Source organism: Bradyrhizobium betae (assembly GCF_004123905.1).
Taxonomy (GTDB): domain Bacteria; phylum Pseudomonadota; class Alphaproteobacteria; order Rhizobiales; family Xanthobacteraceae; genus Bradyrhizobium; species Bradyrhizobium betae_A.
This window is the reverse complement of sequence record NZ_MZXW01000055.1, coordinates 171,643-226,191: the sequence shown is the minus strand read 5'-3', so window position 1 is coordinate 226,191 and position 54,549 is coordinate 171,643. Positions and strand designations below refer to the sequence as shown.

Annotated in this window: 57 protein-coding genes and 1 pseudogene (2 of these 58 cut by a window edge); 28 read left to right on the top strand and 30 right to left on the bottom strand. The window is 64.2% G+C overall.

Annotated features, from left to right (window positions below):
• On the bottom strand, positions 1-1,173 hold the 5' portion of the coding sequence (locus B5V03_RS40340; RefSeq protein WP_129275963.1) for a TldD/PmbA family protein. Its footprint begins 219 nt before the window's first position; the window shows 1,173 of its 1,392 coding nt (coding positions 1-1,173); the start codon lies at positions 1,171-1,173; the stop codon falls past the left edge of the window.
• A 263-nt stretch (positions 1,174-1,436) separates the two neighbouring features.
• On the opposite strand from B5V03_RS40340, the gene B5V03_RS40335 reads away from it, so the two are divergent.
• A complete protein-coding gene (locus B5V03_RS40335) occupies positions 1,437-1,952 on the top strand; it encodes a DUF6101 family protein (RefSeq protein ID WP_129275962.1) in 516 nt (171 codons plus the stop codon).
• A 99-nt stretch (positions 1,953-2,051) separates the two neighbouring features.
• Here B5V03_RS40335 and ubiA read toward each other — a convergent pair whose 3' ends face one another.
• Complete coding sequence (ubiA, locus tag B5V03_RS40330) at positions 2,052-2,984, bottom strand: 4-hydroxybenzoate octaprenyltransferase (RefSeq protein ID WP_129275961.1); 933 nt, start codon at positions 2,982-2,984, stop codon at positions 2,052-2,054.
• A complete protein-coding gene (locus B5V03_RS40325) occupies positions 2,981-3,640 on the bottom strand; it encodes a hypothetical protein (protein WP_129275960.1) in 660 nt (219 codons plus the stop codon). The genes ubiA and B5V03_RS40325 overlap by 4 nt, the downstream gene beginning before the upstream one ends.
• 212 nt (positions 3,641-3,852) lie before the next feature.
• Here B5V03_RS40325 and B5V03_RS40320 point away from each other — a divergent pair, with 212 nt between their 5' ends.
• From B5V03_RS40320 to B5V03_RS40295, 6 genes are all read left to right on the top strand, one after another.
• Positions 3,853-4,608, top strand: coding sequence for a 16S rRNA (uracil(1498)-N(3))-methyltransferase (locus tag B5V03_RS40320; RefSeq protein WP_129275959.1), 756 nt, complete (start codon positions 3,853-3,855; stop codon positions 4,606-4,608).
• A 203-nt stretch (positions 4,609-4,811) separates the two neighbouring features.
• Positions 4,812-5,963, top strand: coding sequence for an ATP phosphoribosyltransferase regulatory subunit (locus B5V03_RS40315; protein WP_129275958.1), 1,152 nt, complete (start codon positions 4,812-4,814; stop codon positions 5,961-5,963).
• A gap of 3 nt (positions 5,964-5,966) precedes the next feature.
• A complete protein-coding gene (gene hisG, locus B5V03_RS40310; RefSeq protein ID WP_129275957.1) occupies positions 5,967-6,944 on the top strand; it encodes an ATP phosphoribosyltransferase in 978 nt (325 codons plus the stop codon).
• Positions 6,945-7,044: 100 nt separating this feature from the next.
• Positions 7,045-8,091 carry a glycosyltransferase family 2 protein gene (locus B5V03_RS40305; RefSeq protein WP_129275956.1) on the top strand — a complete coding sequence of 349 codons (1,047 nt, stop codon included), beginning with the start codon at positions 7,045-7,047 and terminating at the stop codon, positions 8,089-8,091.
• Positions 8,088-8,933, top strand: a complete 846-nt coding sequence (locus B5V03_RS40300) for a ChbG/HpnK family deacetylase (protein ID WP_129275955.1) — start codon at positions 8,088-8,090, stop codon at positions 8,931-8,933. Before B5V03_RS40305 ends, B5V03_RS40300 begins: the two co-directional genes overlap by 4 nt.
• Positions 8,934-9,059: 126 nt before the next feature.
• Positions 9,060-9,890: a DUF2076 domain-containing protein gene (locus tag B5V03_RS40295; protein ID WP_129275954.1), complete on the top strand. Its 831-nt coding sequence runs from the start codon at positions 9,060-9,062 to the stop codon at positions 9,888-9,890.
• 72 nt (positions 9,891-9,962) lie between these two features.
• On the opposite strand, the gene B5V03_RS40290 is transcribed toward B5V03_RS40295, so the two are convergent.
• The gene (locus B5V03_RS40290; protein ID WP_129275953.1) at positions 9,963-10,775 is read right to left on the bottom strand and encodes a L,D-transpeptidase; all 813 of its coding nucleotides are present in this window, start codon (positions 10,773-10,775) and stop codon (positions 9,963-9,965) included.
• A 313-nt stretch (positions 10,776-11,088) separates the two neighbouring features.
• Between B5V03_RS40290 and B5V03_RS40285 the strand changes: the two genes are divergently transcribed.
• Positions 11,089-11,874, top strand: a complete 786-nt coding sequence (locus B5V03_RS40285; protein WP_164988632.1) for a protein phosphatase CheZ — start codon at positions 11,089-11,091, stop codon at positions 11,872-11,874.
• Positions 11,875-12,059: 185 nt separating this feature from the next.
• On the opposite strand, the gene B5V03_RS40280 is transcribed toward B5V03_RS40285, so the two are convergent.
• The gene (locus B5V03_RS40280; RefSeq protein ID WP_129275951.1) at positions 12,060-12,581 is read right to left on the bottom strand and encodes a hypothetical protein; all 522 of its coding nucleotides are present in this window, start codon (positions 12,579-12,581) and stop codon (positions 12,060-12,062) included.
• A gap of 330 nt (positions 12,582-12,911) precedes the next feature.
• Here B5V03_RS40280 and B5V03_RS40275 point away from each other — a divergent pair, with 330 nt between their 5' ends.
• From B5V03_RS40275 to B5V03_RS40265, 3 genes are all read left to right on the top strand, one after another.
• Positions 12,912-13,208, top strand: a complete 297-nt coding sequence (locus B5V03_RS40275; protein ID WP_129275950.1) for a co-chaperone GroES — start codon at positions 12,912-12,914, stop codon at positions 13,206-13,208.
• 116 nt (positions 13,209-13,324) lie between these two features.
• A complete protein-coding gene (groL, locus tag B5V03_RS40270; RefSeq protein WP_129275949.1) occupies positions 13,325-14,956 on the top strand; it encodes a chaperonin GroEL in 1,632 nt (543 codons plus the stop codon).
• Between the two features lie 142 nt (positions 14,957-15,098).
• Complete coding sequence (locus B5V03_RS40265) at positions 15,099-16,310, top strand: hypothetical protein (protein ID WP_164988631.1); 1,212 nt, start codon at positions 15,099-15,101, stop codon at positions 16,308-16,310.
• 189 nt (positions 16,311-16,499) lie between these two features.
• Here B5V03_RS40265 and B5V03_RS40260 read toward each other — a convergent pair whose 3' ends face one another.
• On the bottom strand, positions 16,500-16,898 hold the full coding sequence (locus B5V03_RS40260) for an META domain-containing protein (RefSeq protein WP_129275947.1): 399 nt from the start codon (positions 16,896-16,898) through the stop codon (positions 16,500-16,502).
• 306 nt (positions 16,899-17,204) lie between these two features.
• On the opposite strand from B5V03_RS40260, the gene B5V03_RS41975 reads away from it, so the two are divergent.
• On the top strand, positions 17,205-20,018 hold the full coding sequence (locus B5V03_RS41975) for an ATP-binding protein (RefSeq protein WP_206736249.1): 2,814 nt from the start codon (positions 17,205-17,207) through the stop codon (positions 20,016-20,018).
• A 100-nt stretch (positions 20,019-20,118) separates the two neighbouring features.
• Here the strand turns inward: B5V03_RS41975 and B5V03_RS40250 are convergent, their stop codons facing one another.
• Complete coding sequence (locus B5V03_RS40250; RefSeq protein WP_129275946.1) at positions 20,119-21,783, bottom strand: L-lactate permease; 1,665 nt, start codon at positions 21,781-21,783, stop codon at positions 20,119-20,121.
• 313 nt (positions 21,784-22,096) lie between these two features.
• Here B5V03_RS40250 and B5V03_RS40245 point away from each other — a divergent pair, with 313 nt between their 5' ends.
• Positions 22,097-23,860 (top strand): ABC transporter ATP-binding protein/permease, encoded by a 1,764-nt coding sequence (locus tag B5V03_RS40245; protein ID WP_129275945.1) that lies wholly within the window; start codon positions 22,097-22,099, stop codon positions 23,858-23,860.
• Between the two features lie 282 nt (positions 23,861-24,142).
• Here the strand turns inward: B5V03_RS40245 and B5V03_RS40240 are convergent, their stop codons facing one another.
• From B5V03_RS40240 to B5V03_RS40225, 4 genes are all read right to left on the bottom strand, one after another.
• Positions 24,143-25,156, bottom strand: coding sequence for a TorF family putative porin (locus B5V03_RS40240; protein WP_164988629.1), 1,014 nt, complete (start codon positions 25,154-25,156; stop codon positions 24,143-24,145).
• A 416-nt stretch (positions 25,157-25,572) separates the two neighbouring features.
• Entirely contained in the window at positions 25,573-25,947 is a 375-nt protein-coding gene (locus B5V03_RS40235) for a histone (RefSeq protein ID WP_129275943.1), read from the bottom strand.
• A 69-nt stretch (positions 25,948-26,016) separates the two neighbouring features.
• Complete coding sequence (gene glcF, locus B5V03_RS40230; RefSeq protein ID WP_129275942.1) at positions 26,017-27,339, bottom strand: glycolate oxidase subunit GlcF; 1,323 nt, start codon at positions 27,337-27,339, stop codon at positions 26,017-26,019.
• The gene (locus B5V03_RS40225; RefSeq protein ID WP_129275941.1) at positions 27,336-28,574 is read right to left on the bottom strand and encodes an FAD-binding protein; all 1,239 of its coding nucleotides are present in this window, start codon (positions 28,572-28,574) and stop codon (positions 27,336-27,338) included. Before B5V03_RS40225 ends, glcF begins: the two co-directional genes overlap by 4 nt.
• A 219-nt stretch (positions 28,575-28,793) precedes the next feature.
• Here B5V03_RS40225 and B5V03_RS40220 point away from each other — a divergent pair, with 219 nt between their 5' ends.
• Positions 28,794-29,129, top strand: a complete 336-nt coding sequence (locus tag B5V03_RS40220; protein ID WP_129275940.1) for a putative quinol monooxygenase — start codon at positions 28,794-28,796, stop codon at positions 29,127-29,129.
• A 53-nt stretch (positions 29,130-29,182) separates the two neighbouring features.
• On the opposite strand, the gene B5V03_RS40215 is transcribed toward B5V03_RS40220, so the two are convergent.
• The gene (locus tag B5V03_RS40215; RefSeq protein ID WP_129275939.1) at positions 29,183-30,676 is read right to left on the bottom strand and encodes an FAD-linked oxidase C-terminal domain-containing protein; all 1,494 of its coding nucleotides are present in this window, start codon (positions 30,674-30,676) and stop codon (positions 29,183-29,185) included.
• Positions 30,677-30,943: 267 nt separating this feature from the next.
• Here B5V03_RS40215 and cycA point away from each other — a divergent pair, with 267 nt between their 5' ends.
• A complete protein-coding gene (gene cycA / locus B5V03_RS40210) occupies positions 30,944-31,339 on the top strand; it encodes a cytochrome c-550 CycA (protein ID WP_129275938.1) in 396 nt (131 codons plus the stop codon).
• 119 nt (positions 31,340-31,458) lie between these two features.
• Here the strand turns inward: cycA and B5V03_RS40205 are convergent, their stop codons facing one another.
• Positions 31,459-32,415, bottom strand: coding sequence for an alpha/beta fold hydrolase (locus tag B5V03_RS40205; RefSeq protein ID WP_164988628.1), 957 nt, complete (start codon positions 32,413-32,415; stop codon positions 31,459-31,461).
• Between the two features lie 329 nt (positions 32,416-32,744).
• On the opposite strand from B5V03_RS40205, the gene B5V03_RS40200 reads away from it, so the two are divergent.
• On the top strand, positions 32,745-32,927 hold the full coding sequence (locus B5V03_RS40200; protein WP_129275936.1) for a hypothetical protein: 183 nt from the start codon (positions 32,745-32,747) through the stop codon (positions 32,925-32,927).
• A gap of 12 nt (positions 32,928-32,939) precedes the next feature.
• Here the strand turns inward: B5V03_RS40200 and B5V03_RS40195 are convergent, their stop codons facing one another.
• From B5V03_RS40195 to ykgO, 3 genes are all read right to left on the bottom strand, one after another.
• A complete protein-coding gene (locus tag B5V03_RS40195) occupies positions 32,940-33,200 on the bottom strand; it encodes a hypothetical protein (RefSeq protein ID WP_129275935.1) in 261 nt (86 codons plus the stop codon).
• A 126-nt stretch (positions 33,201-33,326) separates the two neighbouring features.
• Positions 33,327-33,965, bottom strand: a complete 639-nt coding sequence (locus tag B5V03_RS40190) for a tetratricopeptide repeat protein (protein WP_129275934.1) — start codon at positions 33,963-33,965, stop codon at positions 33,327-33,329.
• Between the two features lie 107 nt (positions 33,966-34,072).
• The gene (gene ykgO / locus B5V03_RS40185; protein ID WP_006611362.1) at positions 34,073-34,198 is read right to left on the bottom strand and encodes a type B 50S ribosomal protein L36; all 126 of its coding nucleotides are present in this window, start codon (positions 34,196-34,198) and stop codon (positions 34,073-34,075) included.
• Between the two features lie 341 nt (positions 34,199-34,539).
• Between ykgO and B5V03_RS40180 the strand changes: the two genes are divergently transcribed.
• The gene (locus tag B5V03_RS40180; RefSeq protein WP_129275933.1) at positions 34,540-35,424 is read left to right on the top strand and encodes an amidohydrolase family protein; all 885 of its coding nucleotides are present in this window, start codon (positions 34,540-34,542) and stop codon (positions 35,422-35,424) included.
• Positions 35,425-35,451: 27 nt separating this feature from the next.
• Here the strand turns inward: B5V03_RS40180 and B5V03_RS40175 are convergent, their stop codons facing one another.
• The gene (locus B5V03_RS40175) at positions 35,452-36,636 is read right to left on the bottom strand and encodes an alpha/beta fold hydrolase (protein WP_245502489.1); all 1,185 of its coding nucleotides are present in this window, start codon (positions 36,634-36,636) and stop codon (positions 35,452-35,454) included.
• Between the two features lie 202 nt (positions 36,637-36,838).
• Between B5V03_RS40175 and B5V03_RS40170 the strand changes: the two genes are divergently transcribed.
• Entirely contained in the window at positions 36,839-37,420 is a 582-nt protein-coding gene (locus B5V03_RS40170; protein WP_129275983.1) for a TetR/AcrR family transcriptional regulator, read from the top strand.
• 90 nt (positions 37,421-37,510) lie between these two features.
• On the opposite strand, the gene B5V03_RS40165 is transcribed toward B5V03_RS40170, so the two are convergent.
• Positions 37,511-38,245, bottom strand: coding sequence for an SDR family NAD(P)-dependent oxidoreductase (locus B5V03_RS40165; RefSeq protein ID WP_164988627.1), 735 nt, complete (start codon positions 38,243-38,245; stop codon positions 37,511-37,513).
• A 148-nt stretch (positions 38,246-38,393) separates the two neighbouring features.
• Between B5V03_RS40165 and B5V03_RS40160 the strand changes: the two genes are divergently transcribed.
• Positions 38,394-38,765: a winged helix-turn-helix transcriptional regulator gene (locus B5V03_RS40160; protein WP_129275982.1), complete on the top strand. Its 372-nt coding sequence runs from the start codon at positions 38,394-38,396 to the stop codon at positions 38,763-38,765.
• 149 nt (positions 38,766-38,914) lie between these two features.
• Here B5V03_RS40160 and B5V03_RS40155 read toward each other — a convergent pair whose 3' ends face one another.
• Entirely contained in the window at positions 38,915-39,619 is a 705-nt protein-coding gene (locus B5V03_RS40155; protein WP_129275931.1) for an alpha/beta fold hydrolase, read from the bottom strand.
• A gap of 106 nt (positions 39,620-39,725) precedes the next feature.
• On the opposite strand from B5V03_RS40155, the gene B5V03_RS40150 reads away from it, so the two are divergent.
• A complete protein-coding gene (locus B5V03_RS40150) occupies positions 39,726-40,649 on the top strand; it encodes a LysR family transcriptional regulator (protein ID WP_129275930.1) in 924 nt (307 codons plus the stop codon).
• Positions 40,650-40,769: 120 nt separating this feature from the next.
• Here the strand turns inward: B5V03_RS40150 and B5V03_RS40145 are convergent, their stop codons facing one another.
• Positions 40,770-41,117 carry a MerR family transcriptional regulator gene (locus B5V03_RS40145; protein WP_129275929.1) on the bottom strand — a complete coding sequence of 116 codons (348 nt, stop codon included), beginning with the start codon at positions 41,115-41,117 and terminating at the stop codon, positions 40,770-40,772.
• An 84-nt stretch (positions 41,118-41,201) separates the two neighbouring features.
• Here B5V03_RS40145 and B5V03_RS40140 point away from each other — a divergent pair, with 84 nt between their 5' ends.
• Positions 41,202-42,212 (top strand): zinc-dependent alcohol dehydrogenase family protein, encoded by a 1,011-nt coding sequence (locus B5V03_RS40140; RefSeq protein WP_129275928.1) that lies wholly within the window; start codon positions 41,202-41,204, stop codon positions 42,210-42,212.
• A 19-nt stretch (positions 42,213-42,231) separates the two neighbouring features.
• Here B5V03_RS40140 and B5V03_RS40135 read toward each other — a convergent pair whose 3' ends face one another.
• The 3 genes and pseudogenes from B5V03_RS40135 to B5V03_RS40125 all read right to left on the bottom strand — a co-directional run bounded on the left by B5V03_RS40135 (position 42,232) and on the right by B5V03_RS40125 (position 44,028).
• On the bottom strand, positions 42,232-42,729 hold the full coding sequence (locus B5V03_RS40135; RefSeq protein WP_129275927.1) for a GlcG/HbpS family heme-binding protein: 498 nt from the start codon (positions 42,727-42,729) through the stop codon (positions 42,232-42,234).
• A 38-nt stretch (positions 42,730-42,767) separates the two neighbouring features.
• Positions 42,768-43,361, bottom strand: coding sequence for a hypothetical protein (locus tag B5V03_RS40130; protein ID WP_245502488.1), 594 nt, complete (start codon positions 43,359-43,361; stop codon positions 42,768-42,770).
• 71 nt (positions 43,362-43,432) lie between these two features.
• A pseudogene (locus B5V03_RS40125) lies at positions 43,433-44,028 on the bottom strand (superoxide dismutase).
• Positions 44,029-44,564: 536 nt separating this feature from the next.
• On the opposite strand from B5V03_RS40125, the gene B5V03_RS40115 reads away from it, so the two are divergent.
• Both B5V03_RS40115 and B5V03_RS40110 read left to right on the top strand, forming a co-directional pair.
• Positions 44,565-45,296: a haloacid dehalogenase type II gene (locus B5V03_RS40115; protein ID WP_129275925.1), complete on the top strand. Its 732-nt coding sequence runs from the start codon at positions 44,565-44,567 to the stop codon at positions 45,294-45,296.
• A 26-nt stretch (positions 45,297-45,322) separates the two neighbouring features.
• A complete protein-coding gene (locus B5V03_RS40110) occupies positions 45,323-45,790 on the top strand; it encodes a YbaK/EbsC family protein (RefSeq protein WP_129275924.1) in 468 nt (155 codons plus the stop codon).
• Between the two features lie 6 nt (positions 45,791-45,796).
• Here the strand turns inward: B5V03_RS40110 and B5V03_RS40105 are convergent, their stop codons facing one another.
• The gene (locus B5V03_RS40105; RefSeq protein ID WP_129275981.1) at positions 45,797-46,141 is read right to left on the bottom strand and encodes a hypothetical protein; all 345 of its coding nucleotides are present in this window, start codon (positions 46,139-46,141) and stop codon (positions 45,797-45,799) included.
• A 96-nt stretch (positions 46,142-46,237) separates the two neighbouring features.
• On the bottom strand, positions 46,238-47,224 hold the full coding sequence (locus B5V03_RS40100) for a tripartite tricarboxylate transporter substrate binding protein (protein WP_129275980.1): 987 nt from the start codon (positions 47,222-47,224) through the stop codon (positions 46,238-46,240).
• 148 nt (positions 47,225-47,372) lie between these two features.
• On the opposite strand from B5V03_RS40100, the gene B5V03_RS40095 reads away from it, so the two are divergent.
• Positions 47,373-47,633 carry a hypothetical protein gene (locus B5V03_RS40095; protein ID WP_164988626.1) on the top strand — a complete coding sequence of 87 codons (261 nt, stop codon included), beginning with the start codon at positions 47,373-47,375 and terminating at the stop codon, positions 47,631-47,633.
• Positions 47,634-47,703: 70 nt separating this feature from the next.
• Here B5V03_RS40095 and B5V03_RS40090 read toward each other — a convergent pair whose 3' ends face one another.
• Entirely contained in the window at positions 47,704-48,639 is a 936-nt protein-coding gene (locus B5V03_RS40090) for a LysR family transcriptional regulator (RefSeq protein WP_129275922.1), read from the bottom strand.
• A 117-nt stretch (positions 48,640-48,756) separates the two neighbouring features.
• Here B5V03_RS40090 and B5V03_RS40085 point away from each other — a divergent pair, with 117 nt between their 5' ends.
• The 3 genes from B5V03_RS40085 to wrbA all read left to right on the top strand — a co-directional run bounded on the left by B5V03_RS40085 (position 48,757) and on the right by wrbA (position 50,986).
• A complete protein-coding gene (locus tag B5V03_RS40085) occupies positions 48,757-49,509 on the top strand; it encodes an SDR family NAD(P)-dependent oxidoreductase (RefSeq protein ID WP_129275921.1) in 753 nt (250 codons plus the stop codon).
• A gap of 37 nt (positions 49,510-49,546) precedes the next feature.
• The gene (locus B5V03_RS40080; protein WP_129275920.1) at positions 49,547-50,245 is read left to right on the top strand and encodes a pirin family protein; all 699 of its coding nucleotides are present in this window, start codon (positions 49,547-49,549) and stop codon (positions 50,243-50,245) included.
• A 141-nt stretch (positions 50,246-50,386) separates the two neighbouring features.
• Positions 50,387-50,986 (top strand): NAD(P)H:quinone oxidoreductase, encoded by a 600-nt coding sequence (gene wrbA / locus B5V03_RS40075; protein WP_129275919.1) that lies wholly within the window; start codon positions 50,387-50,389, stop codon positions 50,984-50,986.
• Between the two features lie 68 nt (positions 50,987-51,054).
• On the opposite strand, the gene B5V03_RS40070 is transcribed toward wrbA, so the two are convergent.
• Together B5V03_RS40070 and B5V03_RS40065 are read right to left on the bottom strand one after the other, a co-directional pair.
• On the bottom strand, positions 51,055-51,939 hold the full coding sequence (locus B5V03_RS40070) for a protein-L-isoaspartate O-methyltransferase family protein (protein WP_164988625.1): 885 nt from the start codon (positions 51,937-51,939) through the stop codon (positions 51,055-51,057).
• A 112-nt stretch (positions 51,940-52,051) separates the two neighbouring features.
• Positions 52,052-52,528 (bottom strand): Lrp/AsnC family transcriptional regulator, encoded by a 477-nt coding sequence (locus tag B5V03_RS40065; RefSeq protein WP_129275918.1) that lies wholly within the window; start codon positions 52,526-52,528, stop codon positions 52,052-52,054.
• A 121-nt stretch (positions 52,529-52,649) separates the two neighbouring features.
• Between B5V03_RS40065 and B5V03_RS40060 the strand changes: the two genes are divergently transcribed.
• Positions 52,650-53,189 (top strand): RBBP9/YdeN family alpha/beta hydrolase, encoded by a 540-nt coding sequence (locus B5V03_RS40060; RefSeq protein ID WP_129275917.1) that lies wholly within the window; start codon positions 52,650-52,652, stop codon positions 53,187-53,189.
• A gap of 21 nt (positions 53,190-53,210) precedes the next feature.
• On the opposite strand, the gene B5V03_RS41970 is transcribed toward B5V03_RS40060, so the two are convergent.
• A complete protein-coding gene (locus tag B5V03_RS41970) occupies positions 53,211-54,359 on the bottom strand; it encodes a GNAT family N-acetyltransferase (RefSeq protein WP_164988623.1) in 1,149 nt (382 codons plus the stop codon).
• 134 nt (positions 54,360-54,493) lie between these two features.
• Positions 54,494-54,549, bottom strand: the 3' end of a protein-coding gene (locus B5V03_RS40050) for an O-antigen ligase family protein (RefSeq protein ID WP_129275916.1). Its footprint extends 1,297 nt past the window's final position; 56 of the gene's 1,353 nt are visible here — the last part of the coding sequence; the start codon falls outside the window, past its right edge; the stop codon is at positions 54,494-54,496.

Genomic DNA, 54,549 nt, shown 5'->3' with positions numbered 1-54,549 from the left:
GATCAGGTCGGTGACGTAAAAGCCCTGCTTGATGTCGGCGATCAATTCAGCCGGCGTCGGTATGCCCGGTTCGAGGTGCAGATTGTACGGTCCCGGCGACGGCGAGGACGAGACGCCGCGATGGGCGTGACCGGTGGTGGTGAGGCCGAGCTCGCGCGCGGTGGCGCAATCGAGCAGCCAGGTCGTCAGCACGCCCTCGTCGATCAGCGCGATCTTCTTCACCGCCACGCCTTCGGCGTCAAATGTCTGCGAGCGCAGGCCGCGCTTGCGCAGGGGATCGTCGATGATGCGAATGTTTTTCGCGAACAGCTGCTGGCCGAGCTTGTCCTTGAGGAAGCTGGTCTTGCGCGCGATCGAGGCGCCGTTGATGGCGCCGACGACATGGCCGACCAGCGAGCCCGCAACGCGCGGATCGAACACGACGGGCACCTTGCAGGTCTCGACCTTGCGCGGATTGGCGCGTGCCACGGTGCGCTCGCCGGCGGACCGGCCGACCACTTCCGGCGACAGCAGATCAGCACCGTGCGGCGCCGAGGTGAAATCGTAATCACGCTCCATGCCGGTGCCTTCGCCGACAATGGCGGTGGCCGAGATGCCTTGGCTGGAACGCAGGTAAGAACCGTGGAAACCGGTGCTGGTCACGAGCACCATGCCGCCCATGCCTGATGAAGCCGAGGCGCCACCGGATTTGCTCACGCCCTTCACCGCGAGTGCGGCGGCTTCGGCTTCGAGCGCCCGGCGCTCGAGCTCCGAGGTCGCGGGCACGTCGGGGTCGAGCAGGTCGAGATCGGGGAAGTCGCGCGCGAGCAGCGAGGGGTCCGCAAGCCCGACATATTGGTCGTCGGGCGCGACGCGTGCCATCGCGACCGCGCGCTCGGCAAGCTTGGTCACGGCATCACCGCTGGCGTCGTTGGTCGAGACCACCGCCTGGCGCCGGCCGACCAGCACGCGGAGGCCGACATCGTCGCCCTCGGACCGCTCGGATTCCTCGACACGGCCGTCACGCACCTCGACGCCCTGCGAGACGCCGCGCACCGCGACCGCATCGGCCGCATCCGCGCCGGCGCGCTTTGCCGCCTCCACCAGCCGCTGTGCGAGATCGGACAGCGCGGACTGATCGAACAGGTCGGACTTGGCTTTTGGCGAAAGCGTCGAGCTTGGTGAAGGGTTCACAAACGAAATCCTGTTGGGGCGGGTTCGGGACCGGAACCCACAGATGTGCCCGATTGATGCGGACTTCAAGCATTTTCAGCCCGCAGAAGGTTCAGATTCGCGAGACCTGCGCAACGTCTCGTCAATCATGCGCGCCAAGGTCTTGTCAATCATGAGCGGCGGTGACGCGGGGTTAACCAGCCTTTTTAAGCGGTTTTCGGAAAGCGCGCGCTAAGGTCCTCGCATCGACCGGGAACATAATCCTGGCGGGGAGAACTAAAGCCGTGAGGCGTCAAACTGCAACATGTGGGGTCAACCCCACCGGGTCGAGCCGCTCCCTGCGGCTCGACCCTCTTTCCCTTCCGGTCCGCTTCGATGCGCATGATCCGCGCGCCGACGGATACACCAGGCAGATCGAGCTTCATCGCGAACGCGTCGTGCTGCGTCGTGCCGTCCGCGGCATGCAGATGGCGATCAACGTTCGCGTCAGCGACTTCACCGGCGTCGCGCTGCGCGGCAACGACGAGGCGCAGACCCTCGTGCTCGTGCACCGCGATCCCTCACTCTCCGTTCCGCTGCTGGTCAGCGCCGATGGCGACGAGCTCGCCGAGGCCTGGGCTGTCTGGAGCGAGATCTTCGCGCTGCCGCAGCTCGACGAAGGTGCGCGCAAGCCCGCAGCCCGCCGCCGCCGCTGCAACGCCATCCGTGCCCGCCGTCCGAAATTCTTGATGCGCCGCCGCGCCGGTATCGCACGTGAGCTCTCGGTTCATCGCGGGCGCGAGATCATCGCGCGTAATTAAAGGTGCCGTAGGGTGGGTTAGCCGCAGGCGTAACCCACCTCTTCTGTTTCTGTGGATAGGGACAGTGGTGGGTTACGCTTCGCTAACCCACCCTACGAATTACGCCGCCCGCATCACCGCGTCGACCAGCAATCCCGCAAACAGCAACAAGCCCGCATATTTGTTCGAATAGAACAGGCGCTTGCACAATTCCGGATCGTCGATCCGCAAGCGCACGATCTGCGAGGCCAGATGCGCGGCGAAAGCGGCAAGCCCGAGGCAGGCCGGCCAACGTACGTCGCTGGACGCCAACGCAACGCTGATCAGCACCACCGCCAAGCCGTAGAACAGGATCAGCGCCTGGTGCGTATGCGCGCCAAACAGGCGCGCGGTGGACTTGACGCCGATCAGCGCGTCGTCCTCGGCGTCCTGATGCGCATAGATGGTGTCATAGCCGATCACCCAGGCGATCGACCCGGCATAGAGCACCAGCGCGGTGACGTCGATCCGCCCGAAGGTGACGACAAAGCCCATCAGCGCGCCCCATGAGAAGGCGAGGCCGAGGAAGACCTGCGGCCACCAGGTGACGCGCTTCATGAAGGGATAAATCGCGACGACCACGAGCGAGGCGATGCCGGTCACGACGGCAAAGCGGTTGAACTGGAGCAGCACCACGAGGCCGACCAGCGCCAGCGCGACCAGGAAGGCCAGCGCCTGCGTCACGGTGATTTGCCCCGCGGGCAGCGGCCGCGAGCGGGTGCGCTCGACCCTGGCGTCGAGGTCGCGGTCGGTGATGTCGTTCCAGGCGCAGCCCGCCCCGCGCATCGCGAAGGCGCCAATGAAGAACAGGACAATGGTGAGCGGCAGGCGGCGGACGTCGTGCGCAATGCCAGCGGCAAGCGCCGCCGACCACCAGCATGGCATCAGGAGCAGCCAAGAGCCGATCGGACGATCGAAGCGCGACAATCGCAGATAAGGCCGCGCCCATTGCGGCGCGCGCGTATCGACCCAGTTGCCGGTGGAATCGGCAACGCGGGCGGATGTGTCGCTCATCGGGTGAGGACGTTGCCGTTGAGCGTGTCGAAGGTGCTGCCGCCCTTTTTCCCGGCATTGGCCTCAGGCGCCGAGCCCGACCCCAGCACCTCGCTCAGCGAGGGACCTGCCGGTCGCGCCTGCTGCTGCTGCATCTGCTGCGCAACGTTGCAGACCTTGGCCTGCGTGGCCTCGGTGTTCTTGTGGCTGGCCTGCAACTGGTCGCCGACCTGCGGCGGAATTCCGCATTTGGCGGAATTGGCCTGGACATATTTCATCATCTTGAATTCGGCCTGGCTGTAATTCTTGAACAGCTTGCAGGCTTCGTCCGGCGTGGCGTGACGATCGCTCGCGGCCTTGATCATCTTGCCGCGTTTTTCGGCCTCTTCGCGCAGCGGCACGAACGCCTTCATGCACTCCTCGCCGGGACCGGCCTGCGTCGGCGGAGCGGCGCTGAAAGCGCCGGCGCCGCCCATGGGCGCGGCGCCGTTCACGGGGAAGGACCCTTGCGGCGCCGTGCCGACGGAAGCCGTCGGCGCCGAGCCGTTCACGGGCGGGAACGCCGAACTGGGCGAGGTCTGGCCCGGCAGCGGCGCAGGGAAACCCTGGGCATAGGCGCCCGCGGCACCCATGGTGACCATGGCGGCAGTGATCGGAACCATCAAATGACGGATCATCAAGATAGTCTCTCCGGCAGGAGCTTACGGGGTTCGGCGTCTTCCCAATTTGAAGCGCAACCAGCGTGTTCGCGATTTTACGATTCCCGCCGGCGCTTAACAACCCGTCGAATAGGGCAAGAGCGCGGCGCGGAGACGCACCAATTCGGTGATATTTACCCCCAAAAGTACCGGTTTGGGTTAAGAACGGCCGCAAATCGGACCTTTGAACGATGCCCTCCCACGATTTTCGCGCCCCCCGCCTGTTTATCGATGCCCCCCTGGCCCAGGACGCCAGGGTCGCGCTCGACCGTGACCAGAGCAATTATCTCGGCAATGTGCTGCGGCTTGCCGCCGGGGCCGAGGTTTTGGCCTTCAACGGCCGCGACGGGGAGTGGCAGGCCGCGATCGAGGGCCGCAAGCGGCCGGATGGCCTCGTCATCCTCCAGCAGACCCGGCCCCAGGACCGGCTGGCGGACCTCACCTACGTCTTCGCCCCGCTCAAGCATGCCCGGCTCGACTACATGGTCCAGAAAGCCATCGAGATGGGCGCCGCGACGCTTCAGCCGGTCCTCACCCGGTTCACCCAGGCCTCCCGGGTCAACACCGAGCGGATGCGCGCCAATGTCGTGGAGGCGGCGGAGCAATGCGGAATCCTCAGCATCGCCGCGGTGGCCGAGCCGGTGCCGCTGGACCGGTACCTCAGCCAGCGCGCCGCGGGCCGCCTGCTCATCTTCTGCGATGAGGCGGCAGAGGTGCAAAACCCCATTCAGAGCCTGCAAAGCGCCCACGAGGCGCTCCAAGGTATCGACGTGCTGATCGGCCCCGAAGGCGGCTTTGCCGAGGAAGAGCGGGCACTGCTGCTGCGGCAGCCGAAAATCCTTCGGCTGGCTCTCGGCCCCCGGATCATGCGGGCCGACACGGCGGCGGTGGCGGCGCTGGCGCTGGTCCAGGCGGTGCTCGGCGATTGGGGCGGCGAGAGCGGCTAGGCCGCTCTCCCAAACCCCTTGCCTATTCCCCGCGCTGCGGGCGGTACACGACCGAGTCAATGCTCCCCCACGTCCAAGGCCGTTAAGCGATTGATCCTTTGGAGGTCGAAACCGCTTTCGGGCCATGCTAAGGGCTGCGCCAATTCGCTTGCCTCCCCTTGCCCTTGCCCTGCCCGGCTTTACCGGGCCGATGGACCCCTGAGATGACCGCGACTGCCACCTCAAATGCTGCCGGCTCCGCCGCCTGGGCGGATACGCTGCTGTTGTCGTTCGCGCAGGCGGGCTATGTCAGGGCCGAACCCGCGATCCTGCAACCGGCCGAGCCGTTCCTCGACCTCTCCGGTGAGGACATCCGCAAGAGCCTCTATCTGACGACGGATCTGTCCGGCGAAGAGCTGTGCCTGCGCCCCGACCTGACCATTCCGGTCGCGCGCGATTATCTGGCCTCGGGCCGCGCCGGCCTGCCGGCCGGGTTCAGCTATTTGGGTCCGGTGTTTCGTTACCGCAGCGGCCAGGCCAGCGAATTTCTTCAGGCCGGCATCGAGTCGTTCGGTCGCCAGGACCGCGCCGCGGCCGATGCCGAGATGCTGGCGCTGGCGCTGGAGGCGACCGCGGCCTTCGGCGTCCGCGATGTCGAGATCCGCACCGGCGACGTCGCGCTGTTCAACGCGCTGCTCGATGCGCTCGATCTCTATCCAGTGTGGCGCCGCCGTCTGGTCAAGGATTTCAACCGCAAGATCAGCCTGGAAAAAGATCTGGAGAAGCTGGCGGCCGCGACCACCGCGACCCGCAGCGAATATGAGGGCGTGCTGGCTGCGCTCGCCGGCTCCGACCGCAAGGCGGCGCTCGCCTTCGTCACCGATCTGATGTCGATCGCCGGCACCACCAATGTCGGGGGACGCACCACGGCCGAAATCGCCGATCGCTTCCTTGAGCAGTCGACGCTGAAGGGCGGCGCGCTGCCGCGCGAGGCGATCGCCGTGCTCAAGCGCTTCCTGTCGATCGCAGGCAGTCCCGACGACGCCATCGCCGACTTGCGCGCCCTCACCAAGGACGCAAAGCTCGACCTCGCTGCTGCCATCGACCAGTTCGAGAGCCGGGTCGGCTTCATGGCGGCTCGCGGCATCGACGTGAAGGCGACGCGCTTCTCGACCGCGTTCGGGCGCGGCCTCGATTATTACACCGGCTTCGAATTCGAGCTGCATCACCGCGGCAACGGCGCTGAGCCGCTGGTTGCCGGCGGCCGCTATGACGGGCTGATGACCCAGCTCGGCTCCGTCGAGCCGATCCCCGCGGTCGGTTTCTCGGTGTGGGTGGACGCGCTGACCAAGATCGGCCGCAAGGTGGGAGCTTAAGTCATGAGCGCGCCATTCGTTCTGGCCGTTCCCTCCAAGGGCCGCCTCCAGGAAAACACCGAAGCCTTCTTCGCCCGGGCCGGGCTGAAGCTGTCGAAAGCCGGCGGTGCCCGCGACTATCGCGGCACGCTCGCAGGCCTCGACAATGTCGAGGTCGCCTATCTCTCGGCCAGCGAAATCGCCTCGCAACTGTCCCGCGGTCTGGCGCATCTCGGCGTCACCGGCGAAGACCTGGTGCGCGAGAACATCGCGGATGCCGACACGCGCGTGTCGCTGATCGAAGGGCTCGGCTTCGGCTATGCCGACGTCGTCGTCGCGGTGCCGCAGGCGTGGATCGACGTCCGCACCATGGCCGACCTCGACGACGTCACCACCGGCTTCCGCGAGCAGCACCACATGCGGATGCGGGTCGCGACCAAGTTCATCAACCTCACCCGCGCCTTCTTCCAGAACCAGGGCATCACCGATTACCGCATTGTCGAAAGCACGGGCGCGACCGAAGGAGCGCCCGCGGCCGGCAGCGCCGAGCTGATCGTCGACATCACCACCACCGGCGCGACGCTCGCCGCCAACGGATTGCGGGTGCTCGATGACGGCGTGATCCTGCGCAGCCAGGCCAATCTGGTCGCGTCGAAGGACGCCGACTGGTCGCCGGAGGCACGCGAGACGGCGCGCGTGATCCTCGATCACATCGCGGCACGAGCACGGGCCAACAAATACCGTGAGGTCCGGACCCGCTTCCGGCAGTGCGACGCCGCCCTGCTCGGCGAAGCCCACAGCCGCTTCGGCGTCGAAACCCCGTTCGGCGGGCCGACCTCGTCGGGCATGCTCACGCTGCACTGCCCGCCCGGGCAGCTTTATGCGCTGGCGAGCTTCCTGCGCGAGCATGGCGCCGAGACCGTCTCGGTGGTTTCGCTCGACTATGTATTCGACCGGGAGAACCCGCTGTTCGCCAGGCTCGAGGCCTTCCTGCGGCAGTGAGCCCAAAGTTTGTTGAGCGGTTTCGTTCAGCGTAGCGACAGCAAAGGGCAGCTACCATATGCTGTTGAGATGACTTTGAACGCCTCTGGAACCTTGATCGATGACGCTGGGCTCTGACGTTTCCGGCATGACAGCCACCGCGGCGAGCGCCGCCGCGAAGGGACTGTCGATTGTCGTCCCCGTCTATAACGAGGCGGCGGGCCTCGACGGCCTGCACCAGCGCATCTGCGATCTCGCAAAGACCTTGCGGCAGCGCTATCGCCTCGCTTGCGAGGTCGTCTATGTCGACGACGGCAGCGCGGATGCGACGCTGTCGATTGCCCGTTCGCTGCCGGCCGACGCGGTCGACGTCCAGGTGGTGTCGCTGTCGCGCAATTTCGGCAAGGAGGCCGCGCTGATGGCCGGGCTCGATCACGCCCGGCTCGGCGCTGTCATGTTCATGGACGGCGACGGCCAGCATCCGCCTGATCTGGTCGAGCAGCTGGTGCGGCACTGGATCGATGACGGCTACGACGTCGTCTATACCGCCAAGGCGCATCGCGACAACGAGCCCTTCCTGCGCCGCGTCGCCGTGCACGGCTTCTACGCGCTGATCAATTGGGGGGCGCGCCAGAAGATCCCCGAGGACGCCGGCGACTTCCGCCTGCTGTCGCCGCGCGCGGTCGCAGCACTCAGGCAGTTGCCGGAGCGCAACCGCTTCTTCAAGGGTCTCGCCAGCTGGATCGGCTTCCGCCAGATCCGCGTCGATTACGAGCCCGCGCCGCGCACCCATGGTGTGACGACCTTCAGCGCCGCGCGTCTGCTTGGCCTTTCGATCGAAGGCGTCACCTCGTTCTCGGTGGCGCCGCTGCGCTTTGCCAGCCTGCTCGGCGTGATCCTCGCCGGTGGCGCGTTCCTGTTCGGCCTCTCGATCCTGTGGGAGGTCTGGACCACCGGCAAGCAGGTGCCCGGCTATCCCTCGCTCGTGATCGGCCTGATGACGATCGGCGGCGTGCAGCTCATCATGATCGGTATCGTCGGCGAATATATCGGCAAGATCCTGTCCGAGCTGAAGGCGCGCCCGATCTATTTCGTCGCCGAGCACAGTGAAAAGCGCTTCGAGACCGACAAGGCGGACGACGCCGCGAAGAGGACGGCGGCCGAATGAGCGCGGCGACGGCGCCGCGACGAATCTGGCTCTGCGCCGATGATTATGGCATCAGCCCGGGCGTCAACCGCGCCATCCGTGACCTGATCGAACGCGGCCGCCTCAACGCCACCTCGGTGATGATGGTGGGACCCACGATCGAGCGTGCGGAGGTCGAGGCGCTTCAGGCCTCGGCGAAGACAAGCGCGCGCTGTGCGATCGGCTTGCATGTGACGATGTCGGCGCCGTTCCGGCCGCTCACCATGCATTTCCGCCCGCTCGACGGCGACATGTTCATGCCGTTTCCAAAACTGCTGCGCGCGGGACTGATGCGGCGGCTCGACCGCGAGTTCTTTCGCAACGAGGTGAAGGCGCAACTGGCGGCCTTCGTGGAAGCGTTCGGGCGCCCGCCTGATTTCGTCGACGGCCATCAGCATGTGCAGCTCTATCCGCAGGTGCGCGACGGCTTTGTCGATGCGGTCGGCGAAGTCGCGCCAAAAGCCTGGGTCCGCCAGGGCGGCCGCGACCTGCCGCTGGCACAGCGGCTGGCCTCACCAAAGGCCATGGTGCTCGATATCCTCAGCGCGCAATTCCGCCGCCGCGCGGGCAGCGCCGGCCTCAGCTTCAATTCCGGCTTCGCCGGCGCCTATGATTTTACGCGCACGACCGACTTCGGCGAGCTGATGCGGCAATTCCTGGACGGCCTGCCTGACGGCGGCCTTGTGATGTGCCATCCCGGCTTCGTCGACGACATCCTCACCGGCCTCGATCCGATGACCGACGTCCGCGAACGCGAGCATGCTTATCTTGCCGGAGACGCCTTTGCGCAGCTGCTGGCGGACAGCAACGTGACATTGGGGTGAAACCGGCGAAAAGCCGGCCGCGAGGCAGCTTGTCGCATACCGAAATTTAATCCGGCCGGCACTGTTGGGGCCACAATGGAACCCTACATCCTGTGCGCGCTTGGTTTTGCGCAGAGGAGACAGATCATGACGCCGCAGGAACGCCAACTCGTCGACGAGCTTTTCGACCGGCTTTCGAAACTGGAAAATGCACCGCGCGATCCCGACGCGATCGCCGCGATCTCCGACGGCCTGCGCAAGGCCCCCGGCGCAATTTACGCGCTGGTGCAGACCACCCTGTTGCAGGACGAAGCGCTGAAACGCGCCCATAACCGCATCCAGGAGCTGGAAGCGGCACAGGCGCCCGAGCAGGCGCAGTCCGGCGGCTTCCTGGATACCATGCGCGACACCCTATTCGGCGGAAGCCCGTCACGCGGTTCGGTTCCGAACGTGCCGCCGCGCGACGCGCGGCCGGTGTGGAACACCGGCCAGGCGATGCCGCAGCCGCAGCCGGGTTACGGCCAGCCGCCATACGGACAGGCTTATGGTCAAGGCCCGGGTCCGGGCCAAGCTCCGGGTTATGGCGCCCCGCCGGTCGGCGGCGGCGGCTCGTTCCTCGGTACGGCAGCGGCGGCCGCGGCCGGCGTCGTCGGCGGCTCGCTGCTGCTCTCCAGCATCCGCGGCATGATGGGCGGCTCGCACCAGCAGGCTTTTGGCGACACCAATTCCCTGGGCGGCGATCGCAGTCCTTGGGGCGGCAGCGACCAGTCCGGCGGCTCGCTCGCACGCGATGCCGGCCTCAACGACATCGGCTCGAACCGCGATTCCCGCCAGGGCTTCCTCGACCAGGGCTCGAACGACCGCGACAACAACAACGATCAGAATTACGGCGACGACGATCACGACAACGGCAATGTGGACGTGGCCGACGACAGCGATTTCGGCGGCGACGACGATGGCGGCAGCGATTACGCGTAAGGCTGCTCGATAGCGCACCGAACAAAAACGGCCGCCCGCGAGGCGGCCGTTTTCATGTCGGGCGTCAGATCATCACATCACCACGACCCTGGTGCCGACATTGACACGGCCATAGAGGTCGATGACGTCCTCGTTGCGCATGCGGATGCAGCCGGAGGAGACGTTGGTGCCGATGGTCCAGGGCTCGTTGGAGCCGTGGATGCGGTAGAGCGTCGAGCCCAGATACATCGCGCGCGCGCCGAGCGGGTTTTCCGGGCCGCCTTCCATGTGCCGGGGCAGGTCGGGCCGGCGCGCGATCATTTCCGCCGGCGGGGTCCAGTCCGGCCATTCGCGCTTGGACGTGATCGACTTGACGCCGGACCAGGTGAAACCCGGGCGGCCGACGCCGATGCCGTAGCGCATCGCGCGGCCGTTGCCCTCGACGAGATAGAGGAACTTGTTGGGCGTATCGACCACGATGGTGCCGGCACTTTCCTTGCCGCTATAGTCAACAGATTGTTTCTCGAATCTCGGATCGAACGGACGCTGCCGCGGGTCGACCGCTTCCTGCTGAACCGCACCTTGTTGATATCCACCCTGCATCTGCGGCTCGCCCATCGGCGGCAGGCGGCGCTGGTCGTAATAGCCGGGCTGCTGCTGATAGACCGGCTGCTGCGGCGCATAGGCCGGACCGCGGCCGGGGCCGTCACCGAACAGGAATTCGATGAAGCCGCCGCCCATTTGCGCATTGGAGGCGACGCGCACCGGTGCCGGCGGCACCTGCGGCTGGTAGAGCACCGCAGGCGGATCGTTCGGCACGGTATTGTCGAAGGCGCTGGCGCTGCCCGCGCCGGCCATGAAGGTGCAAGCGCTGCCGAGCAGCGCAACAGACATTTTCTTGAACATCGACGTACTCTGTACTGTTTCGTCTAGTTGCATGCGCCGTCGAACGCGATGACTGATCCGCGCCCTCGACGTGGTCAATAAAAAGCAAAAGCCGTTTCGTTTGGTAAACGGAGGCCGCGTTTCGATTCACCACGTCGCGAGCGGGGCCGCAATTTGGCGATCAGCGTTTATTTTCGATGAACGCCGCAAGCTCATGGTTAATCGCTTCTTTGCGCGCCGTCGCGCATGGCAATGCGCAACAGTTCCTCTGTGAACCTCGTGTTAAATTGCTTCTGCCTACAAAGACGCGTGAGTGAGGTGGGGGGAGTTCCTGATGGCTATTCACCGCAAACGTTTTCGTGTCGAAGAGGCTATTGTCGGCGAGATGCCCAGCCCCGAAATGATTGAGGAGGCGGCGCCGATGCACGGCGAGATCATGGCCGAGCTGCGCGCGATCCGCGCCCAGATGGCGAAGGGCATCACCGCTGCGCCCTTGTCCGGCAGCGCGGCCATGGCGGCGATCGACGCCTCCACGGCCCACGAGCTCTCCGAAGCTCGCACCATGCTCGATACCTACCGGGCGCAGATCGAGCAGTGCGAAAAGCTGAAGGTCGAGCTCGACCTCATCCACGACGCCATCGACCGCACCAAGCGCGAGATCGCGACGCTGCACGGCAAGAGCTTCGACGGCGGCGAGATGGCCAAGGTCAATGGCGAGCTCGGCGCGGTCGTCGGCGGCACCGAGCAGGCCACCCAGCAAATTCTCGAAGCGGCCGAGTCGATCGACCAGGCGGCCAGCGCGATGTCCAAGGTGCAATCGGCTGACCAGCAGAAGCGTCTCGCCGACGACATCCAGGAACGCGTCATCTCGATCTTCGAAGCCTGCAATTTCCAGGACCTGACCGGCCAGCGCATCAGCAAGGTGATGGGCACGATGAAGTTCATCGAGCAGCACATCAATGCGATGATGGAGATCTGGGGCGGCGTCGACGCGATCAAGGCCCATGTACCCGCGCCAGCCGACACCCGCACCGAGGACGAGAAGCTGCTCAATGGTCCGAAGCTTAACGGCGACGTCGGCCACGCCTCGCAGGACGACATCGACGCGCTGTTCGACTGATCGGACGCGGCGGACGGAAAAAACAAAACGCCGGCGCAAGCCGGCGCTTTTTGTTTTTGAGCCCCCTCCGCTGTCATCGTCCGCGAAGGCGGACGATCCAGTATTCCAGAGACAGCGAGGCTAGAACCGAGAAGCCGCGGCGTACTGGATGCCCCGCCTTCGCGGGGCATGACGGAGGAGAGAGATCACGCCCTTGGCGCGCAGCGGACGTAGACCATGTTGCCGTAGCGGGTGGCGGCGTCCTTGTCGATGAAGCGGGTGATCATGACACGGCCGTCGAAGGAGACGATCTCGCGGTCCTGGTCGCCGGGGGTCGGACCGGCCGGCCCGATATAGTTCTTGCCGCTGGGCGAACCCTTCAGCCGCAACTCCTGCGGCGTCGCCTGGTCGGCGAGATGCATGACCACGCCGCCGGAGGTACCGGCGCCGATCACGTAGGGATTCTTGCACTGCTCGCGCGCCATCTTCTCGGTGCGGGGGCGGTCGGCCGGGTTCTGGAACGAGGCAAGGCCCCAGCGGCCGACGATCTCGTCGGCGCGGATGCTTGCCGGCATTTCCGGGCCGGTGCCGGGCTCGGCCTCGGGCGGCGGCGAAGACGACGAGAAGGACGGCAGGCTCAAGCCGCCGCCACAGGCGCCAAGCAGCAGCGCCAGGCAAGAGGCGGCGGCCAGATTGGCAACCGTGCGTGCGTGAGCTGAACTGATCATGACATTCCCCCGAGCAAACCGCCCCCCAAACAAGACCTCGACCACATCCCTCCTGCAGCCAAGCGCAAAACCGCTGTCGGAGCAATGACGTCCTTTATACGCCAGCGCGACCAATAAGTTTCTGTAGACACAATCCTATATCCGCCTCACCAATCGCTTAACCACCTTTGCTTGACAGGATCGCGGCCAAGCCATATTTCCGGGCGCACTATTAGCACTCGGAAAGCCCGATTGCTAAGCGCGCCGTTCGATCCTCGGGAAGAGGCTGGACGGAAGCGCCGCCCCACCCACTTCCGCTACTTCCGAAGCGAGCCTCCAAAGGGAAACGTCATGGCTAAATCCAAATTTCGTCCGCTGCATGACCGTGTCGTGGTCAAACGTATCGACGCCGAGGAAAAGACCAAGGGCGGCATCATCATTCCGGACAGCGCCAAGGAAAAGCCGTCCCAGGGCGAAATCGTCGCCGTCGGCCCCGGCGGCCGTGACGAGGCGGGCAAGCTGATCCCGATCGACCTCAAGGTCGGCGACCGCGTGCTGTTCGGCAAATGGTCGGGCACCGAGGTCAAGATCGACAACGAAGATCTCCTGATCATGAAAGAGTCGGACATCATGGGCGTTCTGGCCTAAGGCCATCCGCCTGAACGGCCGCTGAATGTCATGCCCGGATCGACCGATCCGGGCATCCATCATTCCGCCGCAGATCACGAAACAAGACACATCACGACACAACAGGGATTGCTGAAATGGCTGCCAAAGACGTCAAGTTTTCCGGAGACGCGCGCGATCGCATGCTGCGCGGCGTCGACATTCTCGCCAACGCCGTCAAGGTGACGCTCGGCCCGAAGGGCCGCAATGTCCTGATCGAGAAGTCGTTCGGCGCGCCCCGCATCACCAAGGACGGCGTCACCGTCGCCAAGGAGATCGAGCTCGACGACAAGTTCGAGAACATGGGCGCGCAGATGGTGCGTGAGGTCGCCTCCAAGACCAACGACCTCGCCGGCGACGGCACCACCACCGCGACCGTGCTGGCCCAGGCCATCGTGCGCGAAGGCGCCAAGGCGGTTGCCGCCGGCATGAACCCGATGGATCTCAAGCGCGGCATCGACACCGCGGTTGCGGCGGTCGTCAAGGACATCGAAAAGCGCGCCAAGCCGGTCGCCGCCTCCTCCGAGGTCGCCCAGGTCGGCACCATCTCGTCCAACGGCGACACCGCCATCGGCAAGATGATCGCCCAGGCGATGCAGAAGGTCGGCAACGAGGGCGTCATCACCGTCGAGGAAAACAAGTCGCTCGACACCGAGGTCGACATCGTCGAGGGCATGAAGTTCGACCGCGGCTATCTCAGCCCCTACTTCGTCACCAACCCCGAGAAGATGACCGCCGAGCTCGAGGACGCCTACATCCTCCTGCACGAGAAGAAGCTGTCCGGCCTGCAGGCCATGCTGCCGGTGCTGGAAGCCGTGGTGCAGTCGGGCAAGCCGCTCCTCATCATCGCCGAGGACGTCGAGGGCGAGGCGCTGGCCACCCTGGTCGTCAACCGCCTGCGTGGCGGCCTCAAGGTCGCCGCCGTCAAGGCGCCGGGCTTCGGCGATCGCCGCAAGGCCATGCTCGAGGACCTCGCGATCCTCACCGGCGGCCAGCTCATCTCCGAAGACCTCGGCATGAAGCTCGAGAACGTCACGGTGAAGATGCTGGGACGTGCCGGCAAGGTCGTGATCGACAAGGAGAACACCACGATCGTCAAGGGCGCCGGCAAGAAGCCGGAGATCGAGTCCCGCGTCGGCCAGATCAAGGCCCAGATCGAGGAGACCACCTCGGACTACGACCGTGAGAAGCTCCAGGAGCGTCTCGCCAAGCTCGCCGGCGGCGTCGCGGTGATCCGCGTCGGCGGCGCCACCGAGATCGAGGTCAAGGAGAAGAAGGACCGCGTCGAGGACGCGCTCAACGCCACCCGCGCCGCGGTGCAGGAAGGCATCGTCCCCGGCGGCGGCGTCACGCTTCTGCGCGCCAAGAAGGCGGTCGGCCGTCTCACCAACGCCAATGCCGACGTGCAGGCCGGCATCAACATCGTGCTGAAGGCGCTGGAAGCTCCGATCCGCCAGATCTCGGAGAATGCCGGCGTGGAAGGCTCGATCGTGGTCGGCAGGATCCTGGAGAACAAGTCCGAGACCTTCGGCTTCGACGCCCAGACCGAAGACTATGTCGACATGATCGAGAAGGGCATCATCGATCCCGCCAAGGTGGTCCGCACCGCACTCCAGGACGCCGCCTCCGTAGCCGGCCTGCTGGTGACCACCGAAGCCATGGTCGCCGAGGCGCCGAAGAAGGAAGCCGCGCCCGCGATGCCCGCCGGCGGCGGCATGGGCGGCTTCTGAAGGCCATCCGCTCCATATCAGTGTTGCGAAGGCCGCCTCCGGGCGGCCTTTTTTTTTGCCGACCTGCCCCTCGGCTTTCCAATTCAACCGGCGGCCAAAACCCATTACGGTGGCGGCCGATTCGATTGCGCGAGGATTTCATATGCGTGCGCTTCTGGTTTGTTCGACTGCACTTTTGGCGGCTCTGCTCGCCGTCTCGCCTGACGTCGCATCCGCCCAGATGAAGCTGTCGCCGAAGGCCACGGCGCCGGGCGGCACCGAGACGCGCTATTTCACCTCGATCGACGGGTTGATGGACGGCAATGCCGACGTGATCCTGAAGGAGACGCGGCAGGGCAAGACGGTGACGGCGGCGGTGCTCGACGTCTGCTATCCCGTCGCGAAGAATTCCGACCGCAAGGACCGCTTCGTCGTCAATCTCCAGGTCTCGGGCCAGAACATGACGGGCACGACGCAGAGCCTTGGCGAGAAGGCGCCCGTCAGCGTCAAGCTGCTGCGCAAACAGGCCGGGGACAATTTCGAATTCCGCGGCCAGATCAGCATCGGCCAGACCGTCACCGAGGTCACCTCGCCCGACAATTCGGACCTCAGTGAAAAAGAGTTTCAGGACAACCAGACCTCCGACGACGGCATCACGCCACAGCCGAAGGATTTCACCGACGTCTCGCCCGAGGCGATCGCGGTGAAGGTCAAGCTGGATGCGGCGACCGAGTTCCTGAAGAGCCTGAAGGGCCAGGAGGTCGAGATGACGCTGTCGAGCCTTAGCATCGGCTGCGACGCGCTGCGCGCCGGCGAGCAGACCATCAACATGTCGGTCGATCCGGAGCGCGCAGGCTCCCTGCTCGCAAAATTCAAGGCGATGCCGGGCGTCACCGCCGCGGGCTGGACCGCCGGAATGACCGAGATGGACCGCACCATCCGCTTTGCCGCAGCCGACTGGCGCGACGGCGACAAGACCAACCGCGACAAGCTCGCGACCGCCGTTGCCGGCGTGCTGAGCAGGACGCTCGCGGCAAAGCCGGTCTCGCAAAGCTTCAACCCCGCCACCGGCAAGCTCAAGCTCGTCTTCAAGCGGCCGAACAAGGATTTCCCTGCGCTCGATCTCACCGACACAATCGAGGTCGCAGGCCTGATCTCGCCCGACAAGCCGGGTGCCACCGACAAGCTGATGCTCTGGATCGGCATCCCCGCAACCACGACCGCCGATGAGAGCAGCGGCGCCAAGCTCAACCTCTCGGACGAAGCTGCGGCCGATGAGGAAGGCGACCAGCCCGACGACAACGGCTCGCTCGAGGCGCTCACCAAGGAGCTGAAGGGCCAGCGCTGGGACGCGGATAAGTCGGTTTGGAAGTAGGCTGAGGTCTCGTGCCCCGGACGCCATAAGCGCGTTTACGCGCGTCTTCGACGCGCTACGGCGCGAAGCGCTGCGAGCCGGGGCCCAGAGGCCGCATGCGAATCCGCCGATAGAATGCTGGGTCCCGGCCCTGCGGAGCGTCACTTCGTGCCGCACCGCGTCCGGGACACGCGAGCACTGCTGCCGATGCTAATTCCCGGTGGAGCGAAAGCGGAGCGGCTTGGGGCCTACAAGCGTGAGCACATCGCCCTGGCGCTTCCAGGTCTCGACACTGCTCAGCGCTGCGACGAGTTCGTCATCGGCCTGGGCCCTCGCCTGCGGGCAGGAACGGTCCTGAATCTGGCCGGGGACGAAGATCACGGTGTTGCCGGCGACCGAGAACTGGCCCTTGCCGCCCTTGCACCAGAGCTCCAGCACGACCTCGCCATTGTCGCCGATCTCGATGTTCGGGATCCGCTTCGAGCCCGGCTGCGGCAGCGCCTCCAGCGTCATCTCGGTGCCGAAGGGGAAACCGTCCTCCGCGCGCGCGAGCGTGGACACCGCGAGCATTGCGACCGCCAAACACACCATCTGCCTTGGCAAAACCATGAGACCTCTCGACCGTCCTTGTGGGCAGCACCTTCTATAAGACGGCGATGGCGTTGAACAGGTTCGTCGGTTCGTGGCGTCGCGCCTGGATTCGGCCAGCCGGCACGAACGCCCCTGACTTGTCTTCGGATCCAGCGGGAACCGTTCGCTATACCATTTGAAGCCACCGTGTTAGCCTGACGTTGTGTCACCCATGTCCGACACTCCTGATTGAGCAGAACGGGGCGAATGAAGCACCCGGTTCTTGATGTTGCGATGACCGCGCCGCGACCGCAGGGCGGACGCTTTCCATTGCGGAGCCGCCTGATGATGCTGGTCGTTGCCAGCGTTATTCCCCTCGTGGGATTCACGCTGGTGCGTGAATATCTGGACTACCAGAAGGCGGTGACAAGCTCGGGCCAAAAGACATTGGAGCTGACGCGCAGCCTGTCGCTGGCCGTGGAGAAGGAGCTGCAGGCACGCATTGCCGTCCTTCAGGTCCTCGCGCTCTCACGGCCGCTGCGCGACGGTGACCTCGAAGGTTTCCGTGCCCAGGCCGATGCCGTGGTGGCACAGCAGTTTCCCGGCTCGAACATCCTGCTTCTGAGGGACGACGGACAACAGATATTCAACACCCTGCTGCCGCAGGGCGCACCCCTTCCGGCCCGGAAGAATCTGGAGACGATCAAGGCCGTATTCGCGACCGGCCGGCCTGCAGTTTCCGACACTTTTGTCGGCCTTGTGTCACGTCGCTACGTGATTGCCATTGACGTACCGGTTCGGCGTGCCGATGGCACCATCTCCCATGTGTTGTCGGTCAATCCGCAAATCGACGCGTTTGACCAGGTCATCAGGAGTCAGCGCCTCCCTGAAAGCTGGCTGATTTCCATATTCGACCGGCAAGGAGCCAACGTCGCACGCAACCTGAATCCCGAGCGGTTCATCGGCCAAAAGGCTGTGCCGTTGTTGCGCGAGCGGATGCTGAGCAAGCCTGAGGACATCTTCGAGACGACCTCACGCGAGGGCATCAGGGTGCTGACCGCATTCACTCGCGTCGAGCCGTTCGGCTGGACGGTGGCCATGGGCGTACCTGTCGCCGAGTTGACCGCGCCGGCCATCAACGCCGCACTGCGAACGCTGGTCGCAGGCGGCGCCGTGCTCTCGCTCGGTCTGGTCCTTGCTGCAGTCTTGACGCGCCAGATCACCGGCCCGATGGCCATGTTGCGCCATCTCGCCACCGCCGCGAATCGACGCGAAATCCTGAATCCGCCCGCCACCGGACTGAACGAGGCCGACGAGGTCGTGCAGGCGTTGTACTTGTCCGAGATGGCCCGCCGGCAGAGCGAGCAGGAGGTTCGCGACCGCAGCGACGAGCTCGAGTCCACGAACAGGGCATTGGAAGCTGAAGTTGACGTCCGCCAGAAGGCCGAGCAGAAGGCCCGGGCCCAACTCGGGCACCTCTATCTGTTGCACCAGATCACCCGCGCGATCGGCGAGCGGCAGGACCTCAACAGTATTTTCCAGGTCGTCGTCCGGAGTCTCGAGGATCAGTTGCCGGTGGATTTCACCTGCCTGTGCTTTCACGACGCGGTCGACCACACGCTGACGGTGAGGCGGGTCGGGATCAAGAGCAGCGCGCTCGCGCTCGAACTGGCAATGCCCGAACGGGCGCGCATCGACATCGACGAGAACGGACTGTCGCGTTGCGTGCTGGGTCAATTGGTCCACGAGCCGGATATCGGGCAATCGACGGCCCCCTTCCCACAGCGGCTGGCGCAAGGCGGCCTGCGCTCGGTGGTGCTGGCTCCGCTGCAAGTCGAGAGCCGGGTGTTCGGCGTGCTGGTCGCCGCACGCGCGTCCGCGCAGGGCTTCAGCAGCGGGGAATGCGAATTCCTCCGCCAGCTCAGCGAGCACGTCGCGCTGGCCGTGCACCAGGCGCAGCTCTATGGCGCCCTGCAACAGGCCTATCAGGACCTGCAGCAGACCCAGCAGGCGGTGATGCAGCAGGAACGCCTGCGCGCGCTCGGACAGATGGCGAGCGGGATTGCCCACGATATCAACAACGCGCTCTCGCCCGTGGCACTCTACACGCAATCGCTGCTCGAAACGGAGCCCGACCTCAGCGTGCGCGCGCGGGGATATATCGAGACCATCCAGCGCGCGATCGAGGACGTCGCCCAGACCGTGGCCCGGATGCGGGAGTTCTATCGGCAGCGCGAGCCGCAATTGGAACTGGTGGCGGTTCACCTCAACCCGCTCGTGCAGCAGGTCATCGACCTGACGCGGGCTCGGTGGAACGACACGCCGCAGCAGCGCGGCGTCGTCATTGCCCTGCGTACCGAGCTGGCCGTCGACGCGCCGCCGATCGCGGGCGTCGAAAGCGAAATCCGCGAGGCGCTCACCAACCTGATCTTCAACGCCGTCGATGCGCTGCCGAACGGCGGCACGCTGACGCTGCGGACACGGCTCGTCCGCGAGGACAGCGGACCGGGCGAGATCCTGCTCGAGGTCAGTGACGATGGCGTCGGCATGGACGAGGAGACCCGGCGGCGCTGTCAGGAGCCGTTCTTCACCACCAAGGGCGAGCGCGGCACCGGCCTCGGGTTGGCGATGGTCTATGGCGTCGCCAGACGCCACGGTGCCGAGGTCGACATCGTCAGTGCGGTCGGGACGGGAACCACAGTGGGCCTGAGCTTCCCGATCCCGGACAAGACCGCGACGACGACGGCCGCGCCCGACGCACGGCCGGCGATGCCCCCGCGGCTGCGCCTGCTCCTGATCGACGACGATCCGCTGCTGCTCAAATCGCTGCGGGACACGCTCGAAGCCGACGGCCATGTCATCGTCACGGCCAACGATGGCGGCGCCGGAATCGAGGCGTTCCGGGCCGCGTGCGACCGCGGCGAGACCTTCGCAGCAGTCATCACCGATCTCGGCATGCCGAACATCGACGGACGCAGGGTCGCAACCGCCGTCAAGAACGCGTCACCGGCGACGCCGGTGATCATGCTGACCGGCTGGGGCAAGCGCCTGATCTCCGACGACGAGATCCCACCCCATGTCGATCATCTCCTCAGCAAGCCGCCGAAGCTTCGGGAATTGCGTGAGACGCTGGCAGCGTGCTGCGGCCCCGCACGGTGAGTGAAGAGAGGCGCACTCGAGCCGGGCGGCAATCCACCCGAAACGCAAATCCCCGCGAGCAGGCGGCCCGCGGGGATCATTCGTTGTGGCCGGATCGCGGCTACTTCAGGACCATCGCCGTGAACGGCCAGACATAGGCCTGCAACGTCACGAACAGGCCGACCAGGGAGGCCAGCACGATCGAGTGCCAGAACACGAAGCGCAGGATCGTGCCTTCATGGCCGTACCAGTTGGTGGCAGTGGAGGCGACGACGATCGATTGCGCATCGATCATCTTGCCCATCACGCCGCCGGACGAGTTGGCCGCCGCCATCAGGATCGGCGACAGGCCGAGCTGCTCGGACGTGATCTTCTGCAGATTGCCGAACAGGATGTTCGAGGCGGTATCCGATCCCGTCAACGCCACGCCCAACCAGCCGAGCAGCGTGCCGAAGAAAGGATAGAGCACGCCGGTTGCCGCGAAGGCGAGACCGAGCGTTGCGTCGACACCCGAGAGCCGGGTGAGCGTGCCGATGGCAAGCATCGCCGAGATCGTGATCAGCGAGATCGCGCAGAGCCGGACAGTGCGGCCGTATTCCACAATCATCCTCGCCGGCGAAAAACCGGCCAAAGCCGCGGAAATGATTGCCGCGATCAGCATGCCCGTGCCGGTGAACGACAGATAGGTGAATGCGAACACCGCGCCCTCGGGCGTCGGCTTCGCCGCCACCGGCGGTACCTTGTTGATCATGTTGTGCAGCTCGGGAACGGGATAGTTCACGGTGAAGATCGAGTTCGCCCAGGTCTTGAACGCACCGTTGCCCCAGATCAGCATGACGACGCAGACGATGATCCACGGCAGCAAGGCGGTCCAGAGTTCGCGTTGCGTGAGCGGAGTTCTGTCCATCGCCGCCGGCTTGGTCATGGTCGCGGCCGATTCATCCCTGCCGCGCAGCGCCGGCGACAGCCAGAGCTGCTTCGGCTGCCAGACCCTGAGGAACAGGATCAGACAACCCATCGAGATCAGCGAAGCGCCGATATCGACGATCCAGGGATTGATGTAGTTCGAGATCACGAATTGCGGGACCGCGAACGTTACACCGGTGACGAGGATCGCCGGCCAGACATCCTTCATGCCCTTCCAGCCCGCGAACGCCCACACCACCCAGAATGGCACGATCAGCGAGAAGATCGGCAATTGCCGTCCGACCATCGCGCCGAGGATGTAGGGATCGAGCCCGGTGACGGAAGCAAGGCCCTGGATCGGCGTGCCGAGCGCGCCATAAGCAACCGGCGCGGTGTTGGCGATCAGCGACAGACCGGAAGCCGCGAGCGGCGAGAAGCCAAGCCCGATCAGGACGGAGCCCGTGATGGCGACCGGCGTACCGAAGCCGGAGGCGCCTTCAAAGAAGGCGCCGAAGGAGAACGCAATCAGCAATAGCTGCAGGCGCCGATCCTCCGTGACGCCGCCGACCGCGCGTTTCAATAACTCGAATTGGCCTGTCGCAACCGTGATCTGATAGAGGAAGATCACGTTCAACACGATCCAGCCGATCGGGAAGAAGCCGGCGACGACGCCGAGCGCCGAGGCGCGAATCGACATGTTTGCCGGCATGGTGAAGATGAAGATTGCGATCAGGTTGGTCAGGATCACGGCGATGATGGCGGCGATATGCGCCTTCACGCGGCCGCTCGCGATCAGGACCAGCAGTGTGACGACAGGCACCGCCGCGGCGATGGTCGACAGCACCGCGCTGTGCAGCGGGTCATAGACTTGATTCCACATGGTCTTCCTCCCCCACGCATGTGTGTGGCAGGCGGCCCGCGTGGACAGCCGGACCTGCTTGGCGTTGGAAGCGATAACCCCCGAGTTGGACGCGAATTCCTCGCGAATGCGGCGGTTCCCGCCTGCTCACAAGCTCGCGAAATCCTGGAGGCCCCCACCCCACGCCGTTACGCCCATGCTAGGGTTGCAGGCCGCGACAAGCCAACGCAAATTGCAGAACTTGCGACTTTAGTCTAAGCGCGGCCATTTTCGCCATTGCCGCAAGCCTTTGGCTTCAGGCAATTGTGCACATCCCCTCAGGAGACAGAGCTCTGTGAAGAACATCAGCGCCACGCTCGCGATCGTCTGGCGAATCGCCATTCCCTATTTCCGATCGGAGGACAAATGGGCCGGCCGCGGCCTGCTCGGCGCCGTCATCGCGATCGAGCTGGCGCTGGTCGCGATCGACGTGCTGGTGAACCAGTGGCAGAACCGGTTCTACAGCGCGCTTCAGAACAGCGATTGGGACGCCTTCGTCACGCAGATCTGGATCTTCATCGCGCTCGCCTTCACCTATATCGCGCTGGCGGTCTACAAGCTGTATCTGAACCAATGGCTCCAGATCCGCTGGCGGCAATGGCTGACCCGGCATTATCTCGGCGAATGGCTTGCGGGCGCCACGCATTACCGCATGCAGCTCAAGGGCGACGCGGCCGACAACCCGGACCAGCGCATCACCGAAGACGTCAAGAACTTCGTCGAACAGACCCTGACCATCGGGCTCGGACTGCTCTCCTCGATCGTGACGCTATTCTCCTTCGCGCTGATCCTCTGGGGCCTCTCCAACGCCGCGCCGCTGCACCTGTTCGGCACCGACCTGATGATCCCCGGCTATCTGTGCTGGGGCGCGCTGATCTACGCGGTCTTCGGCACCGCGCTGACGCACTGGATTGGCGCCCCGCTGGTCAACCTCAATTTCGAGCAGCAGCGCTATGAAGCCGACTTCCGCTTCAACCTCGTTCGCGTCCGCGAGAATTCCGAGCAGATCGCCCTGCTGAAGGGCGAAGGCGCCGAACGCGGGCGCCTGCTGGATCGCTTCGGCCTCGTGATCGGCAATTGGTACGCGATCATGAGCCGGACCAAGCGCCTCACGATGTTCACGGCGAGCTATCAGCAGGCTGCCGTGATCTTTCCCTATGTGCTGGTGGCGCCGGCCTTCTTCGCCAAGAAGATCCAGCTCGGCGACATGATGCAGACGGCATCGGCCTTCTCGAGCGTGCAGGGCGCGCTGTCGTTCTTCGTGGTGGCCTACCGGTCGCTGGCGGAATGGCGCTCGATCGTCGCGCGTCTCGACGGCTTCGAGATGTCGGTCGATACGGCGGCAAACCTGCCGGCGCATGAGGCGACGATCGAACTCAAGGCGGCCGGCGGCAGCCGCAATATCGGCCTCGATAAGCTCTGCGTGTATCTCCCCAACGGCACCCCGCTGGTCGCAGCCGACGGCTTCGCCATCCAGGCGCCGGAGCGGGTGCTGGTGACCGGTCCATCCGGCTCCGGCAAGTCGACGCTGTTCCGCGCCATCGCCGGCATCTGGCCGTTCGGCACCGGCACCATCGTCATCCCTGCGCAGGCAAAGCTGATGATGCTGCCGCAACGCCCGTATTTCCCGGTCGGCGCGCTGGGTGACGCCGTGATCTATCCCGCAGCACCCGGCGCGTTCCAGGCGCCCCGGATCCGGGACGCGGTAATCGCGGTCGGCCTGCCCGACCTCGCCGAACGGCTCAACGAGGACGGCCATTGGAACCGGGTGCTGTCGCTTGGCGAGCAGCAGCGCCTGGGGCTTGCCCGCGCGCTGCTGCATGTCCCGGACTATCTGTTCCTTGATGAGGCCACGGCGTCGCTGGACGAGCCGTCCGAGGCCCGGCTGTACCGTCTGCTGGCGGAGAAGCTGCCGCAGGCCACCATCGTCTCGATCGGTCACCGCTCGACGCTGGACGCCTTCCACACCCGCAAGGTCGCGATGGTGAAGGATGGCGCGATCCACGTTCTCGGCAAGGACGATGCCTCGGCCGAGAAGGAGCCGACCGCGGCACGCTGAGGCGTAAAGGAGCGGCTGAGGGCTATCACGTTCGAGAGGACCGGTTGGCAACCTCCTCGCGGACCTCGAGACAGCGTCCAATTGGGGCCTCGTCATTGCGACGAGCTCTTGCGACGAAGCAATCCAGACTGCCTCCACGGATGCATTTCTGGATTGCTTCGCGGAGCTTGTCATCGGGCCGCGCTTCGTGCGGACCCGGTGGCTCGCGATGACGGAGTGAAAGCCCAAAGCAAAAGGGCGGCAGGTTGCCCTGCCGCCCTCGAAGTCGTCTCGGGAAGAAGCTTATTTCAGGTTGCTCATCGCCGTCAGGTCGAAGGACAGCTTGGCAATGCCGGCCGCGCCGCACCAGTTGGAGCCAACGCCGGACGGATTGATCGCCGTCACGAAGGTGCCGGTCGAAGCCGTCAGGTTGCCGCGAGCCGAGAAGTCGCTGGTGAAGGCGTTGCAATCACCCTTGGACAGGTTGGTGTCGGAATAGCGCAGGTCCAGCGTGGCGACCTTGTAGGTGAAGCCGATGCCGATATTCCAGGTGTTGTAGTCGGCGTACTTGATGCCGTTCGGAAAGGCAGCCGTGCCGTAGAAGCTGTCCGAAGTGCCGAGCCACTGACGACCGAACTCACCCGACACATACATGCCGACGCCGCTGGCGCCGAAGATCGTGGGGGGCGCGGTGTACTTGCCGACGACCGAAGCGTAGTTGCCCCAGGCGCCCGAGTTCAAGTAGCTCGGGGTGTAGTATTCGGTGAAGCCGAACGACCAGTTGTCGTTCACGGTGTAGGTGCCCTTGCCGTAGACTTCGAAGAAGCTCAGGTCCTTCTTGATCACGTTGGCGTTCAGCAGGGCCTTCTCGGCGCAGTTGTCGCCCTGGAAGTTGCCGGCGAAGTCGACGCCCGGCGCGCCGAAGTAGCAGGTGCCACCCGGATACAGATAGCCCCAGATACCGACGTCGAGGGCGAACGCACCGAAGGTCGGGCGGATACCGCCGTAGATGTCGATTTCGCCGGCGGCGCGGTTCGGGAAGGAGATGCTCTCACCGGCCACGCCGACATAGAGCTGGAGGTCCTTGGTGACGTTGTAGCGCGGCTCGAAATAGGCCGCGACCGACGGCTTGTGGTTCGACTGGGTGATACCGCGGAAGACGTAGTCGCTCATGATCGCGCCGCCGAAAGCGACATCCCAGGGATCGAAGGCAACAACCGGCGGAGCCTTCTTGGCCTTCACAGCCATGTCTGCCGCGAAAGCCGAACCCGTCGTCACCATTGCCAGCGCCGTTGCCAACAAAGCCACTTTTTTCATTTCGATCCCCATCACCAGTTCTAACCCCAGTCGGATTCCCGGAAGCCCCCCGGGGTGCGCGACCTGATTGCAATTTCGTTACTGCGGCAATTTGGATTGGGGGATGTAAACCGTGAAGCAAAAAACGCGGGCATCTGCCGACTTTTTAGGCGTTCTGACGATTCCACGAAAGGTTGTCAGCCTGTGTGGCTTCTCGATCACATTATTTTCACTCCAACGTGCACAGCGAGGCCCGGGTTACTACGTAGGCCCGGCGTTGAGTGGCAGGCGCGCTACGAATCAGGCTGGCGCGAAAACCGGCAACTGACGGGGAGCCCTGCGGCGATGCAAAAAGGCCGCAGCGTCTCCGCTGCGGCCTGGTGCTGTTTGTCGATCGTCAGCGTCGGATTGGACCCGATCTCTGGCCTGAGCTTGGCTTAGCCTTGCCCGTCCGCCGGCGTCGGTTCCGCAGAAGACGAAGGCATCGCCCAGCTGGTCTCGGCGACAGGCTCGGGAGCCGGAGCTGCCACCGGCGCTGACGGCTTCGGCGCGGGAGCTGCCTTCGCCTTCTTCGGTGCCGCTTTCTTCACAGCCTTCTTGGCGGCCTTCTTCGGTGCAGCCTGCTTAACAGCCTTCTTGGCCGCGACCTTTTTGGCTGACTTCTTCGCAGCCTTCTTCGGGGCGGCCTTCTTCGATTTTTTAGCAGACTTCTTCGCGGATTTTTTGGCTGCCTTCTTGGCGGTCTTCTTTGCCGCTACGACCTTCTTGGCCTTTTTGGCCTTCTTGCTTTTCTTCTTCTTCGCTTTCGCCATCGTGGTCCTCCTGTTGCCGCCAAACAATGGTCGATCGGGCGTCTTCAGCCGTCACCTCCGGACGAAGACTCAGCTCGAGGCACTCAATGCCGGCCGCGACCCGCCCGTAGCCCAATCGAGAAGCTCAATCGTGTGTACGACCGGAACTGACGTGCCACTGGCAATCTGCACCATGCAGCCGATATTGCCCGCGGCAATCATGTCCGGCTTGACGCTCGCGATGTTGGCGACCTTGCGATCGCGCAACCGGCCCGCAAGCTCGGGCTGGAGAATGTTGTAGGTCCCCGCCGAACCGCAACACAAATGGCTCTCCGGGACATCTTTCACCACGAATCCATTCTTGGAAAGCAATTCTTTCGGAAGGCCCGTGATTTTCTGTCCGTGCTGCAACGAACACGCGGAGTGATAGGCGACGACGATGTTGTCTTGCCGTGCGACCTGCTCCAATCCGAGACCGGCGACATATTCGGTGATGTCCTTGGCGAGCGCGGAGACCATTGCAGCATCATCTGCGAACGCGGCGTCCTCGCGCAGCAGATAGCCGTAGTCCTTGATCACGGTGCCGCATCCGGACGCCGTCACCAGGATCGCGTCGAGCCCCTCGCCCGCCGCCTCCTTCTGCCACGCCGTGACATTGGCACGGGCCCGCGCCAGCGCATCCTGGTCGTTGCCGAGGTGATGGGTCAGCGCGCCGCAGCATTGCTCGTCCCTGACCAGGACAACCTCGATGCCGTGGCGGGTGAGAAGGCTGATGGCGGCCTGGTTGATGCGCGGCGCCAGCACCTGCTGGGCGCAGCCCTGGAGCAGCGCGACCCGGCCGCGCTTCTTGCCGCGCGCCGCGAACACGCTGCCCGGGAGGGCACCGGGCGGCGGCAGCCGGTTCGGCGCCAGCGCCAGCATCGCCTTGAGGCGCTGGATCAGGCCGGGCGTCGCCGAGGGCCGCGGCGTCGGCAGGAAGACGGCGAAGGGCCGCGCCAGCCGCGCCAGCCGCATGCTGATGCGGAAGCGCTGCGGATCGGGGAGCACGTAGGCCAGCAACTGGCGCAGCAGGCGCTCGGTCAGCGGCCGCTGATAGCGCTGCTCGATCCTGACCCGGGCCTGGTCGACGAGGTGCATGTAGTTCACCCCGGAGGGGCAGGTCGTCATGCAGGACAGGCACGACAGGCAGCGGTCGATATGCTTGACCACCTCCGCGGTCGGGGTCTGGTCCTTCTCCAGCATCTCCTTGATCAGATAGATGCGGCCGCGCGGGCTATCGAGCTCGTCGCCGAGCAGGACATAGGTCGGGCAGGTTGCAGTGCAGAAGCCGCAATGGACGCAGGCGCGCAGGATCTTGTCGGCTTGCGCGATATCGGGGTCGGCGAGCTGCGCCAGTGAGAATTCGGTCTTCATGCCGCAGTGCCCCGCGTCAGCCGGCCCCGGTTGAGAATACTCTTCGGATCGAAACTGGTGCGCACGCGTTCGCTCAACGCGGCAATGCCCGGCGCCTGTGGATGGAACACGTCGACCGTGCGCCTGACGTCCTCGGCCGCCCGGATCAGCGTGGCGTGTCCGCCGACAGCGTTGGCATGCTGGCGTACGGCGGACGCATGTCCGTCGCCCTTCGGTGGCAGCGCCGCCCAGATCAGGCCACCGCCCCAATCGTAGATCACGTCGCCGCCGGTCTCCCGCGCCAATTGCGTGCCGAGCGCCGCGCCCGACGCCGGCGGGCAAACGATCCGCCAGACCGGCCAGGCGCCGAGCGCGCCGCTCGCCGCGAAGGGCAGCACGTCGCGGATGGTGGCCCACAGCGCGGCAGACGCCGCATCCTCGATCAGCGTCGCGGTTCCGAATGGCGCCAGCAATTCGCGGAGCGAGCCGGCGCGATGCGCGGCCGAGGCCGTAATGCCCTCGAGCCGCAGCACGGTCAGCGCCTCGCTTTGGCCGGCGATATCGCCAAGCCCGTCGGTCTTGGCCCGGAACGCCTGATACGGCAGATGCGCGGCGGCGGAGACATCGTAGGCCGAGCCGAGCGCCGCGGTCATCGCCTTGTTGGCGGCAGCATCATCTAACCCGCGCAGCAGCAGCGTCAGTTCGGCTTCGGGCTTCGGCATCACCTTGAGCGTGACCTCGGTCATGACCGACAGCGTGCCCCAGGACCCCGCCAGCAACTTGCAGAGGTCGTAGCCGGTGACGTTCTTCACCACCTTGCCGCCGGTCTTGAAACTGTCGCCAAAGCCCGAGACGGCGTGCGCCCCGAGCAGGTGGTCGCGTGCCCCGCCCGCCTTGATCCGCCGCGGGCCGGCGAGCCCGGCCGCGATCATGCCGCCGATGGTGCCGAGCGGCGGCGTGCCGAGCAGCGGCGCCGTGTTCATCGGCTCGAAGGCGAATTGCTGGTTCTTGGCATCGATCAGCGACAGCACGTCGGCCAGCGGCGCGCCGGCCTGGAGCGTGACGATCAATTCATTGGGTTCGTAGGAGGTGACAGCATTGAGTGCGGAGACGTCGAGGACGGCGTTGGTCGCCATCGTGTGGCCAATGCTGCGCTTGCTGCCATGACCGATGATCTCTAGCGGCTGCTCATTGGCAATCGCCGCCCGCACCACCTCTTCGACGTCTTTGGCGTCTCTGACCCTGAGCGTATCCACGGGAAAAGCCGGTAGCGAAATTCGCCACCAAAATCAAATGCGGCGTGACGCCGGCGACCACCGGCGCGTTGAGGATCCGCCAAGGGCCACATCGACGCTTCGATCTTAATCGAAACGTTCACGACATCGACACTTCGACCACCGGCGAACCAAAGCCGGCAAGCCGTCGCTACAAGGTTGCGCCGATCGCGATCGAACCAACCGATGGAGACGGACATCATGAACCACTATGCCACGCAGAAATCTCTCAGCGACGCCGTGGACGGCGGCGGCCTGCTCGTCGTCGCGCAATGGGAGGCCAAGCCCGGCGAGGCCGACAAGGTCGCGGCGATCCTCGACCGCTTCCTGCCGGAGGCGCAGCGCGAGGACGGCGTCAAGCTGTTCCTGATCTCGCGCGCCAGGGACAATCCGGCCCAGTTCCTGTTCTACGAGCTGTTCCGTGACGAGGCCGCGTTCAAGGCGCATCAGGAGAGCACGCATTTCAAGACCTGTATCGCCGGCGAAGCCCTGCCGCTGCTGGCCAAGCGCGAGCGGGCGCAATACGGGCTGCTGTAACGGTTCCTGGAGGGAAGCGCTCGCCTAGCGAGCCCTTCCCTCCCCAGCCAGCCCTAGAATCGCGGAATATCCGGGAACGCCACTTTCCCCGCGTGCACATGCATGCGGCCGAGCTCGGCGCAGCGGTGCAGGGTCGGAAACACCTTTCCCGGGTTGAGCAGGCCCTGCGCGTCGAAGGCGCATTTCAGGCGCTGCTGCTGATTGAGGTCGATCTCCGAAAACATCTCCGGCATCAGGTCGCGCTTCTCGATGCCGACGCCGTGCTCGCCGGTGAGCACACCGCCGAACTCGACGCAGGCCCGCAGGATGTCGGCGCCGAAGGCTTCGGCGCGCTCGATCTCGCCGGGCTTGTTGGCATCGTAGAGGATCAGCGGATGCAGATTGCCGTCGCCGGCGTGGAACACGTTGGCGCAGCCGAGCTGGTATTTTTCCGAGAGCTCGCGAATCCGCGCCAGCGCCTTCGGCAACGCGCCGCGCGGGATGGTGCCGTCCATGCAGAGATAGTCGGGCGAGATACGGCCGACGGCGGGGAACGCGGCCTTGCGGCCCGCCCAGAACAGGTTGCGCTCGGTCTCCGAGGTCGAGATCTGGCAGGTGGTCGAGCCGCAAGCATTCGCGATGGTCTCGACGCGCGTGATCAGCTCGTCGACCTCGATCTTGGGACCATCGAGTTCGATGATGAGCAGCGCTTCGACATCGAGCGGATAGCCGGCGTGAACGAAGGCCTCCGCGGCATGGATCGCCGGCTTGTCCATCATCTCCATGCCGCCGGGGATGATGCCGGCGCCGATGATGCGCGCCACGCACTCACCGGCTGCCTCGACCTCCGCGAAGCCGACCATCAGCGCGCGCGCCGTTTCCGGCTTTTGCAGGATGCGCACCGTGATCTCGGTGATGACGCCGAGCAGACCTTCCGAGCCGGTGATGACGCCCATCAAATCGTAGCCGCTGTTCTCCGCCGACTTGCCGCCGATGCGCAAAATCTCGCCGCTCATCAGCACGATCTCGCAACCGAGCACGTTGTTGGTGGTCATGCCGTATTTGAGGCAATGCACGCCGCCGGAATTTTCCGCGACATTGCCGCCGATCGAGCAGGCGATCTGCGAGGACGGATCGGGCGCGTAGTAGAAGCCTGCAGGGGCGACCGCCTGGCTGATGGCCAGATTGGTGACGCCGGGCTCGGTGACGACGACGCGGTTGTCGAAGTCGATCTCGCGGATGCGTTTGAACTTGCCGAGGCCAAGCAGCACGCCGTCTTCCAGCGGCAGCGCACCGCCTGACAGCGATGTGCCGGAGCCGCGTGGCACCACCTTGATGCTGTGAGCGGCACAATATTTCAGGACGAGCGAGACCTGCTCGGTCGTGTCGGGTAGCACCACGACCATCGGCGGCTGCCGGTAGGCCGTCAGCCCGTCGGATTCATAGGCGCGCATCTCGGCAGGCGTATCGATCACGCCTTCGTTGGGCACGATTGCGCGCAACGCAGCAATGATGTCAGCGCGGCGCGCAAGCACCGCCTGGTCGCTCGCAGGCATCATGATGGCCATGACATATCCCTCCGACTCGCAGCCCACGATCAAATTTGTCGCGGCAAATCAACCACGTCCGCGGTGGTTTGGGTAGGGCATCCGAAAGTCGGATCGACGATCTCGCGCGAGTTCGCTCTGGGACAAGTAGGAAATCATGAAACCTGTCATGGTTTCGTGGCTTGTCCAAGCCAAGCGGGCCTGCCAAAACCGGCAGGTCCGGAGATCGCCGACCAGGCAAGAGACTGACCAGGCTAGACCCACCAGGGAAGAGACGAAGAGCAACCTATGAAAAAACTGACTTTTGGCGCGCTGATGATCCTCACCGTCACTGCCACAGCATCCGCCGCGATGGCGCAGGATGCCGCGGCCGGCAAATCGTCGTTCAACAAATGCCTGGCCTGCCACGCGATCGGCGAAGGCGCCAAGAACAAGGTCGGCCCCGAGCTCAACGGCCTCAACGGCCGCAAGTCCGGCACCGCGCCGGACTACAATTATTCCGACGCAAACAAGAACTCCGGCATCACCTGGGACGAAGCCACGTTCAAGGAATACATCAAGGACCCCAAGGCCAAGATCCCCGGCACCAAGATGGCCTTCGCCGGCATCAAGAACGAGACCGAGATCAACAATCTCTGGACCTACGTCTCCCAGTTCGACAAGGACGGGAAGATCAAGCAGTAAGCGCGTGAAGGGCGGCCGCTACAGCTTCGGTTTGATCGAATCAGAACCGAAGCTGTAGCTTTTTTTGCTTTGACGCGTTTTCTTCACGCGAACCGGTATCCACTTCGCTCGAGAACGCTCTAGTCGGCGGCCGCCTGCGCTGGGACGATCTCATCGATCATCGTCTCGATCTCCGTCTTGACCAAATCCGGCACCGCGTTCTGCACCATGTGGCCGAGATCGGGCAGCACGATCAGCTTTGCATTCGGCACCGTCGCGGCGAACGGGCGTGCGTGGATGTTGGTCTTCACCGTCTTGTCGGGCTCGCCGGCGATGATCGTGACCGGCGCCTTGATCTCGCCATAGCGCCCGACCTGCTCGGTCACCGCGTCCTTCAGCGTCACCAGATCATAGGCATTGGCGATGAACTCGCGCGGGCGCAGCAAGAGCGGCGTCGCGGAGTCCTGCATGAAACCATCCGGCATGGTCTGCGGCAGGAAAACGTTGCGTGCGCCGGACTCGGCAACGAAGTACCCGAGTGGCAGCGTGATGGTGTAGGCGAGCAGCGGGCCGATCACGGGCGTCGCGATGATCTCGTTGTAACGGCCGACGCCGCCGCGCCAGGGATGGGTGACCGGCGCCAGCATCACGAGGCCGGCGACGCGGCCGGGATGATCCAGCGTAATCCGCGCGCCGAGCGCGCCGCTCCAGGAATGAACAACGAAGACCGCGCGCTCGATCCCGAGCTTGTGAAGCGCCTCGTCGATCATTCGCGCCTGGATCTCGGGGGTGGAATCCTTTCTCCGCGCGCGCGTGCTCCAGCCATGGCCGGGACGATCGATCAGGATGACGCGATGGTTTTGGGCGAGGAGGTCGCCGAGCGGGCGCCGCATCGCTTCGAGATTGGAGCTCGCGCCATGCAACATCACGATCGGCAGGCCCGCATCGCGCGGACCGATCTCGACGACGTGAAGGCTCGCGCCTTCCACCGCGATCATCCGGCCCTGAGGAGGATAGGCGCGTTGCACGGCGACGATTCCGGCCTGCGTGGCCAGCGCCAGCAGAACCAGCGCCGTCACGACTGAGATCACGATCATGGAGAGAGTCCGGGAAATCCAGGGCACATCGCAGCTACGAATTTGGCAGGCGGGCAGTTTCGCTCCGCCGGCCCGAGCATTACCACCGGAAATGAGGGGCTGTGGATATGTGCATAATTGCCGAACTAGAAACCTCAATGAAATCAACGCATCCCGTCGATGACATACAAGCCTCGGACCAGCTTCATGCAGTCGTCATCGCGGCTTCCTTATAATCGCCACGGTCGGTTCCGCCTTTTAGACGCGGGTGGGCGCCGTTCCTGCCCGCAACCCCAGGGGATGCGGGAAAGGCCGGCAGGATTTGTCCTGATTTGAACCGGAGAATGTCGATGAGCTTCAGACCCAACGACACTGCGATCGACGAGATCGTGGCGAGCTGCAACGGCGACCTGCGCGGCGCAGTTCGCGCACTGCTCCTGATCAACGAGCATCTCGAGACCGAGCTCGCAAAAGCCTACGCCGCGGCGGCCGATCATGGCCTCACTGAGCGTGGTGGCAGCGTTCTGCACTAGATCGTTATCGACCTAGTTCGAGCTGTCCTCGGCCTTTTCCTCGTCGGGGGTCGGCGCAGGACAGGCGCGGATGGTCGAGCGGGCAAGCTTGGCATCGGCCTTGGACTTGTAGGGACCATCGCCGAACCAGATGTCACCGTCGATGACCGGATTGCTGGTCACGATGTTGCATTTGCCGGTGGCGCGGTTGCCGACCACCCAGAACAGCCCGTCGGCGAGACTCACCGTTCCCGACGCGAGCAGCAGCACCCCTGCAAAGATCAAACGCTTCATGGCTTTTGCTCCTGCACTGCAGGTAGGCCTGTGGCAGCGCCGGCAATACCCCCCGGCAGTGCGACGCATGCGATCGTGGTTAATCACGGCGCGCCGCAACCGCTCGAAAAATGATCGAGTTAGAGGCTAGATGTCGCGTCCTTCGACCTTCTCGGTCAGCGACTTGACCTGGTCGGGGATCTTCTCGAGGTACGGATTGACGGCGAGCGCCTTGCGGTAGGCCTCCAGCGCACGCTTCTCGTCACCGACCTCCTGCATGATCATGCCGAGCCCTGCGAGCGCGCCGAAATGGCGGGGCTCCCGGATCAGCACTTGCTGGATGTCGGCGAGCGAGCGGGCGTAGTCGTTCTGCATGTAGTAGAGCGTGGCGCGCCGGTTCCAAGCCTCGATGTAGTCGGGCCTGAGCTTGATGACCGAATCCAGCAGCTTGATCGCGATGTCGACCTTCTTGGCGTCGACCGCGGTCTTGGCCCGCGCCATCAACAGCGATGCGGTGTCGCTCGGGGTCTGGATCCAGATCGCCCAGATCCGCGCCTCGACATGCTTGGCACTTGCCTCGTCAGGCGCGGCCTTCAGCGCGCCGAACAGGAAATCGAGATTCTTGGTGCGGTCGACCTTGGGCAGTTTTGCCGGCGCCTCTGGCAGCTTCTTCTGCTCCTTGCCGGGCGGGGCCGGCAGATTCTGCGCCTGGACCGGAGCGACGCCGGCGGCTCCCAGAACGAGGGCCAAGCACAGGGTGCGCGCGAAAGGGAATCTCACTGCCATGGCCGAAGTCTAAACGCGCAAAGCCGCCCTTGCATAGCAGGGGCGGCGTCAAACTCGTGTGAAACCGTGGTCTTGCGGGGCGCGCGAAGGCAGCCGCGAGGGCGAAATCAGCCCTGGCGAGCCTTGAAGCGGCGCTGCACCTTGTTGATCACGTAGACCCGGCCCTTGCGGCGGACCAGGCGGTTGGCGCGATGGCGACCGCGCAGCGACTTCAACGAGTTACGGACCTTCATGGCAGAATCCTGAACGTTCGAAAGGCCGTGTTCGGCACTACCGTTTCGGCACGCGCGAATGTGGCAAAATGAAATCTTTCCCGCTGGCGGACCGACCGCCCGGGACGGGGCGGTTCTTAAGGCATGGCGGGAGGTCATGTCAATGTTAACTGCCCGGTTCCGAACCGGCAAATGTGCGAAAACAACCCCATGCACAGTAGATGCGGCCGGATCGGCCCGATCTGCGCGTTCGCGGTCAAGCCCAGCAAAGACTTTAGCCGGCTTTCGGTTTCCCTCCGGCGGCGCTTGCCAAATTCGTTATATCATATAATCAATTTGAATAACTGATCGGGAGGAAACCAATGCCAAAGATGAAGCTGCCTGATATCGACAAAGTCGTCGCGATCGATATCCACACCCATGCCGAGGAGCCCTGCGGCACCCATCCCGACGACGGCTATGACGATTTCCAGGCGCAGATGGCCGACTATTTCAAGTCGCCGCACAAGCATCCGCCGACCGTGCCGGAGACCGCGGCCTACTATCGCTCCAAGAACATCGCCGCGGTGATCTTCCCGGTCGACGCCGAGCGCGAGACCGGCTTCCGCCGCTACAAGAACGAGGAGATGCTGGAGATCGCCTCCGACCATCTCGACGTCCTCATCCCGTTCGTCTCGATCGACCCGCACAAGGGCAAGCTCGGGGTGCGCGAGGCGCGCAAGCTGATCGAGGAATACGGCGTGCGCGGCTTCAAATTCCATCCGACCATGCAGGGTTTTTACGCCAACGACCGCATGGCCTATCCGCTCTACGAAGAGATCAACAATGGCGGCGCCATCGCGCTGTTCCACACCGGCCAGACCGGTGTCGGCTCGGGCATGCCCGGCGGCATGGGCATGCGGCTGAAATATTCCAACCCGATGTACATGGACGACGTCGCGGCCGATTTCCCCGACCTCAAGATCATCCTCGCCCATCCCTCCTTCCCCTGGCAGGAAGAGGCGCTGTCGGTCGCGACCCACAAGCCGAACGTCTACATCGACCTCTCGGGCTGGTCGCCAAAGTATTTCCCGCCGATCCTGGTGCGCTACATCAACTCGATCCTGCAGGACAAGATGCTGTTCGGCTCGGACTGGCCGGTGATCACGCCCGACCGCTGGCTCTCGGACTTTTCGAAAATCGAGATCCGCGACGAGATCCGGCCGAAGGTGCTGAAGGCCAATGCAAGGAAGATTCTGGGGATCTAAGAGCGTGGGCGATAGGCATCCCCAAGCCTAACGGCTGGTGTGATCCGCCCTACCAACCTCCTCGATGAACGCGAGCAGGAGCGCGCCGAGCCGAACCGGCTGCTCCTGCTGGATCCAGTGACCGGCACCGTCGATCAGCTCGATGCCGCCCATCCGCGTCGCCGCCTTCGTCCTCATCAGATCGAGCGCGCCTGGCGCCGCATAGGTGCCCCAATCGCTTTTGCCTCCGATGAAGAGCGACGGGACATCGATCGTTCTGCCCGAGAACAGGCGCAACTCAGCGTTCAGGTCAGGATCGGAAAAGACGCGATAGGCCTGTAAGGCACCTTGAAAGCCGGTGCGGCCATACTCCTCCGTGTACACGCCAAGCTCCGGCTCGGTGAGCCATTTGCAGGCCAGGACCTCGGCGGCGGAAGGTTGGAATGGAGCAATGGTCTGGGACATCGTCTTGCCGAGATGCATGACGTAGTAGGTGGGCATTTGTGCAAGTTCGATGGCGGTCGGCGCCTTCAACGGATGCGGCTTGTTTCCCGGCCAGTCGGCGCTCTTGACGTGGTAAAATGCACGAAGAAACGCGTGCAAGCCTTGAGGCGGGTGCCACATGTCATCGTTCGCCTCCCGTGTGCTCAGGTATTGTTGATAGTGCACTCTGGGCGGATCGAGCGCCGCCAGCGCGGCCGCGAGCTTCTGATTTCCAGTGGTCGGTTGCACCGACGATGCCTCGCTTTCCGCGGTGTTGAACGGAAACGCCGGCGGACCGGGGAACGGTGCACTCATCAGCACCACCGATGGAAAGACGTCGGGCCGAGCCAGCGCACAATAGGCCGCCACGGGCGAGCCGAAGTCGTGCCCGACAAGCATTGCCGTGCGCCGATACCCCAATGCCGAAACCAATCCGAGGGCGTCACGCGTCATATTCAAGAGGCTAAAAGACGCTAGCGGGGCGTCATAGCCATTCACCCAACCGGTGGTGCGGCCAAAGCCCCGCTGGTCTGGCGCCACGACGTGGTAGCCGGCGTCAGCCAGAATTGGGATCAGGTGGCGCCAGCCGTAGGCCAAATCCGGAAAGCCGTGCAGAAGCAGCGCGAGCGGCTGGCCGGGGCTTTCGTAGCCGGCCTCGAGAATGTGGACGTCGACGCCGTTGACCCCATGGATCATTCGCGAGCGGACCCCGTTGGGAAGCGTTCCGGCGCCATATGTTGGTGTGGTCAAATCAGTTCCTCCCAATGGGTTTGCGCGGGCCGGTCGAAGCGAAGCGGCAATCAGGCTGGCCGCGCCCATCGCCAGGACGGCTCGTCGGGACGCCGATGGCTTGATTTGGTTGGGGGGGCATCGCCTGACTCCTAATATGGTGATCGCCATAGTATGGCGATCACCATAGAAGCGTCAAGCGAAAGGTGTTATGTTCTCGCGCATGCCCCGTAAGACTGACGCCCGCGCTCGCGCGATTGCCACGGCCGAACGACTGTTTCGCATCCAAGGCTACACGGCGACTGGATTGACCCAGATCATTGAAGAGAGCGGTGCGCCCAAGGGATCGTTCTACTTTCACTTTCCACGCGGCAAGGCACAGCTCGCAGAAGAAGCAATCGATCATTACGTCGCGAGCAGGATTGCCGTGTTGCGCGATATCTCCGCGAATACGGCGGGCGATGCTCTGAATTTTGTTCATCGGATTTTCGCAACCTTCGCGGCCGAAATGATCGCCTCTGATTTCCAGTACGGATGTCTGATGCAGAATCTGGCGAATGAGCTGCCCGCGCTCGACGCGGAGCTGACCAAACGGGTCGCGCGCGGATTTGTTGATTCGACCGCGATCGTTGCGGAGCATTTCAGGGGATGCGGCTTCGCTCCCGCGCGCGCATCCTCTACCGCAGCCGCATTGGTCGCCGCCGTCGAAGGCGCGCGGACGATCGCCCGTCTGGAACGCACGCCGGCTATCTTCGAGGCGCTGGCGGATGTGAGTGCCCGGAGGTGGGCTGCCCCCGAGGGGTGATCCGGGTCCAATGTTCTCGCTTGGGCGCGGAAAATCGATCACGGCATCGAGGGCTTCGATCGAGCGACCGAAGCCCTCACGCTCAACGCCTCAGACCTGCGCCAGGCCACCGTCGACGAAAACCTCGCCGCCGGTCATGTAGCTGCTGTCCGAGGACGCCAGGAACGCGGCCACCGCCCCCGTCTCGCTGGGGTCGCCCACACGCCCGATCGGCGTGGAGCTCGCCAACGCATCGAAGGCTTCCTCGCCGACGATCTCCAGCGCCAGCTCGGTCTTGGTCGGCCCCGGCGACAGCACGTTGACGCGGATGCCGGTGCCGCGCAGGTCCAGCGCCCAGCTGCGCGCCAGATTGCGGATCGCGGCCTTGGTCGCGCTGTAGATGCTGAACTGCGGCGTTCCCATCACCCCCGTGCTCGAACCGGTCAGGATGATCGACGACCCCTGCTTCATCAGCGGCAGGGCCTTCTGCACCGAGAACACCAGCCCTTTCACGTTGACGTCGAAGATGTGATCGTAGTGCTCGACCGTGATCTCGCCGAGCGGCGCGAATAATCCGGTGCCGGCATTGGCGAACAGAATGTCGAGCCCGCCGCGTTCGGCTTTCACCGCCGCATACAACCGGTCGAGGTCGGACATGTCAGTCACCGAGCCCCTGATCGCGCGCGCCGAGGGACCCAGCTTCGCAACGGCCGCGTCGAGCGGTTCCTGCCGCCGCCCGAAGAGGTAGACGAACGCGCCTTCGTCGATGAACCGTTTCGCCGCTCCAAATCCGATGCCGGTTCCGCCGCCGGTCACCACTGCCGTCTTGCCTTGTAGTCTGCTCATGATGTGCTCCTTCACTGAGGTTGCACTGAGCTGGCGGCGTACCCACCTATCGACAAGTATGCACCTTTTGGTAAGTGCTCAAAAAATGTCAGACCCGATTTCTCCGCCTCCGCAGACGTCACAACCGGCCCAGAGCTGTACGCCCACTCTGCCCGGCTTCACCTGCGGCCTGGATGCGACCTTGCGAGTCGTCTCGGGCAAGTGGAAGCCGCTGATCCTGTACTTCGTCGCCCAGGACGGCCCGACCCGCTATGGCGAACTTCGGCGCGCCATACGCGACGTCAGCGACAAGGTGCTGATCCAGCAGCTCAAGGAGTTGGAGGCCGATGGTCTCGTGAAGCGGACCGACTACAAGGAGGTGCCGCCGCGGGTGGACTACAGCCTCACCCCCTTGGGCCACAGCCTGGCGCAGGCGCTGGTGCCGCTCTGCACGTGGGGCACGGATCACATGGCGGAGGTCAGCCGCGTCTTCGCCGAGCGGGAGACCTGGACGCGGGGGATACGACCGCCGACTACCTAGCAGACCGTTCAAGAACTGGCTCATCGGCAGGCGGCCGACGGAATGTCCGCGCTGCCTTCGAAGCCTATTGCACCTTCAAGGGGTCTCGAGCTGCTTCGAAGGGGACGCCGCTTTACAATCGGCATTCCCCTTCGCGAGCGACGCGTCACCTATTTCGACTGCCTTCCCTGAACAGCGGCCGCCGCCTTGCGGATGATGTCGATCACGATTTCGGGCTGGGACAGCATAATGACATGGCTGCTGTCGGTCTCGACCGTGGTGGCATTGATGCGCTTGGCCAGAAAGCGCTGAAGATCAGGATGCACGGTCTGGTCCTTCCGGGCGAGGATGTACCAGCTCGGCTTGGACTTCCAGGCGACTTCATCGAGATTTTGCTGCTCGAGCAGGTCCGCGGCCGGCGGGTAGTGGGTCGCCCACACCAGTTTCTGCTCCTGCTGGGAAAGATCTCCGGCGAAGTACTTGACGCCCTCAGGCTTGATCCAGACACGACCGCCCGCGACCTCGATCTGGGAGAATATCTCGGTGGGATATTTGTTGAGCTCGCTCTGTACGGTCTCATGAACGTCCGGAACGACGGCGGCGATATAAACCAGGCCAGCGACGCGCTCGTCGGTGCCCGCGCCCGTAATGGTAGCTCCTCCGTAGGAGTGACCGACGAGGATGGCGGGGCTGTTGACCCGACCCAGCGTGCGCTTCACGGTCGCGACGTCATCCGCATAATTATTGAGCCCGTATTGGACGGCGATCACTTCATGTCCATCGGCTTGCAGGGTGGGGATCACCTTGCTGAAGCACGAACCGTCGGCCCAGAGGCCGTGACAGAAGACGATGGCGGGTTTGCTGTTGGCAGACATTGCTCTGTGTCCATTTGGTTGAAGCTGCACGAACGTAAATGCCGTTGCTGCCGAGGACCAAGACCTTGTACGCTCCGAGCTATGCCTTGAAGATATAAGAGGGCGAATGGAACTTCGTCATTTGCGCTATTTCATCGCGGTCGCGGAGGAAGGCAGCTTCTTGACCGCTGCCCAGCGGCGACTGAACACTTCGCAGCCCTCCCTGAGCCGGCAGATTCGCGATCTGGAAACTGAAGTCGGCGTAGAGCTCCTGGAGCGCCAGGCGCGTGGCGTGGCGCTTACCGCCGCCGGACGGGTGTTTCTCGATCATGCGCGGCTGGCACTGTTACAGGTCGAAGCGGCAGCGGAGGGTGCCCGGCGGACGGCTGAACCACAAAGACCTGCACTTTCCATGGGATTCCTGGTCGGATTGGAGGTCATGTGGCTACCTCACCTGTTACGCATCCTCCGCGAGGAGGCACCCGACGTGGAGGTCACACTCTGCACGCAATCGTCCCCGGAACTCGCACTTGCGTTGATGCGAGGCAGATTGGACGTAGCCTTCCTTCGCCCTGAAAAAGAGAGTTCGGGGATCATTTTCAAGACACTGGCGAAGGAGCCTCTGATTGCCGTGCTGCCGGCCGACCATCGTTTGGCATCGCGCAAAAAAATTCGGCCGCAGGACCTTGCCCGGGAAATCTACGTGAGTTCGGCGAGAACCTCTCCGGTCCTCCAGGCTGTCATTCAGGATTACGCATCGACGGTTGGGATCACGCTCAAGCCGAAATACGAGGGCGAGAACATATCGTCGGCCATGTCACTTGTCGCATCCACGGGTGGAATAAGTCTTGTTCCGCTCTATGCGCAAAACATGCTGGCGCCAAATGTTGTTGCCAGAGCGCTTGAGGGAGGGACGCCGACAGTCGATCTAGCCCTGGGCTACAACGAGTCCAATTCGTCCCCCTTGCTCAGCCGTCTTTTGTCTCGCGCAGATGAGTTGATTGCGAACGTGCGAAATCAAAGCATCATCCGCTATATCGAGGCTCAATAGCGGGCAATACGACGAGTCCGCTTCGGGGTCCGACCACATGGCGGAGGCGAGCCAGATCTTCGCCGAGCGCGAGAGCTGGAATGCAAAGGGACGGTAAGCTGACGGCCGCGCTGCGTCCGATCAGTTCACGCTTGCCAGGTAGCCCGCCAGAATCGTGCGGCTTTGGCTGAGCGTCTCGATGCGCTCGTCGATCAGGCCGACCTGCTGGGCGAGTATTCTTCGCAACTCGTTGCAAGGCGTGAAGGCCGGGTCGTTGTTGCGCACGCATGGCAGCAATTGCTGGATGGTTTCGAGCGTCATGCCGGCAGCGCCAAGCATCTTGATCCGCCGCACGGTTTGCTCTTCCTCCGGACCATAGTCGCGGTAACCGGCCTCGGTCCGCAACGGCGCCAGCAACCCTTCGCCTTCGTAGTAGCGCAGCATTCGGACGCTGACCCCCGTCCTCCGGGCGAGCTCGCCAATTTTCATCTGAAAACCTCTTGACCCTTACAGCGCTGTCAGACCTTACAGACTTTGCCCATCCAAGTGAATGCCGCTTGAGAGGGAGCAACGATGAAAGCCTACCATCTGAACAGCCATACTGGTGCTGGCCACCTCGCGCGCGTCGATCTCAGCAAACCCGAACCCGCCAGTGGCCAGGTCCGCATCCGGGTCGAAGCGGTCAGTCTGAACTACCGCGACCTCCTGATCCTCGACCGCGCGGACCAGAACAAGCTCAACGGCCGCGTTCCGCTCTCCGACGGCGCAGGAATCGTTGACGCCATCGGCGCCGGCGTCACGCAGTGGCAAGTCGGAGACCGCGTTGCCGCCTCGTTCTTCCGCGATTGGGTCTCGGGGCCGTTCAAGGCCAGCTATGTCCCGTCATCCCTCGGTGGCAACACGATGGACGGAATGCTGGCAGAGTATGTCGTGCTGCCGGCACATGCGCTCGTGCCCGTGCCGCCGCATTTGTCCTCGATCGAGGCCGCGACCTTGCCCTGTGCCGGCGTCACGGCTTTCCACGGCCTGATCGCACGCGGCGGGATGGGCAAAGGCGACACCCTGCTGGTTCAGGGAACGGGTGGCGTCGCACTGTTCGGCCTGCAATTCGCGGCGGCGTTGGGCGCGGGCGCGATCGTGATCTCCTCCTCGGATGAAAAGCTCGCCCGCGCCAAGGCGCTCGGCGGCTCGATCCTCATCAACTACCGCGACACGCCCGACTGGGACGTCGCGCTGATGAAAGCGACGGACGGCGCAGGCGCCAGCCATATCCTCGAACTCGGCGGTCCCGGCACCTATGACCGATCGCTGCGCTCGGTCGCGTCGGGGGGCAAGATCGTTCAAATTGGCGTGTTGACGGGATTCGGCCCGAAGCCAGACCTCGCGCGCCTGCAATGGGAGAATGCCGATATCATCGGTGTCACCGTCGGATCGGTCGAACATTTCGCCGCGATGAACAGCTTCCTGACCGAACACGCGATCCATCCGATCGTCGATCGGATCTACAGCTTCGACGAAGTCCCCGAAGCCTATGCTCACCTGCGGAGCGGATCACATTTCGGCAAGATCGTTGTGACGCTTTAGCAGCCAAAGCAGAGCGACCTTAAAACTCCAGCTTGTCGCGTATGGCGTTGATTCCGGCCCTGGCGCAGGCTTCGTCAGCATCACCGCCAGGCGCCCCAGACACACCGACGGCGCCGACCAGCGAGCCGCCCGCTTCGACAATCAATCCGCCACCAATAATGACCGTGCCGGGAAGATTGCGGATACCGGCCTGCATCATGCCAGGTTGGCTGACGGCATTCAGTTCGGTGGTGCTGGTACGGAATGTTGCTGCGGTCCACGCCTTGCCCGAGGCCGTCGAAACGGTGTGAGCGCCTGCGAATCTGTCACGAAGGATCACCTGTGTCCCCCCGAAGCGATCGACGACCGCGACGGCGACCTGGTACCCGCGTGATCGGCATTCCCCGAGCGATGCCCGAGCCAGATCAAGCGCCAGTTCGGGACTCAGGGATTTGTAAGTCGCGAGCGGCTCCTGCGCCATTGCCGGGTGCGCGAGCATCAACAGGGCAGTGGCCGCAAGCAGACTTCGAGCGAGCATGGTTTCTCCGACGTGAGGGGGTCGACGCCGACCTTAGCCTAGTTCAGCGCGCCGTATGTCAGGTCGTCGAATACGGTGACACTGTCGGCCTTGGTCCACAAGCCGATCATGCCGGCGTTCCTGATCGATTCGTCCTCGACCTCGAACATCGGCTTGCCGTCATACGTTACCTTGAATAGCTTTCCCGCGAATTCGCAACGTAGGGAATGCCATTGACCTGATGACACCGATACCTTGACGCCATAGCCGCCTTTCCGGCCGACGATATCGAGCGCGCTGCGAGCACCCTTGATCGCCTTGTAGAGCACAACATTGTCTTCAAGCGCGTTGGCCCGCACGACATAGTAATTGTCGGCATCCTTTGCACGCCAGACAATGCCGGCCGCACGATCCTCAGAGCCTGCGATCGCCTTGAACTTGACCTCGACGAACCCGTCTAGGATGCTGGTGCCGTTCCGGAGCGCCACTGGAAACGTCGCCTGACCGGATTGTTTCAGGACGTTCGGCTTGCTGGGCGCCGTCGGCTCCACCTCGACCGTCCATTTGGGCTGGCCACGACCCGTCATCGTCAGAGTCCAGCCTTCGGGCGCTGCGCCGGTTGCTGCGTTGTCAAAATTTACAGTTTCTGCCATCGCGCTTCCTTCCACCAACAATAGGACCAACGCCGCCCCCAAGAGCGCTACGCTCATTTTTTGCACGGCGTCTAAGCTTCCCGCCTATATTGATCGTACAGTGTTGCAGCGTTGTCCCATTTGATCGCTTCCATGTAGATGTCGACATACTTCGCTGCCGCGGCGCCATAATCCATGTGATAGGCGTGCTCATACATGTGAGCACCAGCACGGGGCGTCCGCCGGCCAGCGTCGTCGTGTGGTCGGCGGCCCACTGATTGACCAGCCGCTTGTCGCGCGGTGAGTAGGAAAGAATCACCCAGCCGGAGCCGCCGCCTTCGGCCTTGCCCATGGCGGAGAACTCCGCGCGCCACCGCTCCATGCTGCCGAAATCGCGCGCGATCGCGTCGGCAAGTGGTGTGCTCGGCTTGCCGGCGCCGCCGAGCCCGTCGAAATAGATTTCATGGAGGATCATCGAGTTTGACGCGACGAGTTCCTCGCGCTTCAGGCCGTTGATGACGAAGTTCGGAGCTTTCGCGAAGTCGAGTTCGGCGAGTTGCGTTCCGATCGCGTTGAGTCGCTTTACGGCGCCGACATAGTTGTTCTCGTAGTGGCTGACGAGCACCTTCTCCGAGATGCCGGCAATGGATTTCGGATCGAACGGCATCGGCTTGGCCTGGTATGTCATTGGCTTGGCTCCTGTTGGCTGATTGGCTTGCGCAAGGGCTTGCGGCCCCGCGAGTATTGCGGTCGATGCCGCGGCGGCCCCCACGCCCCTGATGAAGTCTCGGCGGTCGGTATTCGTGTTCATGGAGTCCTCCACTTGATCGTCGTCCCCAACGTGCCCCGTGTGCGCGCTAGCTCTTGGTGCTCGCCGTCTTGTCGCGTGCGCAAATAGACCGCGCGGTCCTCGCCGATACGGACATCGACGAGGGCCGGCGCGCTGGCGGCACCAATTGACGGGACAATTTCTGTGATGAGATCGAAATGAGAAAAGACATGCAGCGTCCTTGGTGACCAGGACGCGATACTTGGGCATGTCGCCTCGCGGGGAGATCGCAAATCCCCGTACCTTGAGTTAAACGCCTGCCGGCGGCAGTGTCAATCTGCTGCGCGAGGTCGACGGGGTGACGATTTCTTGAAGAAGGTTCCGAACCTTGTCGCGCACCGAGCCGTTTCGGTATTGTCCGTCCGCCCCCGCAAAGATCCCAAAGGAGCGAGCCAATGAGCATCAAAGCCGTCGTCTTCGACGCCTACGGAACGCTCTACGACATCCAGTCGGTCGCAGAGATCACCGAGGATGCGTTTCCGGGTTACGGCGAGATCATCACGCAAATCTGGCGGATCAAGCAGCTCGAATACACCTGGTTGCGCTCGCTGATGCGGCGCTACCAGGATTTTTCCGTAGTTACGCGCGACTCGCTGGCCTATACGCTGCGCGCGCTCGGACTTGCCTACGAGAACGAGACATTCGAGCGCGTGATCGAGAAGTATCTGCATCTCGATCTCTATCCGGACGCGGTGGCCGCGCTTGAAGCCCTGAAGCCGCGAAAACTCGCCATCCTCTCCAATGGCAGCCCGGACATGCTGAATGCGCTGGTGCGCAACTCCGGGCTCGACCGCCTGCTCGATGCCACCATCAGTGTCGACGCGAAAAAGATCTTCAAGCCGAGCCGGGAAGCCTATGAGCTGATCGGCGAGGTATTAGGCACCGCGCCTGAGGAGGTGCTGTTCGTCTCGTCAAACCCCTGGGACGTCGCGGGCGCGAAGGCGTTCGGGTTGAACGTTGCCTGGATCGAACGGGTGACACCGGAGGCGATGGCGCTGGCTTGCGTCGAGAACGAACTCGTGGCACCGCTGACGATGTTTAGGGCGATCCGCACCCAGATGGACGAGCTTGGCTTTGCGCCGGACCACCGCGTCCGCGCGCTCTCCGAGCTGCCCGGGATCGCCTAGAGATCATCGCCGCCCGTGAGACATGAATGAGCCTGGAATCCGTTCGCGCCTTCTTCGCCGAAAAAGTCCCCGACATTACAGTGATGGAATCCCCGATCAGCTCGGCCACGGTGCCGCTGGCCGCCGAGGCCTATGGCGTTGAGCCCGGGATGATCGCCAAAACGCTATCGTTGCGTGTCGGCGAGCGCGTGATCCTGATCGTCGCCGCCGGCACTTCGCGCATGGACAACAAGAAGGTGAAGGCCCAATTCGGCGGCAAGCCGAAGATGCTGGGGCTGGAAGAGGTCGCCGGGATCACCGGCCACGAGGTCGGCGGTGTCTGCCCGTTCGGGCTGAAATCGCCACTGCCGATTTACTGCGATGTGTCGCTGAGGGCGTTTGACGTGGTGGTACCGGCCGCGGGCTCGACCCACAGCGCCGTGCGCATTGCGCCGGAGCGGATGGCTGAGCTGGTCGCGGCCGAATGGGTCGACGTCTGCGAGCACAGGCCCTAGTCAGCGCTAGTCATCGTCATCATAAGGCCGCGGCTGCGCGAGCGGAGGCGCAGCGTTGTAGCGCGGCGGCGGCACGGGTCGACCGCGCGGAACCTGCTGCTGCGGTTGCATCTGGTTGTTGGACTGGAACACCGCGCGACAGCCGCTCGACAGTTGCGGCGTGTTCTCTCGCAGGCAAGCCGTGATGCGGCCCACGTCCGGAATCTGATCGCTGCACAAGCGCCATACGTCGGGTGTGCAAGCCATCTGCTGTTCCATCGTTCCGCGATACTCTTCGGCGAAGGCAGCGCCCTGCGCAGCGATGCCGCCGATCACAAGCGCCACACCCAGCGCAATCCGCTCTGTTCGCATGGTCCAGATCCCTTCCAATTCCCTCGATTTGTCTTCAATCAATGAGGCGCGGACAGGTTCTGAACCAACAACAAAATGTGAAAGCGCGGCCGGAACCTACTCCACCTTGCCGATCTTCTTGACCGCCGCGATCAACCGCTTGCTGTCATCAGCCACGAACTCGGAGAAGGCCGGCGCGTCCTGATAGGCAACGAGACTGCCCGAAATGTCGAAAGCCCTCAGCACATCAGGGCTCGTCATCACCTGCGCCATTGCTTCGCGCAGGCGGCCGGCGATCGGCGCGGGAAGTGAGCGCTGCGCAAACAGGCCCGCCCAGATATACATCTCGACATCCTTGTAGCCGAGTTCCTGGAAGGTCGGCACGTCGGGGAAGCTCGCGATGCGCTTTGCGCCGCAATTGCCGAGCACGCGCAACTTGCCGTCGTCGACCTGCGGCTTCAGCGTCCCTGGTGCCGCCGCGATCGCCTGCACGGTGCCACCGAGCAACGCGGTGAGCGCGGGACCGGCGCCGCGAAACGGCACATGCAGCAGCTTGATGTCGGCGCTGCTCGCAAACATCTCCATCGCCACATGCAGCGTGCCGTAAGGCCCGGACGAGCCGTAGGTGATCTGGCCCGGGCGCCTCTTTGCATCCTCGACGAAATCCTGCGCCGTCTTCCAGGGTGCCGAGGCCGGCACCGCGAGCAGCGTGGGATCGGCCAGCACGCGCGCGATCGGCATGAACTGCGAGACCTCATAGGCGACGGGCCGGTCGAACAGCCGGTCGGCCTCGGGGAGCACCGCGAGCGAGGACAGCGTCATCAGCAGCGTGTAGCCGTCGGGCTCCGCGCGCGCAGCGGCAGCATTGCCCACCGATCCGCCGCCACCGCCGGCGCGATTGTCGACGATCACCGGCTTGCCAAGGATCCGCTCCAGCGCCATCGCCACCGGGCGCGCCGCCAGATCGGCCTGTCCGCCGGCCGGGAACGGCACGATCATGGTGATGTTGCGCACGGGATAGGTTTGCGCGAAGACCTTGTCCGGCAAAGCAGCCCGCAACAGCGGCAATGAAGCAGCCGCGCGCAAAAGATCGCGTCGATCCATCATGGTCCCCTACCCCCCGTTTTTCTTTTGTACGCCAACCTAGCGTGCCGCGCGCCAAGAACAAGGCGTTAACGAAGCATTGACCATGTTGGGCCCGGTCAGGAACGCATCCGTGAAGCCGCTGTTGCCCTCCCTGAGGGAGTGAGTGATGCGGAATCTTGCGACCATCGACGTCGCCCTGGACGAGATGCTGGTGAATCTCGCAGCGATCGTGTTGCGGCTTTCGAAGCCCGAATTGACGCGAACGCCGGAAGCGCGGCGCGCCTTGGCGCAATCCGTCCATCAATATGCGGTGTGCGCGGCGCGATCGACCGACCCGCGGGTGCATGAATTAAAGTCGCAGCTGGACCGGACGCTGAAGCCGAGCTTGCGCATCGTCGCGATCGATGGCGTGAAGGTGTCGGAGTAGTCAGGCTTCATCATTGCGAGCGATTGCTTCGCTGCGCTCGCAATGACGGAGGGCGTTGAAGCTGCTCGCCCTACGACGCCTTTACCTTCCCGCGTGGCCGCCGCTTGCAGGTGCCCGGCAGCTTCGCTGCGAGGAAATCGCCGAGGGCTTCGACGCGGGCGGGGCGCGGCCCGCCGGGCGGGGTGACGAGATGCACGGCACCCTCGGCCTGCTTCCAGTCTTTCAGGATCACTTCGACTTCGCCCGATGCGATCGCTTCGCCGACGATGAACTCGGGAAGCTCGGCGATGCCGAGGCCGGCGATCAGCGCGGGCATCACCGCTTCGCCGTTGTTGACGCGGAGCTGGCCGCCCGGACGCACGCTGGCCTGCTCGCCGGCCGAATTGGTGTAGTGCCAGACGTTCGGCGTCGAGAGATAGGCGTAAGCGAAGCATTTGTGCTCGGCCAGATGCATCGGATGCGTCGGCCGTCCCTCGCGCTTGAGATAGGACGGTGCCGCCACCGTGAAGCGGGGCATGGTGAAGAGCCGCCGCGCGATCAGCGAGGAATCCGGCAGCCGCGCGATCCGCACCGCCATGTCAAAGCCCTCGCCGATCAGGTCGACGGTCGCATCGCTCAGATGCAGATCAACCGAGACTTCCGGATAGGCCTCGAAAAACTCCGGCAGCAGCGGCGCCACCGCCTTGATGCCGAACGTCATGGGCACGGCGAGCCGGACCAGCCCGCGCGGTGCCACCGATTGCGCCAGCGCCTCGTTCTCCGCCGCCTCGCCGTCGGCGAGCAGGCGCGTGGCGCGGTCGGCGAGCTTGTGGCCGGCATCGGTCAGCGCGAGCCGGCGCGAGGTGCGGTTGAACAGGCGCGCGCCGAGCCGCTCCTCCAGCCGGGTCACTGCCTTGGACACCGTCGCCTTGGACATTGCGAGCTCGCCGGCTGCCCCCGCAAACGACCGTAACTCCACGACTTTTGCGAAAATCGCGAGCGCCTCGAAATCGGGGAGTTTTGCCATGGTGGTCGGCCTCTAAAGGTCTATTTGGGAAACAATACGTTTCAACAGTTTCTATTTCTATACCACAGGCGGCGGCCTATCCAAGGGTCATCAGACATTCAGGACTGGAGAAATCCAATGACCAAGAAGCTCTCAGGCAAGGTTGCCCTCGTCACCGGCGGCTCGCGCGGCATCGGCGCCGCCTCGGCCCGCGCGCTCGCCGATGAAGGCGCCGATGTCGCCATCAGCTATGTCGCTTCGCCCGACAAGGCCGAAGCCGTCGTCGCCGAACTGAAGGCTCGCGGCGTCAAGGCCCGTGCCTTCAAGGCCGATCAGGCCTCGGCCAAGGACGTCACCAAGCTCGTCAACGACGTGGCGAAGGAGTTCGGCCATCTCGACATCCTCGTCAACAATGCCGGCGTCGCCGCCGGCGGCGCGACCGACGACGCCAATGCCGACACCGGCGCGCTGGAACGTCAGGACTCCGTCAACGTGCACGGCGTGATCGCGGCGATCCGCGCCGCCTCGCAATTGATGGGTGAAGGCGGCCGTATCGTCACTGTCGGATCGATGCTTGCGGACCGCGCCTCGTTCCCGGGTCTTGCGGACTACGTCGCCACCAAGGCGGCCGTGGTCGGCTACACCAAGGGCGCGGCACGCGACCTCGGCCCGCACGGCATCACCGTCAACGTGGTGCAGCCCGGCTCGATCAACACCGACATGAATCCGGACGACGACCGCGACTTCGCGGAAGCCCAGCGCAAGCAGCACGCGCTGCAACGCTTCGGACGCCCCGAGGAAGTCGCGGCCGGAATCGTCTTCCTCGCCAGCCCGGAAGCCTCCTTCGTCACCGGCACCGTGCTCAACGTCGACGGCGGGTTTGGCGCCTGATCAAGGCGTCTCCCCCTCACCTCAAGGAATTACGCAGATGATCGAACTCAGACCTTTCGACAAGCTCGGCGGCGCCGATCACGGCTGGCTGAAAGCAAAACATCATTTCTCCTTCGCGAGCCACTATGACCCCGACAACATGGGCCATGGCGCCTTGCGGGTGTGGAACGACGACGAGATCGCGCCGAACACCGGCTTTCCCGCTCATCCCCACGCCAACATGGAGATCATCACCTATGTGCGCGAGGGCGCGATCACCCATCAGGACAGCCTCGGCAACGAGGGTCGCACTGAAGCGGGCGACGTGCAGGTGATGAGCGCCGGCAGCGGCATCCGCCACTCCGAGTACAATCTCGAGCCAACGCAGACCCGGATATTCCAGATCTGGATCGAGCCAGTGGCACGCGGCGGACAGCCGACCTGGGGTTCGAAGCCGTTTCCGAAGTCGGACCGCTCCGGCAAGCTCGTCACCATCGCGAGCGGTATCGCGGGTGACACGGACGCACTGCCGATCCGCGCCGATGCGCGGGTGCTCGCCACCACGCTGAAGGCTGGCGAAAGCGCCGAGTACGCGCCCGAGAGGTCGCGGCATCTCTATCTCGTGCCCGCGGCGGGTTCAGTCGAGGTCAACGGCGTTCGGGTCAACGCCCGCGATGGCGCCGCGATCCGCGACGAAGCCAAGCTGAAGATCACGGCCCTGGAAGACACCGAGCTCGTGCTCGTCGACGCGGCGTAACGGCTCTCTCCGTCATGGCCGGGCTTGTCCCGGCCATCCACGCCTCTCCACGAGGAAACAAGAACGTGGATGCCCGGGACAAGGCCGGGCATGACGACCCCAGCAATCAACCCCTCAAATCTACATTCAACGGAGACCACCATGACCAAAGTTCTCGTCCTGTATTATTCCGCCTATGGCCACATCGAAGCGATGGCGAATGCGGTCGCCGAAGGCGCACGCGAAGCCGGCGTCACCGTCGACATCAAGCGCGTGCCCGAGTTGGTGCCCGCCGAAGTCGCGAAAGCCTCGTACTACAAGGTCGATCAGGCCGCGCCCGTCGCCGAGATCGCGGACCTCGCCAATTACGACGCGATCATCGTCGGCACCGGCACCCGCTTCGGCCGGATGGCCTCGCAGATGGCGAACTTTTTGGACCAGGCCGGCGGGCTCTGGGCCAAGGGCGCGCTGCACGGCAAAGTCGGTGGCGCCTTCACCGCGACCGCAACCCAGCATGGCGGACAGGAGACGACGTTGTTCTCGATCATCACCAACCTCCTGCATTTCGGCATGACGGTGGTCGGCCTGAACTACGGCTTCGCCGGCCAGATGAAGCTCGACGAGGTCACCGGCGGTTCACCTTACGGCGCCACCACGATCACCGGCGGCGACGGAAGCCGCCAGCCCAGCGCCAACGAGCTCGCCGGCGCGCGCTATCAGGGGCGCCAGATCGCGGAGATTGCCAAGAAACTTCATGGCTGATGCGACGCGGGCGGCATTCTCATTCGGGAATGCCGCCTGACTTGACGTTGTGACGCGCTGGTGACCCGCTAGGCCTGCGTGATGTCGGCGTGGGGCCTGATTGAATCCGTCACGACGGGCGCCGGTGCGGTCGACAACCACCAGCCCTCGCCGGCGAACCAGCACGTCTCGTCGGGAGTGCCCTCTCTCCGCAACGACTGCACGCCGTCCCATCCTCCTGCGAACGCCTCGGCCAGCCGCCGGGCGGCATCCGCATCCTGTAATCCCGCGCAGCCGATGAATTGCGCACGCCCCAGGAATTTGGCGGGCCAGACCGCACCCTCATCCGGGCGCGTGATCATCAACATACCTCCGAGCATGCCTTCGGGCGCCAGCGGAAACACCAGCCGTCCGCCGGGTCGCAGCGCATCGAGCCATTCCGTGGCCGGCTGCGCCGCGCCCGCGCAGACATAGATCACGTCAGCCGCCGGCAGATCGGACGCGATGCCCGAACGATCGTGCACCTCGACATGGGCGATATACTTCAGATTGTCGCGCGCGAGTCCTGCCAGGCGTTCGTCGATCTCATAGGCATGGACGCGGCCGCCGGGTCCGACGAGATGCGCGAGGATCGCAGTGTAATAGCCGCTGCCCGCGCCGATCTGGATCACGGTCTCGCCTTGCTTCACGGCGCAGCCGCCGAGCCAATAGGCGTGCGCACCGGGCATCCCGATATTGAGGCCGCGCGCGCTGTCGAGCGCCAGCAGCGCGTTCTGATAGAGGAACGCGGGATCGTCATCGGGCGTCACGACATAGGGATGGCCGCCGAGGGAGATCGACCACGGCCCGGGCCCGACGAATGGCTCGCGCCTGACGGTCCGGAAGGCCTCCTCGATACGGGGATCCACGGCCCTTGCCGCGGCGCAGATCAACTGCGCATAGAATGCGCGATATTTTGCCGAACGATCTTCCATGTCACCTCCGGTAAGCGGAGAGGACGATAGCACAACGATTGCGATCATCGAAGCTCGGCGCAATCGAAGGCTTTATGACGGCGCGGTGACTGTCGATCGCGCGGGCCACGCCTCAACCGCGTTCGGTTTTCTTCCTGACGAGGTCTTTGCCGATCGGTCGCGCCGGCTCGCTCCGGAGCACCAGCGAGGTCGTCACAGCGCCAAAACCGGCGATACGATCCACGATCGTCTCCAGATCTTCCGGCGCCGGGACGAGCACCTTGAGCACGAAGCAGTCATCACCCGTCACGCGATGGACTTCGATGATGTGGGGAATCTCGCCGAACCGCTTGAGGCAGGTCTTGATGTGCTCATGCGACGTCCGCAGCCGGACCAGCGCCATCAAGCCAAGCCCGAGGGCGCGCGGGTTAACGCGGGCGCCGTAGCCTTCGATGATTCCGGCTTCCTCCAGCCGCTTGACGCGCTCGGAGACCGCCGGCTGGGACAGCCCGACGGAACGGCCGAGCTCGGACAGCGGCACGCGTGCATTGGCTTGCAGCGCCTCCAGAATCTTCAGGTCCTTGGCGTCGATGCTCCCGAAGCGATCCAACACAATTCTCCATTCCGCCTTGAAAATCATCGGCAGACGGTCGATTCCGCCGATGACTTGCCATGTGATGCAGCACCGCGATCGGTCACAGTGCGTCCATCTCAGATATCATGGGACGATCATGCACGACATCATCACATTGCCCGGTCTCGGCGGCTCCGGAGAGACCCATTGGCAGACGCTGTGGGAGCGCGCCGATGCGCGCATCACGCGATTTCAGCCGGCGAGCTGGGACCAGCCTGATCTCGCCGACTGGGAGCAATCCCTGGAGCGGACGATCGCGCGCTGCGCGACGCCGCCAGTGCTGGTCGCACACAGTCTCGCCTGCCTGCTGGTGGCGCATTGGGCCGCCCGCTTCTCCTCCGCGATTGCCGGCGCATTTCTGGTCGCAGTCCCCGATCCGGACGGCGCCAATTTTCCTGTCGAAGCCACATCGTTCAGACGGGTGCCGGATGGCTCGCTGCGCCTTCCCGCGCTGATCATCGCGAGCACGAATGATCCCTACGGCGCGCTCGAGGCGACACAGCGACGGGCGCGCGATTGGCGGTCCGGTCTCATCGTGGCGGGCGCACTCGGCCACATCAATGCCTCGAGCGGGCTCGGCGACTGGCCGCAGGGCCGTGCGTTACTGGACGCCTTTCGTGCGGGCCTTCAAAGATGACCGCGAGCAAGACAGCTTCTGTCAGCGCGTGCCTTTGCCCATCGCGCGCGCCGCAAGAGCGGCGAGCCTGGGGTGGCGACGCAGCCCTTGCGCGGCATGGTCGCGCCAGACGTAAGGCACGCCGCGCCAGGACAGCGCGACACTGACATCGGTCAGCGGCACCTGTTCGGCACCGAGGCGGCGCTTGTAATCCTGGTTGCCGATGCTGAGATCGAAGCGGCGCACGCCCTGCGCATGCAGCGTCTCCATGGTGCGTTCGGTCACGAGCAGCCCCGGAGAGAAGTTCGCCAAGGTCCTGCCGGTATGACTGATGCGCAGCAGGAAATAGGTCGCGCCGTATCTGACGCCGAGCGTGGTCGCAACGATACCCTTGTCGCAGAGCAGCGCCGAGACGACGGCATAGCCTTCAGCGACACCTTGCCGTGCCACCTCGCGATAGAAACCGGCGTGAACATCGTCGTTGAGAACGAACCGCTCGCCGAGCTGCCTCATCCGCTCCTCTTGCTGCACGTCCATCACGTCGAGGAATTCTCGCGCGCGCTCGACATCCGTGGCGATCTCGAACCGCGCGTTGCCAAGACGGCTGAAGACGCGCCAGCACCGTGGCAGTTGTAGACGCCTGAGCGACGCCCGATAGTCGGCATAGTCGTCGCCCACGAGCACGAGGTTGCCGTTGACCGAGCAGGATCCGATACGGCCGAGCGACACCAGCGGGTTGGGCTTGCCGCCGACATGAGCCGGCATCTTCTTCAGGCGCAACAGGTCGAAGCCGTCAGGCAGGGCGCGCAGGGCATTGACCAGGGCCACACCGATTGCGCGCGCGCCGGCAGCATCGAACGTCGCATCGCAGGCCAGGATCGGCGCGTTGTTGTCGGAGATGCCGAGATCGGCGAACTCGACGACACGGATGCCGCGCCTGACATGGCTCATCATCGGCACCACCGCGATGTCCCTGCCAGTCGCGGCGTCGGAGATCAATGCGATCAGCGGGGCGTGGTCGTGAAATGCCTCGTACCAGGCGCCGAGCCAGTAACCATGCTGGAAAGCGGTGCGATGGCCGGCATTCAGGCGCAAAGCGGCCTGCCGCCAGTCACGTATGAAATCGACGGCGATTTCCGACGTGCTGGACGATACCCGATCATCTGGTTGCTCGACGCTGAGAAACGTCATCCGCGGGGCATGCAGTTACTGAATGTTTCCAGATAGATTATGTTTTGCCGTAGATCACAAGTTGCGTTGCTGCTTATCGTTAAGCGGATACCACTTCCCTGTCCCTGCGACCGATGGACTGCTGCGACAAGCTGTCAGCGCCCGGGTTCCACCCGCTCGACGCATTGGAACCGCGCCAGGAAGTGCAGGC

Excerpts from the sequence above, each read along its gene's own strand:
- B5V03_RS40145 (WP_129275929.1), bottom strand. The coding sequence starts at position 41,117 with ATGAAAATTGGCGAGCTCGCCCGGAGGACGGGGGTCAGCGTCCGAATG.
- wrbA (WP_129275919.1), top strand. The coding sequence starts at position 50,387 with ATGACCAAAGTTCTCGTCCTGTATTATTCCGCCTATGGCCACATCGAA.
- B5V03_RS40170 (WP_129275983.1), top strand. The coding sequence starts at position 36,839 with ATGCCCCGTAAGACTGACGCCCGCGCTCGCGCGATTGCCACGGCCGAA.
- B5V03_RS40140 (WP_129275928.1), top strand. The coding sequence starts at position 41,202 with ATGAAAGCCTACCATCTGAACAGCCATACTGGTGCTGGCCACCTCGCG.
- B5V03_RS40105 (WP_129275981.1), bottom strand. The coding sequence starts at position 46,141 with ATGCGAACAGAGCGGATTGCGCTGGGTGTGGCGCTTGTGATCGGCGGC.
- B5V03_RS40100 (WP_129275980.1), bottom strand. The coding sequence starts at position 47,224 with ATGGATCGACGCGATCTTTTGCGCGCGGCTGCTTCATTGCCGCTGTTG.
- B5V03_RS40130 (WP_245502488.1), bottom strand. The coding sequence starts at position 43,361 with ATGGCAGAAACTGTAAATTTTGACAACGCAGCAACCGGCGCAGCGCCC.
- B5V03_RS40190 (WP_129275934.1), bottom strand. The coding sequence starts at position 33,965 with ATGGCAGTGAGATTCCCTTTCGCGCGCACCCTGTGCTTGGCCCTCGTT.
- cycA (WP_129275938.1), top strand. The coding sequence starts at position 30,944 with ATGAAAAAACTGACTTTTGGCGCGCTGATGATCCTCACCGTCACTGCC.
- B5V03_RS40250 (WP_129275946.1), bottom strand. The coding sequence starts at position 21,783 with ATGTGGAATCAAGTCTATGACCCGCTGCACAGCGCGGTGCTGTCGACC.
- B5V03_RS40275 (WP_129275950.1), top strand. The coding sequence starts at position 12,912 with ATGGCTAAATCCAAATTTCGTCCGCTGCATGACCGTGTCGTGGTCAAA.
- B5V03_RS40150 (WP_129275930.1), top strand. The coding sequence starts at position 39,726 with ATGGAACTTCGTCATTTGCGCTATTTCATCGCGGTCGCGGAGGAAGGC.
- B5V03_RS40165 (WP_164988627.1), bottom strand. The coding sequence starts at position 38,245 with ATGAGCAGACTACAAGGCAAGACGGCAGTGGTGACCGGCGGCGGAACC.
- B5V03_RS40265 (WP_164988631.1), top strand. The coding sequence starts at position 15,099 with ATGCGTGCGCTTCTGGTTTGTTCGACTGCACTTTTGGCGGCTCTGCTC.
- B5V03_RS41975 (WP_206736249.1), top strand. The coding sequence starts at position 17,205 with ATGATGCTGGTCGTTGCCAGCGTTATTCCCCTCGTGGGATTCACGCTG.
- B5V03_RS40235 (WP_129275943.1), bottom strand. The coding sequence starts at position 25,947 with ATGGCGAAAGCGAAGAAGAAGAAAAGCAAGAAGGCCAAAAAGGCCAAG.
- B5V03_RS40180 (WP_129275933.1), top strand. The coding sequence starts at position 34,540 with ATGCCAAAGATGAAGCTGCCTGATATCGACAAAGTCGTCGCGATCGAT.
- B5V03_RS40095 (WP_164988626.1), top strand. The coding sequence starts at position 47,373 with ATGCGGAATCTTGCGACCATCGACGTCGCCCTGGACGAGATGCTGGTG.
- B5V03_RS40195 (WP_129275935.1), bottom strand. The coding sequence starts at position 33,200 with ATGAAGCGTTTGATCTTTGCAGGGGTGCTGCTGCTCGCGTCGGGAACG.
- B5V03_RS40290 (WP_129275953.1), bottom strand. The coding sequence starts at position 10,775 with ATGTTCAAGAAAATGTCTGTTGCGCTGCTCGGCAGCGCTTGCACCTTC.
- B5V03_RS40315 (WP_129275958.1), top strand. The coding sequence starts at position 4,812 with ATGACCGCGACTGCCACCTCAAATGCTGCCGGCTCCGCCGCCTGGGCG.
- ubiA (WP_129275961.1), bottom strand. The coding sequence starts at position 2,984 with ATGAGCGACACATCCGCCCGCGTTGCCGATTCCACCGGCAACTGGGTC.
- B5V03_RS40295 (WP_129275954.1), top strand. The coding sequence starts at position 9,060 with ATGACGCCGCAGGAACGCCAACTCGTCGACGAGCTTTTCGACCGGCTT.
- B5V03_RS40200 (WP_129275936.1), top strand. The coding sequence starts at position 32,745 with ATGAGCTTCAGACCCAACGACACTGCGATCGACGAGATCGTGGCGAGC.
- B5V03_RS40080 (WP_129275920.1), top strand. The coding sequence starts at position 49,547 with ATGATCGAACTCAGACCTTTCGACAAGCTCGGCGGCGCCGATCACGGC.
- groL (WP_129275949.1), top strand. The coding sequence starts at position 13,325 with ATGGCTGCCAAAGACGTCAAGTTTTCCGGAGACGCGCGCGATCGCATG.
- B5V03_RS40060 (WP_129275917.1), top strand. The coding sequence starts at position 52,650 with ATGCACGACATCATCACATTGCCCGGTCTCGGCGGCTCCGGAGAGACC.
- B5V03_RS40280 (WP_129275951.1), bottom strand. The coding sequence starts at position 12,581 with ATGATCAGTTCAGCTCACGCACGCACGGTTGCCAATCTGGCCGCCGCC.
- B5V03_RS40320 (WP_129275959.1), top strand. The coding sequence starts at position 3,853 with ATGCCCTCCCACGATTTTCGCGCCCCCCGCCTGTTTATCGATGCCCCC.
- B5V03_RS40305 (WP_129275956.1), top strand. The coding sequence starts at position 7,045 with ATGACGCTGGGCTCTGACGTTTCCGGCATGACAGCCACCGCGGCGAGC.
- B5V03_RS41970 (WP_164988623.1), bottom strand. The coding sequence starts at position 54,359 with ATGACGTTTCTCAGCGTCGAGCAACCAGATGATCGGGTATCGTCCAGC.
- B5V03_RS40085 (WP_129275921.1), top strand. The coding sequence starts at position 48,757 with ATGACCAAGAAGCTCTCAGGCAAGGTTGCCCTCGTCACCGGCGGCTCG.
- B5V03_RS40135 (WP_129275927.1), bottom strand. The coding sequence starts at position 42,729 with ATGCTCGCTCGAAGTCTGCTTGCGGCCACTGCCCTGTTGATGCTCGCG.
- glcF (WP_129275942.1), bottom strand. The coding sequence starts at position 27,339 with ATGAAGACCGAATTCTCACTGGCGCAGCTCGCCGACCCCGATATCGCG.
- B5V03_RS40110 (WP_129275924.1), top strand. The coding sequence starts at position 45,323 with ATGAGCCTGGAATCCGTTCGCGCCTTCTTCGCCGAAAAAGTCCCCGAC.
- B5V03_RS40285 (WP_164988632.1), top strand. The coding sequence starts at position 11,089 with ATGGCTATTCACCGCAAACGTTTTCGTGTCGAAGAGGCTATTGTCGGC.
- B5V03_RS40260 (WP_129275947.1), bottom strand. The coding sequence starts at position 16,898 with ATGGTTTTGCCAAGGCAGATGGTGTGTTTGGCGGTCGCAATGCTCGCG.
- B5V03_RS40155 (WP_129275931.1), bottom strand. The coding sequence starts at position 39,619 with ATGTCTGCCAACAGCAAACCCGCCATCGTCTTCTGTCACGGCCTCTGG.
- B5V03_RS40115 (WP_129275925.1), top strand. The coding sequence starts at position 44,565 with ATGAGCATCAAAGCCGTCGTCTTCGACGCCTACGGAACGCTCTACGAC.
- B5V03_RS40070 (WP_164988625.1), bottom strand. The coding sequence starts at position 51,939 with ATGGAAGATCGTTCGGCAAAATATCGCGCATTCTATGCGCAGTTGATC.
- B5V03_RS40300 (WP_129275955.1), top strand. The coding sequence starts at position 8,088 with ATGAGCGCGGCGACGGCGCCGCGACGAATCTGGCTCTGCGCCGATGAT.
- B5V03_RS40215 (WP_129275939.1), bottom strand. The coding sequence starts at position 30,676 with ATGGCCATCATGATGCCTGCGAGCGACCAGGCGGTGCTTGCGCGCCGC.
- B5V03_RS40090 (WP_129275922.1), bottom strand. The coding sequence starts at position 48,639 with ATGGCAAAACTCCCCGATTTCGAGGCGCTCGCGATTTTCGCAAAAGTC.
- B5V03_RS40205 (WP_164988628.1), bottom strand. The coding sequence starts at position 32,415 with ATGATCGTGATCTCAGTCGTGACGGCGCTGGTTCTGCTGGCGCTGGCC.
- B5V03_RS40240 (WP_164988629.1), bottom strand. The coding sequence starts at position 25,156 with ATGAAAAAAGTGGCTTTGTTGGCAACGGCGCTGGCAATGGTGACGACG.
- hisG (WP_129275957.1), top strand. The coding sequence starts at position 5,967 with ATGAGCGCGCCATTCGTTCTGGCCGTTCCCTCCAAGGGCCGCCTCCAG.
- B5V03_RS40325 (WP_129275960.1), bottom strand. The coding sequence starts at position 3,640 with ATGATCCGTCATTTGATGGTTCCGATCACTGCCGCCATGGTCACCATG.
- B5V03_RS40220 (WP_129275940.1), top strand. The coding sequence starts at position 28,794 with ATGAACCACTATGCCACGCAGAAATCTCTCAGCGACGCCGTGGACGGC.
- ykgO (WP_006611362.1), bottom strand. The coding sequence starts at position 34,198 with ATGAAGGTCCGTAACTCGTTGAAGTCGCTGCGCGGTCGCCATCGCGCC.